Source organism: Pseudomonas sp. MBLB4123, from assembly GCF_051904775.1.
Lineage (GTDB): Bacteria > Pseudomonadota > Gammaproteobacteria > Pseudomonadales > Pseudomonadaceae > Aquipseudomonas > Aquipseudomonas benzenivorans_B.
Map to the genome: position 1 here is coordinate 1,301,245 of NZ_CP196711.1, position 54,755 is coordinate 1,355,999.

Annotated in this window: 55 protein-coding genes (2 of these 55 only partly in view); 32 read left to right on the top strand and 23 right to left on the bottom strand. The window is 65.7% G+C overall.

From position 1 onward, the window contains the following. Positions 1-415: the 3' portion of a methyl-accepting chemotaxis protein gene (locus ACSX1C_RS06190; RefSeq protein WP_439889374.1), read on the top strand. 314 nt of this gene lie to the left of the window's left edge; 415 of the gene's 729 nt are visible here — the last part of the coding sequence; its start codon lies beyond the left edge, outside the window; it ends in the stop codon at positions 413-415. 84 nt (positions 416-499) lie between these two features. Here the strand turns inward: ACSX1C_RS06190 and brnQ are convergent, their stop codons facing one another. The 10 genes from brnQ to sdhC form a co-directional block, all read right to left on the bottom strand. Continuing rightward, a complete protein-coding gene (gene brnQ, locus ACSX1C_RS06195) occupies positions 500-1,813 on the bottom strand; it encodes a branched-chain amino acid transport system II carrier protein (protein WP_439888696.1) in 1,314 nt (437 codons plus the stop codon). A 277-nt stretch (positions 1,814-2,090) separates the two neighbouring features. After that, on the bottom strand, positions 2,091-2,978 hold the full coding sequence (sucD, locus tag ACSX1C_RS06200) for a succinate--CoA ligase subunit alpha (protein ID WP_318646177.1): 888 nt from the start codon (positions 2,976-2,978) through the stop codon (positions 2,091-2,093). Next, positions 2,978-4,144 carry an ADP-forming succinate--CoA ligase subunit beta gene (sucC, locus tag ACSX1C_RS06205; protein ID WP_318646176.1) on the bottom strand — a complete coding sequence of 389 codons (1,167 nt, stop codon included), beginning with the start codon at positions 4,142-4,144 and terminating at the stop codon, positions 2,978-2,980. The genes sucD and sucC overlap by 1 nt, the downstream gene beginning before the upstream one ends. 211 nt (positions 4,145-4,355) lie before the next feature. Then, a complete protein-coding gene (lpdA, locus tag ACSX1C_RS06210) occupies positions 4,356-5,792 on the bottom strand; it encodes a dihydrolipoyl dehydrogenase (protein WP_318646175.1) in 1,437 nt (478 codons plus the stop codon). Positions 5,793-5,858: 66 nt separating this feature from the next. Beyond that, a complete protein-coding gene (gene odhB, locus ACSX1C_RS06215; protein WP_439888697.1) occupies positions 5,859-7,076 on the bottom strand; it encodes a 2-oxoglutarate dehydrogenase complex dihydrolipoyllysine-residue succinyltransferase in 1,218 nt (405 codons plus the stop codon). Positions 7,077-7,148: 72 nt separating this feature from the next. Further along, positions 7,149-9,980, bottom strand: coding sequence for a 2-oxoglutarate dehydrogenase E1 component (locus ACSX1C_RS06220; RefSeq protein WP_439888698.1), 2,832 nt, complete (start codon positions 9,978-9,980; stop codon positions 7,149-7,151). 252 nt (positions 9,981-10,232) lie between these two features. Then, entirely contained in the window at positions 10,233-10,940 is a 708-nt protein-coding gene (locus ACSX1C_RS06225) for a succinate dehydrogenase iron-sulfur subunit (protein WP_318646172.1), read from the bottom strand. Between the two features lie 11 nt (positions 10,941-10,951). Beyond that, positions 10,952-12,724, bottom strand: a complete 1,773-nt coding sequence (gene sdhA / locus ACSX1C_RS06230; protein WP_439888699.1) for a succinate dehydrogenase flavoprotein subunit — start codon at positions 12,722-12,724, stop codon at positions 10,952-10,954. A 3-nt stretch (positions 12,725-12,727) separates the two neighbouring features. Continuing rightward, on the bottom strand, positions 12,728-13,096 hold the full coding sequence (gene sdhD, locus ACSX1C_RS06235; protein WP_318646170.1) for a succinate dehydrogenase, hydrophobic membrane anchor protein: 369 nt from the start codon (positions 13,094-13,096) through the stop codon (positions 12,728-12,730). Further along, complete coding sequence (gene sdhC, locus ACSX1C_RS06240) at positions 13,090-13,464, bottom strand: succinate dehydrogenase, cytochrome b556 subunit (RefSeq protein ID WP_439888700.1); 375 nt, start codon at positions 13,462-13,464, stop codon at positions 13,090-13,092. Before sdhC ends, sdhD begins: the two co-directional genes overlap by 7 nt. Positions 13,465-13,826: 362 nt before the next feature. Between sdhC and gltA the strand changes: the two genes are divergently transcribed. Further along, positions 13,827-15,101 (top strand): citrate synthase, encoded by a 1,275-nt coding sequence (gene gltA, locus ACSX1C_RS06245; protein WP_439888701.1) that lies wholly within the window; start codon positions 13,827-13,829, stop codon positions 15,099-15,101. 122 nt (positions 15,102-15,223) lie between these two features. Here the strand turns inward: gltA and ACSX1C_RS06250 are convergent, their stop codons facing one another. After that, a complete protein-coding gene (locus ACSX1C_RS06250) occupies positions 15,224-15,484 on the bottom strand; it encodes a YkgJ family cysteine cluster protein (RefSeq protein ID WP_318646167.1) in 261 nt (86 codons plus the stop codon). Positions 15,485-15,704: 220 nt separating this feature from the next. Continuing rightward, positions 15,705-16,589, bottom strand: coding sequence for an NAD(P)-dependent oxidoreductase (locus ACSX1C_RS06255; protein ID WP_439888702.1), 885 nt, complete (start codon positions 16,587-16,589; stop codon positions 15,705-15,707). Positions 16,590-16,674: 85 nt separating this feature from the next. On the opposite strand from ACSX1C_RS06255, the gene ACSX1C_RS06260 reads away from it, so the two are divergent. From ACSX1C_RS06260 to rhtA, 3 genes are all read left to right on the top strand, one after another. Continuing rightward, positions 16,675-17,217 (top strand): exonuclease domain-containing protein, encoded by a 543-nt coding sequence (locus tag ACSX1C_RS06260; RefSeq protein WP_439888703.1) that lies wholly within the window; start codon positions 16,675-16,677, stop codon positions 17,215-17,217. Between the two features lie 80 nt (positions 17,218-17,297). After that, a complete protein-coding gene (locus ACSX1C_RS06265) occupies positions 17,298-17,579 on the top strand; it encodes a pyrimidine/purine nucleoside phosphorylase (RefSeq protein WP_318646164.1) in 282 nt (93 codons plus the stop codon). A gap of 68 nt (positions 17,580-17,647) precedes the next feature. After that, a complete protein-coding gene (gene rhtA / locus ACSX1C_RS06270) occupies positions 17,648-18,508 on the top strand; it encodes a threonine/homoserine exporter RhtA (protein WP_439888704.1) in 861 nt (286 codons plus the stop codon). Here rhtA and ACSX1C_RS06275 read toward each other — a convergent pair whose 3' ends face one another. From ACSX1C_RS06275 to ACSX1C_RS06290, 4 genes are read right to left on the bottom strand one after another with little or no spacing between them, the layout of a single operon-like run. Continuing rightward, positions 18,509-20,278 (bottom strand): ABC transporter transmembrane domain-containing protein, encoded by a 1,770-nt coding sequence (locus ACSX1C_RS06275; RefSeq protein WP_439888705.1) that lies wholly within the window; start codon positions 20,276-20,278, stop codon positions 18,509-18,511. Then, positions 20,275-20,682, bottom strand: a complete 408-nt coding sequence (locus tag ACSX1C_RS06280) for a DoxX-like family protein (protein ID WP_439888706.1) — start codon at positions 20,680-20,682, stop codon at positions 20,275-20,277. The genes ACSX1C_RS06275 and ACSX1C_RS06280 overlap by 4 nt, the downstream gene beginning before the upstream one ends. After that, a complete protein-coding gene (locus ACSX1C_RS06285; RefSeq protein ID WP_439888707.1) occupies positions 20,675-21,109 on the bottom strand; it encodes a thiol-disulfide oxidoreductase DCC family protein in 435 nt (144 codons plus the stop codon). Before ACSX1C_RS06285 ends, ACSX1C_RS06280 begins: the two co-directional genes overlap by 8 nt. 47 nt (positions 21,110-21,156) lie before the next feature. After that, positions 21,157-22,278, bottom strand: coding sequence for an ATP-NAD kinase family protein (locus ACSX1C_RS06290; RefSeq protein ID WP_439888708.1), 1,122 nt, complete (start codon positions 22,276-22,278; stop codon positions 21,157-21,159). A 176-nt stretch (positions 22,279-22,454) separates the two neighbouring features. Between ACSX1C_RS06290 and ACSX1C_RS06295 the strand changes: the two genes are divergently transcribed. After that, positions 22,455-22,631 (top strand): PA1571 family protein, encoded by a 177-nt coding sequence (locus ACSX1C_RS06295; protein WP_318646158.1) that lies wholly within the window; start codon positions 22,455-22,457, stop codon positions 22,629-22,631. Between the two features lie 54 nt (positions 22,632-22,685). Here ACSX1C_RS06295 and pdxB read toward each other — a convergent pair whose 3' ends face one another. Continuing rightward, positions 22,686-23,816, bottom strand: coding sequence for a 4-phosphoerythronate dehydrogenase PdxB (gene pdxB, locus ACSX1C_RS06300; RefSeq protein ID WP_439888709.1), 1,131 nt, complete (start codon positions 23,814-23,816; stop codon positions 22,686-22,688). Positions 23,817-23,971: 155 nt separating this feature from the next. Between pdxB and ACSX1C_RS06305 the strand changes: the two genes are divergently transcribed. Then, positions 23,972-25,354: an MATE family efflux transporter gene (locus tag ACSX1C_RS06305; protein ID WP_439888710.1), complete on the top strand. Its 1,383-nt coding sequence runs from the start codon at positions 23,972-23,974 to the stop codon at positions 25,352-25,354. Continuing rightward, positions 25,351-26,433, top strand: a complete 1,083-nt coding sequence (locus ACSX1C_RS06310) for a DUF3080 family protein (RefSeq protein WP_439888711.1) — start codon at positions 25,351-25,353, stop codon at positions 26,431-26,433. The genes ACSX1C_RS06305 and ACSX1C_RS06310 overlap by 4 nt, the downstream gene beginning before the upstream one ends. On the opposite strand, the gene ACSX1C_RS06315 is transcribed toward ACSX1C_RS06310, so the two are convergent. Further along, the gene (locus ACSX1C_RS06315; protein ID WP_439888712.1) at positions 26,391-26,843 is read right to left on the bottom strand and encodes a gamma-glutamylcyclotransferase family protein; all 453 of its coding nucleotides are present in this window, start codon (positions 26,841-26,843) and stop codon (positions 26,391-26,393) included. The genes ACSX1C_RS06310 and ACSX1C_RS06315 overlap by 43 nt on opposite strands. Next, entirely contained in the window at positions 26,843-27,094 is a 252-nt protein-coding gene (tusA, locus tag ACSX1C_RS06320) for a sulfurtransferase TusA (protein ID WP_318646153.1), read from the bottom strand. The genes ACSX1C_RS06315 and tusA overlap by 1 nt, the downstream gene beginning before the upstream one ends. 151 nt (positions 27,095-27,245) lie before the next feature. On the opposite strand from tusA, the gene ACSX1C_RS06325 reads away from it, so the two are divergent. After that, positions 27,246-27,434: a hypothetical protein gene (locus ACSX1C_RS06325; RefSeq protein WP_439888713.1), complete on the top strand. Its 189-nt coding sequence runs from the start codon at positions 27,246-27,248 to the stop codon at positions 27,432-27,434. Between the two features lie 16 nt (positions 27,435-27,450). Here the strand turns inward: ACSX1C_RS06325 and rlmM are convergent, their stop codons facing one another. Then, a complete protein-coding gene (gene rlmM / locus ACSX1C_RS06330) occupies positions 27,451-28,506 on the bottom strand; it encodes a 23S rRNA (cytidine(2498)-2'-O)-methyltransferase RlmM (protein WP_318646151.1) in 1,056 nt (351 codons plus the stop codon). A 157-nt stretch (positions 28,507-28,663) separates the two neighbouring features. On the opposite strand from rlmM, the gene acnA reads away from it, so the two are divergent. The 4 genes from acnA to ACSX1C_RS06350 all read left to right on the top strand — a co-directional run bounded on the left by acnA (position 28,664) and on the right by ACSX1C_RS06350 (position 34,379). After that, on the top strand, positions 28,664-31,408 hold the full coding sequence (gene acnA / locus ACSX1C_RS06335; RefSeq protein ID WP_439888714.1) for an aconitate hydratase AcnA: 2,745 nt from the start codon (positions 28,664-28,666) through the stop codon (positions 31,406-31,408). 151 nt (positions 31,409-31,559) lie between these two features. After that, positions 31,560-33,125 (top strand): methyl-accepting chemotaxis protein, encoded by a 1,566-nt coding sequence (locus ACSX1C_RS06340; RefSeq protein ID WP_369959408.1) that lies wholly within the window; start codon positions 31,560-31,562, stop codon positions 33,123-33,125. A gap of 193 nt (positions 33,126-33,318) precedes the next feature. Beyond that, on the top strand, positions 33,319-33,774 hold the full coding sequence (locus ACSX1C_RS06345; RefSeq protein ID WP_439888715.1) for a GNAT family N-acetyltransferase: 456 nt from the start codon (positions 33,319-33,321) through the stop codon (positions 33,772-33,774). A gap of 62 nt (positions 33,775-33,836) precedes the next feature. Next, complete coding sequence (locus ACSX1C_RS06350; protein ID WP_439888716.1) at positions 33,837-34,379, top strand: DinB family protein; 543 nt, start codon at positions 33,837-33,839, stop codon at positions 34,377-34,379. On the opposite strand, the gene ACSX1C_RS06355 is transcribed toward ACSX1C_RS06350, so the two are convergent. Continuing rightward, a complete protein-coding gene (locus tag ACSX1C_RS06355; protein ID WP_439888717.1) occupies positions 34,380-35,060 on the bottom strand; it encodes an alpha/beta family hydrolase in 681 nt (226 codons plus the stop codon). 99 nt (positions 35,061-35,159) lie between these two features. On the opposite strand from ACSX1C_RS06355, the gene ccoN (ACSX1C_RS06360) reads away from it, so the two are divergent. The 14 genes from ccoN (ACSX1C_RS06360) (at position 35,160) to hemN (ending at position 48,805) form a co-directional block, all read left to right on the top strand. Next, on the top strand, positions 35,160-36,599 hold the full coding sequence (gene ccoN, locus ACSX1C_RS06360; protein ID WP_439888718.1) for a cytochrome-c oxidase, cbb3-type subunit I: 1,440 nt from the start codon (positions 35,160-35,162) through the stop codon (positions 36,597-36,599). Beyond that, positions 36,599-37,207 (top strand): cytochrome-c oxidase, cbb3-type subunit II, encoded by a 609-nt coding sequence (gene ccoO, locus ACSX1C_RS06365; protein WP_439888719.1) that lies wholly within the window; start codon positions 36,599-36,601, stop codon positions 37,205-37,207. Before ccoN (ACSX1C_RS06360) ends, ccoO (ACSX1C_RS06365) begins: the two co-directional genes overlap by 1 nt. Positions 37,208-37,210: 3 nt before the next feature. Further along, entirely contained in the window at positions 37,211-37,396 is a 186-nt protein-coding gene (locus ACSX1C_RS06370) for a cbb3-type cytochrome oxidase subunit 3 (RefSeq protein WP_439888720.1), read from the top strand. Beyond that, positions 37,393-38,337: a cytochrome-c oxidase, cbb3-type subunit III gene (ccoP, locus tag ACSX1C_RS06375; RefSeq protein ID WP_439888721.1), complete on the top strand. Its 945-nt coding sequence runs from the start codon at positions 37,393-37,395 to the stop codon at positions 38,335-38,337. Before ACSX1C_RS06370 ends, ccoP (ACSX1C_RS06375) begins: the two co-directional genes overlap by 4 nt. 354 nt (positions 38,338-38,691) lie before the next feature. Next, positions 38,692-40,134, top strand: a complete 1,443-nt coding sequence (gene ccoN, locus ACSX1C_RS06380) for a cytochrome-c oxidase, cbb3-type subunit I (RefSeq protein ID WP_439888722.1) — start codon at positions 38,692-38,694, stop codon at positions 40,132-40,134. Then, positions 40,134-40,742, top strand: a complete 609-nt coding sequence (gene ccoO / locus ACSX1C_RS06385) for a cytochrome-c oxidase, cbb3-type subunit II (RefSeq protein WP_439888723.1) — start codon at positions 40,134-40,136, stop codon at positions 40,740-40,742. Before ccoN (ACSX1C_RS06380) ends, ccoO (ACSX1C_RS06385) begins: the two co-directional genes overlap by 1 nt. A gap of 6 nt (positions 40,743-40,748) precedes the next feature. Beyond that, entirely contained in the window at positions 40,749-40,949 is a 201-nt protein-coding gene (locus ACSX1C_RS06390) for a cbb3-type cytochrome oxidase subunit 3 (RefSeq protein ID WP_318646139.1), read from the top strand. Beyond that, the gene (ccoP, locus tag ACSX1C_RS06395; protein ID WP_439888724.1) at positions 40,946-41,932 is read left to right on the top strand and encodes a cytochrome-c oxidase, cbb3-type subunit III; all 987 of its coding nucleotides are present in this window, start codon (positions 40,946-40,948) and stop codon (positions 41,930-41,932) included. Before ACSX1C_RS06390 ends, ccoP (ACSX1C_RS06395) begins: the two co-directional genes overlap by 4 nt. A gap of 138 nt (positions 41,933-42,070) precedes the next feature. Then, positions 42,071-43,477, top strand: a complete 1,407-nt coding sequence (ccoG, locus tag ACSX1C_RS06400; protein ID WP_439888725.1) for a cytochrome c oxidase accessory protein CcoG — start codon at positions 42,071-42,073, stop codon at positions 43,475-43,477. Positions 43,478-43,492: 15 nt separating this feature from the next. After that, entirely contained in the window at positions 43,493-43,999 is a 507-nt protein-coding gene (locus ACSX1C_RS06405; protein ID WP_439888726.1) for a FixH family protein, read from the top strand. 23 nt (positions 44,000-44,022) lie between these two features. Further along, positions 44,023-46,431, top strand: coding sequence for a heavy metal translocating P-type ATPase (locus ACSX1C_RS06410; protein ID WP_439888727.1), 2,409 nt, complete (start codon positions 44,023-44,025; stop codon positions 46,429-46,431). Between the two features lie 12 nt (positions 46,432-46,443). Continuing rightward, entirely contained in the window at positions 46,444-46,650 is a 207-nt protein-coding gene (gene ccoS, locus ACSX1C_RS06415) for a cbb3-type cytochrome oxidase assembly protein CcoS (protein ID WP_439888728.1), read from the top strand. Further along, positions 46,643-47,326 (top strand): sulfite exporter TauE/SafE family protein, encoded by a 684-nt coding sequence (locus ACSX1C_RS06420; protein ID WP_439888729.1) that lies wholly within the window; start codon positions 46,643-46,645, stop codon positions 47,324-47,326. Before ccoS ends, ACSX1C_RS06420 begins: the two co-directional genes overlap by 8 nt. Before the next feature lie 93 nt (positions 47,327-47,419). Next, entirely contained in the window at positions 47,420-48,805 is a 1,386-nt protein-coding gene (gene hemN, locus ACSX1C_RS06425) for an oxygen-independent coproporphyrinogen III oxidase (protein WP_439888730.1), read from the top strand. Between the two features lie 13 nt (positions 48,806-48,818). Here hemN and ACSX1C_RS06430 read toward each other — a convergent pair whose 3' ends face one another. After that, the gene (locus tag ACSX1C_RS06430) at positions 48,819-49,271 is read right to left on the bottom strand and encodes a hypothetical protein (protein WP_439888731.1); all 453 of its coding nucleotides are present in this window, start codon (positions 49,269-49,271) and stop codon (positions 48,819-48,821) included. Between the two features lie 155 nt (positions 49,272-49,426). On the opposite strand from ACSX1C_RS06430, the gene fnr reads away from it, so the two are divergent. Further along, positions 49,427-50,161 (top strand): fumarate/nitrate reduction transcriptional regulator Fnr, encoded by a 735-nt coding sequence (gene fnr, locus ACSX1C_RS06435; protein ID WP_439888732.1) that lies wholly within the window; start codon positions 49,427-49,429, stop codon positions 50,159-50,161. Positions 50,162-50,216: 55 nt separating this feature from the next. After that, positions 50,217-50,765 (top strand): adenine phosphoribosyltransferase, encoded by a 549-nt coding sequence (locus ACSX1C_RS06440; RefSeq protein WP_439888733.1) that lies wholly within the window; start codon positions 50,217-50,219, stop codon positions 50,763-50,765. A gap of 38 nt (positions 50,766-50,803) precedes the next feature. Here ACSX1C_RS06440 and ACSX1C_RS06445 read toward each other — a convergent pair whose 3' ends face one another. Continuing rightward, complete coding sequence (locus tag ACSX1C_RS06445) at positions 50,804-51,502, bottom strand: DUF6901 family protein (protein ID WP_439888734.1); 699 nt, start codon at positions 51,500-51,502, stop codon at positions 50,804-50,806. Positions 51,503-51,655: 153 nt separating this feature from the next. On the opposite strand from ACSX1C_RS06445, the gene ACSX1C_RS06450 reads away from it, so the two are divergent. The 3 genes in view from ACSX1C_RS06450 to ACSX1C_RS06460 are tightly spaced (each overlapping or abutting the next) and all read left to right on the top strand, a layout consistent with a single transcriptional unit that may run on beyond the window. Further along, positions 51,656-52,945, top strand: coding sequence for an ATP-binding protein (locus tag ACSX1C_RS06450; RefSeq protein WP_439888735.1), 1,290 nt, complete (start codon positions 51,656-51,658; stop codon positions 52,943-52,945). Further along, positions 52,942-54,294, top strand: a complete 1,353-nt coding sequence (locus ACSX1C_RS06455; RefSeq protein WP_439888736.1) for an HD domain-containing phosphohydrolase — start codon at positions 52,942-52,944, stop codon at positions 54,292-54,294. Before ACSX1C_RS06450 ends, ACSX1C_RS06455 begins: the two co-directional genes overlap by 4 nt. Continuing rightward, positions 54,291-54,755 carry the 5' portion of a response regulator gene (locus ACSX1C_RS06460; protein WP_439888737.1) on the top strand. Its footprint extends 66 nt past the window's final position, so only the first 465 of its 531 coding nucleotides appear in the window; it begins with the start codon at positions 54,291-54,293; its stop codon lies beyond the right edge, outside the window. Before ACSX1C_RS06455 ends, ACSX1C_RS06460 begins: the two co-directional genes overlap by 4 nt.

Genomic DNA, 54,755 nt, shown 5'->3' on the forward strand with positions numbered 1-54,755 from the left:
AGCCGATGAGGTGCGCTCATTGGCCAAACGCACCCAGGACTCCACCATGGAGATACGGGAAATGATCGAGCGCCTGCAAGGTCGCGCGCAAAAAGCCTCCGAGGCCATGACTCAGAGCCGCACCCAGGCAGAGTCGGGAGCCAGCCAGGCACTCGAGGCCGGCCGGGCCCTGGAAACCATCACCGACGCCAATCGCGAAATCAGCGAGATGGCGGCGCAGATTGCCAGCGCCGCCGAACAACAGGCCGCTGTCGCCCAGGGCATCAGTGAACGTATCCAGATGATCCGCGACCTCGCCAGCGGCAATGCCGAGGGTTCGAACGAAGTCACCGAAGCCAGCCATAGCTTGGCGCAGCTGGCGGAGCAGCTGAATCTGCAGGTGCGCCACTTCAACCTGGACGAGCGCACCGGCTGAAGACATCGAACGCCACGCGAAAGCGCTGCTCCGGCTCAGATGACGGGCCCCAGCCCGCCACCTGAGCCACTTTCAGGGCGGTGCTCAGGCGGTCACGCTTTGCGGTTCGCCGAGCAGCCGATCGACTATCGCGACAGCCAGCAGCGTACCCAGCACCGGCACCAGCCAGCCAAGACCATGCTCGGCCAACGGCAACTCGGCAAACAGTGCGGGCACCCATTGCTTGAACCCGGCCGCACCGAGCGCGTCCACCAGGCCGAAGATCAGCGCAACCAGCATGACCGGCACGAAGATCCGCCGAGGCGATAACCACAGGCCATCGAGCAGGCTCAAGGCCACCAGAACGATCGCCAGGGGATAGAGGCCGACCAGCACCGGCACGGAGACGCTGATCAACTGCGTCAGGCCCTGGTTCGCCACTACCAGGCTGAACAGGCCGAACGCCACCACCACGGTGCGGTAGGAGACCGGCAGCAGATCGCTGAAGAACTCGCCACAGGCCGTCAACAGGCCGACCGCCGTGGTCAGGCAGGCCAAAGTGATTACCAGGGCGAGCAACAGGCTGCCGGTCGTACCGAAGCTGTGCTGCACGTAGGCCGTGAGTATCTGCACGCCGTTCTGCGCCTCGCCGGCGATGCCCTGGCTGGTCGCCCCGAGGTAGAACAGCGCCAGATAGACCAGCGACAGACCCAGGGCGGCGATCAGGCCGGCGATCACCGAGTAGCGGGTAATCAAGCCACGCTCGCTTACGCCGCGGTCGCGGATCGCCGTGGCGATGACGATACCGAACACCAGCGCGCCGAGGGTGTCCATGGTCAGGTAGCCCTGCAGGAAGCCCTGGACGAAGGGCGCCGAGCGATAGGCCTCGGCAGCCTCGCCAACACTGCCGGCCGGCGCAAACAGGGCCGCACCGCCGAGCACCAGCAATCCGGCCAGCAACACCGGGGTGATGAACTTGCCGATGCGGTCCACCAGGCGCCCGGGATTGAGCGACAGGAACAGCACCGCGGCGAAGTAGGCCAGGCTGTAGATCAGCAAAGGCGTACCACTGTTGCCGGTAAACGGCGCCACGCCCATCTCGAAGGAAACCACGGCGGTACGCGGGGTGGCGAACAACGGGCCGATGGCCAGGTACACGGCCACCGCGAACAGCACGCCGGCGCGCCGCCCCAGCGGCGCAGTCAGCAACGCCATGCCGCCGCCTACGCGGGCCAGCGCCACGATGGTCAGCAACGGCAGGCCGACCCCGGTCAGGAGAAAGCCCAGCGCCGCCGAGCCGAGATGTTCGCCCGCAGCCATGCCGGCGCTGGGCGGAAAGATGATGTTGCCGGCGCCGAGAAACAGCGCGAAGGTCATGAAGCCAAGGGCCAGGAGATCCGAGCCTTTCAAACGAGTCATAGAAGGGAATACCACAGGCAGAAAGTTTTTAAGTTCCGAGGGTTTCCCGAGGGGTCGGGGGAAACGTCGCTCCGCCGCTTAAGCGGAACCGCTGGTGCACTCTATGCCCCTTGTGGAGGCAGCGCGCCGCGAGCCTAACGATATCGTCGCGCCAACGGCAGAGAGAGCGGTCAGACTGTCGAACCGATGCAACTCGCTGTCGCATGGATGACAGGTTCTATCGGGGCCTAAACGCAAGAGGCCGCCCGAAGGCGGCCTCTCGTTCAGCCAGACACCCTTAGGCGTTCTTGGCTTCCCAACCGGTCAGCTCGGCCAGGGCCTTGCCGATGTCGGCCAGGGAACGCACGGTCTTCACGCCGGCGTCCTGCAGGGCGGCGAACTTCTCGTCCGCAGTGCCCTTGCCGCCGGAGATGATGGCGCCGGCGTGGCCCATGCGCTTGCCTGGAGGGGCAGTCACACCGGCGATGTAGGACACCACCGGCTTGGTCACGTTGGCCTTGATGAAGGCCGCGGCTTCTTCCTCGGCCGAACCGCCGATCTCGCCGATCATCACGATCGCCTCGGTCTTCGGGTCTTCCTGGAACAGCTTGAGGATGTCGATGAAGTTCGAGCCCGGGATCGGGTCGCCGCCGATGCCCACGCAAGTGGACTGGCCGAAGCCCGCATCGGTGGTCTGCTTCACGGCTTCATAGGTCAGGGTGCCGGAGCGCGACACGATGCCGACCTTGCCCGGCAGGTGGATGTGACCGGGCATGATGCCGATCTTGCACTCGCCGGGGGTGATCACGCCCGGGCAGTTCGGGCCGATCAGGCGCACGCCCAGCTCGTCGCACTTGACCTTGGCTTCCAGCATGTCGATGGTCGGGATGCCTTCGGTGATGCAAACGATCAGCTTGATGCCGCCGAACGCCGCCTCGAGGATGGAATCCTTGCAGAACGGAGCCGGAACGTAGATCACCGAGGCTTCGGCGCCGGTGGCCTCCACGGCTTCCTTGACGGTATTGAACACCGGCAGGCCGAGGTGGGTGCTGCCGCCCTTGCCCGGGGTCACGCCGCCAACCATCTTGGTGCCGTAGGCGATGGCCTGTTCGGAGTGGAAGGTGCCCTGCGAGCCGGTGAAGCCCTGGCAGATGACCTTGGTGTCTTTATTGATCAGGATGCTCATTACTTACCCTCCGCGGCCTTGACGACTTGCTGGGCAGCGTCGGTCAGACTGGTTGCTGCAATGATGTTCAGACCGCTTTCGGCCAGGACCTTGGCGCCCAGCTCGGCGTTGTTGCCTTCGAGACGAACCACGACCGGGATCTTCACACCGACTTCTTTCACAGCGCCGATGATGCCTTCGGCGATCATGTCGCAACGCACGATGCCGCCGAAGATGTTGACCAGCACGGCTTTGACGTTGTCGTCGGAGAGGATGATCTTGAACGCCTCGGTCACGCGCTCTTTGGTCGCGCCGCCGCCTACGTCGAGGAAGTTGGCCGGCTGACCGCCGTGCAGGTTGACGATGTCCATGGTGCCCATGGCCAGGCCGGCACCGTTGACCATGCAGCCGATGTTGCCTTCCAGCGCGACGTAGTTCAGTTCCCACTTCTGCGCATGGGCCTCGCGCGGATCGTCCTGGGACGGATCGTGCATGGCGCGCAGCTTGGGCTGGCGGTACATGGCGTTGGAGTCGATGTTGATCTTGGCGTCCAGGCAGTGCAGGTTGCCGTCGGCCTTGATCACCAGCGGGTTGACTTCCAGCAGGGCCAGGTCGTAGTCCTGGAACAGCTTGGCCAGGCCAACGAAGATGTGGGTGAACTGCTTGATCTGATCGCCTTCCAGGCCCAGCTGGAACGCCAGCTCGCGGCCCTGGTACGGCTGCGCGCCGACCAGCGGATCGACGGTGGCCTTGAGGATCTTCTCGGGGGTTTCATGGGCCACTTTCTCGATGTCCACGCCACCTTCGGTGGAGGCCATGAACACGATGCGGCGGCTGGAACGGTCGACGACCGCGCCCAGGTAGAGTTCCTTGGCGATGTCGGTGCAGGACTCGACCAGGATCTTGCTGACCGGCTGACCGTTGGCGTCGGTCTGGTAGGTCACCAGGCGCTTGCCCAGCCAGTTGGCGGCGAAGGCCTTGGCGTCTTCTTTGCTCTTGACCAGCTTCACGCCGCCCGCTTTACCGCGGCCGCCGGCATGTACCTGAGCCTTTACGACCCACTCGGTGCCGCCAATTTTCTCGCAGGCTGCCGCCGCTTCTTCCGGGGTGTCTACGGCGAAGCCCTTGGATACGGGCAGGCCGTACTCAGCGAACAGCTGCTTACCCTGATACTCGTGGAGATTCATGCTTGTCTACCGTCTTCGTTTGGGTATTGCGCATTCGGTGCTGCACTTGTGGTGCCGCACCACCTGTGACCGCCTTCGAGGGCAGTCCGACGTACGTTCCGCGCCAGGCCAGGGCCGACGCGGGCAGATCGCCGTGGTTCTTCTTATCCAGTGCTCGCCAGCCTGTCCGTCCTCTTTGGGGCGGTCAGGCCGGCGACGCAACGCCAGTGACTCAGCGCTTCTTGCGGTTGGCGATGTGAATGGCGCCGCCGTTGACCGCCAGGGCCGCTTCGTGCAGGGCCTCGGACAGGGTCGGGTGGGAGAACACCATCATCCCCAGGTCCTCGGCACTGGTGCCGAATTCCATGCCGATCGCGCCCTGCTGGACCAGTTCGGCGGCGCTCGGGCCGATCACGTGAACGCCCAGCACGCGGTCGGTCTTGGCATCGGCGATGACCTTGACCAGACCACCGGTGTCGTTGGCCGCCATGGCCCGGCCGCTGGCCGCGAAGGGGAAGGTCCCGACATTGACTTCGACACCCTCGCCCTTGAGCTGCTGCTCGGTCTTGCCCACCCACGCGATTTCCGGATGGGTATAGATGACCGACGGGATCAGGTCGTAGTTCATCTGCGCCTTGTGCCCGGCGATGCGCTCGGCCACCATCACACCCTCTTCCGAGGCCTTGTGGGCGAGCATCGCGCCGCGCACCACGTCACCGATGGCGTAGACGCCCGGTACGCTGGTGGCGCACTGATCGTCGACGTAGATGAAGCCGCGCTCGTCCAGATCCACGCCGCTGTCCGAAGCCAGCAGGTCGGTGGTCACCGGGCGACGGCCGACGGCTACGATCAGCTTGTCGAAGGTCATCTGCTGCTCGCCATCGGCATCGGTGAAGGTCACGGTGACCTGCTTCTTCTTCACCTCGGAACCGGTCACCCGGGCGCCCAGACGAATCTTCAGGCCCTGCTTGGTCAGGGTCTTCATGGCTTCCTTGGCGATCTGCTCGTCGGCGGCCGGGAGGAACTTGTCCAGCGCCTCGATCACGGTGACCTCGGCGCCCAGGCGCGACCATACCGAACCCAGCTCCAGGCCGATCACGCCGGCGCCGATGACGCCGAGCTTCTTCGGCACGCTCTGAAATTCCAGGGCGCCGGTGGAGTCGACGATAACGTCCTGGTCCACCGGGGCCGGTGGGATGTCCACCGGCTTGGAGCCGGAGGCGAGGATCACGTTAGCGGCCTCGACGATCTGGGTGGAGCCGTCCAGGGCGGTGACCTCCACCTGCTTGCCGGCCAGCAGCTTGCCGTGGCCTTCCAGCAGGGTCACGCCGTTGGCCTTGAACAGGGTGCTCACGCCGCCGGTGAGGTTCTTCACGATGTTAGCCTTGCGACCGATCATCGCCGGGACGTCGATGGTCACGCCCTTGGCTTCGATGCCGTGAACGGCGAAACCTTCCTGTGCCTCATGATACTTCCAGGAGCTGTCCAGCAGCGCCTTGGAGGGAATGCAACCGACGTTCAGGCAGGTACCGCCGAGGGCGATCTTGCCTTGTTTATCCTGGTACTTCTCGATGCACGCGGTCTTCAGACCGAGCTGGGCTGCTTTGATCGCGGCTACATAGCCACCAGGGCCGGCACCGATGACTACCACGTCGAATTTCTGGGTCATAACTCATTCCTTTTCGGATGAAAGCGACGGCCCCTTGTGGGGGCCGTCGCACTCAGGACAAACGGATTAGATATCCAGCAGCAGACGCGCCGGGTCTTCCAGCAGGTCTTTCATGGTAACCAGGAAGGTCACGGCTTCCTTACCATCGATCAGGCGGTGGTCGTAAGACAGCGCCAGGTACATCATCGGCAGGATGACCACCTGACCGTTCACCGCCATCGGGCGCTCCTGAATCTTGTGCATGCCGAGGATCGCGGTCTGCGGCGGGTTGACGATCGGCGTCGACAGCAGCGAACCGAACACGCCACCGTTGGAGATGGTGAAGGTGCCGCCGGTCATGTCCTCGATGGTCAGCTTGCCGTCTTTGGCCTTCTTGCCGAAGCCGGCGATGGTGCCCTCGATCTCCGCCAGGCTCATGTGCTCGGCGTTGCGCAGCACCGGCACCACCAGGCCGCGGTCGCTGGACACGGCCACGCCGATATCCTGATAGCCGTGGTAGACGATGTCGCTACCGTCGATCGAAGCGTTGACGCCCGGCTGGCGCTTGAGCGCCTCGGTGGCGGCCTTGACGAAGAAGGACATGAAGCCCAGACGCACGCCGTCGTGCTTCTTCTCGAACAGGTCCTTGTACTTGGAGCGCAGCTCCATGATCGGCTTCATGTTGACTTCGTTGAAGGTGGTCAGCATGGCCATGGAGGACTGGGCCTCGACCAGGCGCTCGGCGACCTTGGCCCGCAGGCGGGTCATCGGCACGCGCTTCTCGACGCGGTCGCCGGCCTCCAGCTTCGGCGCGGCCGCTGCGGCTGCAGGCTTGGCGGCCGGTGCGGCGGCCGGGGCCTTCTTCTTGGCCTCGACGGCGGCGACCACGTCTTCCTTGGTCACCCGGCCGCCCTTGCCGGTGCCGGCGATGCTGTTCGGATCGATACCGTTCTCTTCGGCCAGCTTGCGTGCAGCCGGCGAGAGGATCGCGTCGTCGTCCGCGGCAGCCGGCGCGGCGGCCTGAGCAGCAGGAGCGGCGGCCTGGGCGGCCGGCGCGGCGGCCACGCCACCGGCGGTCAACTTGCCGAGCAGCTCGCCGCTGAGCACGGTGTCGCCTTCGTTCTTGACGATCTCGGCGAGCACGCCATCGGCCTCGGCCAGGACTTCCATCACCACCTTGTCGGTTTCGATGTCAACGATCAGTTCATCGCGCTTGACCGCCTCCCCCGGCTTCTTGTGCCAGGTCGCAACGGTGCCGTCGGCAACCGACTCCGGGAAGGTAGGCGCTTTGATCTCGATAGCCATTATGTGTGGTTCCTTAAATTCGGTTTCTTCAGCGAGGCCGCCGTGGCGGGCCGCCTCTTTTGGGCGAAGGCGTTAAACGGTAAAGGCGTCTTGCAGCAGTTTCTCCTGCTGCTCGGCGTGCATCGAGGCGTAGCCGCAGGCCGGCGCAGCGGAGCCTTCGCGACCGGCGTACTCGAGGAACAGCGTCTTCTTGTGCGCAGTGGCGACACGGCGCATGTGATGCTGACTGCAGTACCAGGCCCCCTGGTTCATCGGCTCTTCCTGACACCAGACGATGTGCTTGAGGTTCTTGTACGGCGCCATGACCTCGGCCAGATCGTCTTCCGGGAACGGATAGAGCTGCTCGATGCGCACGATGGCGATGTCCTGGCGCTCCTCGGCCCGGCGCTTCTCCAGCAGGTCGTAGTAGACCTTGCCGCTGCACAGGATCAGGCGTTCGACCTTCTTCGGGTCGAGCGTATCGAGTTCCGGAATCACCGTCTGGAACGAACCCTCGGCCAGGTCCTCCAGGGTCGAGATGGCCAGCTTGTGGCGCAGCAACGACTTGGGCGACAGCACCACCAGCGGCTTGCGCAGCGGGCGAATGACCTGACGACGCAGCAGGTGGTAGATCTGCGCCGGGGTGGTCGGCACGCACACCTGCATGTTGTGCTCGGCACACAGTTGCAGGAAGCGCTCCAGGCGCGCCGAGCTGTGCTCGGGTCCCTGCCCCTCATAGCCATGAGGCAGCAGCATGGTCAGGCCGCACAGTCGGCCCCACTTGTGCTCGCCGCTGGAGATGAACTGGTCGAACACCACCTGGGCACCGTTGGCGAAGTCGCCGAACTGCGCTTCCCAGATCACCAGGGATTGCGGCTGAGTGGTGGCATAGCCGTACTCGAAGGCCAATACGGCTTCTTCCGAGAGGAAGGAGTCGTACAGATCGAACTTCGGCTGGCCGGCATACAGGTTCTGCAGCGGCAGGTAGGTGCTGGCGTCCTTCTGGTTGTGCAGCGCCGCATGGCGGTGCGAGAAGGTGCCGCGGCCGATGTCCTGGCCGGTCATGCGAATCGGGTGGCCTTCGAACAACAGGGTGGCGTAGGCCATGGTTTCGGCATAGCCCCAGTTGATCGGCAGCGCACCGGCGCCCATCTTCTGACGGTCCTCGAGGATCTTCGCCACCTGACGCTGAACCACGAAGCCTTCCGGGATCTCCAGCAGCTTGTTGGAGAGGTCCTGCAGGGTCTTCAGGTCGAAGCGCGTGTCGTGACGCGCGGTCCAGGCATGCCCCAGGTACGGGCGCCAGTCGACGAACAGCTCCTTGTTCGGCTCCTTGACCAGGCTCTTAACCACATGCTGGCCATTGTCCAGCGCGGTGCGGTAGTCGTCGATCTTGGCCTGCACCTCGTCGGCGGAATGGCTGACCGCGCTGGTCAGCGACTCGGCGTACAGCTCGCGGGTGGTGCGCTGTTTGGCGATCTGCTGGTACATCAGCGGCTGGGTGCCGCTCGGCTCGTCGGCCTCGTTGTGGCCGCGGCGGCGGTAGCAGACCAGGTCGATGACCACGTCGCGCTTGTACTGCATGCGATAGTCGACGGCCAGCTGGGTGACGAACAACACGGCTTCCGGATCGTCGCCGTTCACGTGGAAGATCGGCGCCTGGATCATCTTCGCCACGTCGGTGCAGTACTCGGTGGAGCGCGAGTCTTCCGCACGGCTGGTGGTGAAGCCGACCTGGTTGTTGATCACGATGTGGATGGTGCCGCCCGTCTTGAAGCCACGGGTCTGCGACATCTGGAAGGTTTCCATGACCACGCCCTGACCGGCGAACGCCGCATCGCCGTGGATGGAAATCGGCAGCACCTTGTCGCCGGACACGTCGCTGCGACGATCCTGACGCGCCCGCACCGAGCCCTCGACCACCGGAGAGACGATTTCCAGGTGCGAGGGGTTGAACGCCAACGCCAGGTGCACTTCGCCGCCTGCGGTCATGACGTTGGAGGAGAAGCCCTGGTGGTATTTCACGTCACCCGAGCTGAGGCCCTCGACCTTCTTGCCCTCGAACTCGTCGAACAGGTCGCGCGGGTTCTTGCCGAAGGTGTTGACCAGTACGTTCAGACGGCCGCGGTGGGCCATGCCGATGACGATTTCCTTGGTGCCGTAGGAACCGGAGCGCTGGATCACTTCGTCCAGCAGCGGGATCAGGCTTTCGCCCCCCTCCAGACCGAAACGCTTGGTGCCCGGGTATTTGGTACCCAGGTACTTCTCCAGGCCTTCGGCGGCGGTCAGGCGCTCGAGCAGGTGGCCCTGCACCTCCGGGGAGAATTGCGGACGGCCGCGCACGCTTTCCAGGCGTTGCTGGAACCAGCTGCGCTGCTCGGAATCGACGATATGGGTGAACTCGGCGCCTATGGTGCGGCAATATGTCTGCTGCAAAGCATCGCGGATTTCGCGCAGAGTAGCCTCTTCCTTGCCGATGAACAGGCCACCGGTGCGGAAGGTGGTGTCCAGGTCGGCATCGGTCAGGCCATAGTGGTTGATCGCCAGATCGGCCGGCACAGGACGCTGCCAGAGCCCCAAGGGGTCCAGCTTGGCGGCCTGGTGGCCACGCATGCGATAGGCCTGAATCATCCGCAGCACTTCGACCTGCTTCTTCTCGTGCTCGCTGCTCACGCTACCGGCGGACACCGGTTGGGCGCGGCGCTGGTTCTTGGCGAGCAGGACGAAATGATCGCGAATCGTCGAGTGCGATACGTCTGTGGCGGCGCTGCCGTCGCTCGGCAACTTCTGGAAGTAGGTGCGCCACTCTTCTGGCACAGCGTTGGGATCGTGCAGGTAGAGCTCATAGAGCTCTTCCACGTAGGCAGCGTTGCCACCAGATAGGTGGGCACTGTCCCACATGCGCTGCATCACGCTTTCTTGCATGCTTGGTCACCCTCAGTAAGGGGACTCCATCGGCGTGAAAACCGCATGGCTTTTCGAAGTCCTGAAGCAGCGACTTCGGTAAAGCCACCACGGATCCCGCAGATAGTCCGGGTACCAGCCCGGAGGCCCCTGCTGGTCGTCATATTTTTCAAATAAGAACCACGGCTTTGTGGGCTGTGGCTCTGGCTTAAACTGCGACGTCGGGTTGAGGCCGACGCCGCAGGTGCAACGGGTCTTGCAAACAGCTGAGAATCAGGTACCGCTTTGCAGCAACATGTTACGCACGTGACCGATGGCCTTGGTCGGGTTGAGGCCCTTGGGGCATACGTTCACGCAATTCATGATGCCGCGGCAGCGGAACACGCTGAACGGGTCATCCAATGCGGCCAGACGCTCTTCGGTCTTGGTGTCGCGGCTGTCGGCCAGGAAGCGGTAGGCCTGCAACAATGCGGCGGGACCGAGGAACTTGTCCGGGTTCCACCAGAACGACGGGCAGCTGGTCGAGCAGCAGGCACACAGGATGCACTCGTACAGGCCGTCCAGCTTCTCGCGCTCTTCCGGCGACTGCAGGCGCTCGATGGCCGGCGCCGGGGTGTCGTTCTGCAGGAACGGCTGCACCTTCTCGTACTGCTTGTAGAAGATGCTCATATCGACGACCAGGTCACGGATCACCGGCAGGCCCGGCAGCGGACGAATCACCAGTTTGCCGCCCTTGAGGCCGGCAGCCGAGATCGGCGTGATACAGGCCAGGCCGTTCTTGCCGTTGATGTTCATACCGTCTGAGCCGCACACGCCCTCACGGCAGGAGCGACGATAGGAGAAGCCCTCGTCCTGCTCCTTGATCAGCGCCAGCACGTCGAGGACCATGATGTCCTTGCCGCCGGTGTCGACCTGGAAGTCCTGCATGAACGGCGCAGCGTCCTGCTCCGGGTTGTAGCGATAAACACTGACTTGCAACATAGCGGCCACCCTTAATAAGTCCGAACCTTGGGTTCAAACGCCGGCACTGTCTTCGGCGCGAAGTTGACGGCGCGCTTGCTCACGCGCTTCTCACCCGGGAAATACAGGGAGTGGCACAGCCAGTTCTCGTCATCGCGCTCTTCGAAGTCTTCGCGGGCATGGGCACCACGGGACTCCTTGCGGACTTCCGCCGCCACCGCGGTCGCCTCGGCCACCTCGAGCAGGTTCTGCAGCTCCAGCGCCTCGATACGCGCCGTGTTGAAGGCCTGGCTCTTGTCGGCGATCTTGACGTTGGCGATGCGTTCGCGCAGGTCGGACAGCTGCTGAATGCCCTTCTGCATGTACTCGCCGGTGCGGAACACGCCGAAGTAGTTCTGCATGCAGTTCTGCAATTCCTTGCGCAGCGGCGCGACTTCTTCGCCGGCGGTGCGCTCGTTGACTCCCGCCAGGCGGGCCAGGGACTGCTCGATGTCGGTTGCGGAAGCACCGCGGACCTCGACGCCTTCCTTCAACGCCTTTTCCAGGTGCAGGCCGGCGGCGCGACCGAACACCACCAGGTCGAGCAGCGAGTTGCCGCCCAGGCGGTTGGCACCGTGGACCGACACGCAGGCCACTTCGCCCACGGCGAACAGGCCTTCGATGATCTTGTCGTTGCCGTTGGCATCCTGGGTGATGGCCTGGCCGTGGATGTTGGTGGCCACGCCGCCCATCATATAGTGGCAGGTCGGGACCACCGGCACCGGTGCGACGACCGGGTCGACATGGGCGAAGGTCTTCGACAGTTCGCAGATGCCCGGCAGGCGGCTGTGCAGCACTTCCTCGCCGAGGTGATCCAGCTTGAGCATCACGTGGTCGCCTTCCGGACCACAACCATTGCCGGCGATGATCTCCTTGACCATGGAGCGAGCGACTACGTCGCGGCCGGCCAGGTCCTTGGCGTTCGGCGCATAGCGCTCCATGAAGCGTTCGCCGTGTTTGTTGATCAGGTAGCCGCCCTCGCCGCGGCAACCCTCGGTCACCAGCACGCCGGCGCCGGCGATACCGGTCGGGTGGAACTGCCACATCTCGATGTCCTGCACCGGCACGCCGGCACGCAGGGCCATGCCGACACCGTCACCGGTGTTGATCAGGGCGTTGGTGGTGGAGGCGTAGATGCGACCGGCACCGCCGGTGGCCAGTACCACGGCCTTGGAGCGGATGTAGACGGTTTCGCCGGTTTCCAGACAGATGGCGATGACACCGACGATCGCACCGTCCTGGTTCTTCACCAGGTCGACCGCGTACCACTCATTGAGGAACGAGGTGCCGGCCTTGAGGTTGGCCTGGTACAGGGTGTGCAGCAGGGCGTGACCGGTACGGTCGGCCGCGGCGCAGGTACGGGCAGCCTGGCCGCCCTTGCCGAAGTCCTTGGACTGGCCGCCGAACGGGCGCTGATAGATGCGGCCCTGCTCGGTACGGGAGAACGGCAGACCCATGTGCTCCAGCTCGAACACGGCCTCAGGCCCTACGGAGCACATGTACTCGATCGCGTCCTGGTCGCCGATGTAGTCGGAGCCCTTGACGGTGTCGTACATGTGCCAGCGCCAATCGTCGTTCGGATCGGCCGAGGCGATGGCACAGGTGATGCCGCCCTGGGCGGAAACGGTGTGGGAGCGAGTCGGAAAGACCTTGGTGACCACCGCGGTCTTGTGGCCGCCCTGGGCCAGTTGCAGCGCTGCGCGCATGCCGGCGCCGCCGCCACCTACGATGATGGCGTCATAAGAAAGTGTACGAATGCTAGTCATGGATCAGATACCCCAAAGAATCTGCACGCCCCAGACGAAAAACGCGAACATGGCAATTCCACACGCGGCCTGGAAGAGAAAACGCACGGCAGTCGCCGACTTGCCCAGCGCCATCGGCGTCAGGTAGTCGGTGGAAATCGTCCACATGCCGACCCAGGCGTGGGCGCTGAGCGCCACCAGAGCCAGCAGACTGAAGATGCGCATTGCAGTACCGGAGAACAGACCATGCCATTCGGCATAACCCATGCCAGGATTAACGATTACGAAACCCAGCAGGAACAATACATAAGCCGCGAGAACGACCGCAGACACCCGTTGAGCCATCCAGTCGTAGAGGCCCGAACGCGAGAAATTCGTGACATTGGTTACCATATCCACACCCCCAGCAGCAGGATCACGACCACCGAAACGGCGATGACGATTTGCGAGCCCAGCTTGCCGCCTTCCAGCGTCTCACCGATGCCCATGTCCATGATCAAGTGGCGCACACCGGCCACCAGGTGGTACAGCAGAGCGGACAGCAGACCCCAGATCACGAACTTGGCCAGCGGACTGGTCAGGCATTCCTTCACCTGGGCAAAGCCCTCTGCCGAAGCCAGCGACTTGTCGAGGCCGAACAGCAGCACGGCGATACCGACGAAGAGGATGACACCGGAGATACGGTGAAGAATGGACGTGTAAGCGGTGACTGGAAGTTTGATAGTCCTAAGGTCTAGGTTTACAGGTCGTTGGCTATTCACGGCTTTTTTATCACACTGAGAGCCCCTAACTAGCAGGGCAAAGTTGTCGGGAAGTGCACTGGTCAGGTACCCATCACCCAAGGAGTGACGACCGCTTCGAACGGGGCCAAAGCCCCCGGCGGTCGGGCGCAGAGTATAGACAGTTAGGTTACTAATGACAACGCAAAGCCCCCCACCAAAATGCTCATTGCACTGCCCCGGCAAAAGGCGTAAATGGCGGCCTTTTTTCGCGAAAAACCGCCCTCAAACCCTTCTACTGCCTGACTTTTCGCAAATTGACTTTCGGATTTATCTCACTATAGTGGTGCGGGCCCTGCGTGGGGGGCTGACAGATGATTTCAAGCATAACTAGGAGGCCACCCATGGCTGACAAAAAAGCGCAGTTGATCATCGAGGGCGCAGCCCCCGTCGAACTGCCCGTCCTAACCGGCACCGTTGGTCCCGATGTAATAGACGTACGGGGCCTGACCGCCACGGGCCGTTTCACCTTTGATCCTGGCTTTATGTCCACCGCCTCGTGCGAGTCGAAGATCACCTATATCGACGGCGACCAGGGCGTTCTGCTGCACCGCGGCTACCCCATCGAGCAGCTGGCCGACAACTCCGACTACCTGGAAACCTGCTACCTGCTGCTCAACGGCGAGCTGCCGAGCGTGGAGCAGAAGGCCGCCTTCGTCAGCTCCATCAAGAACCACACCATGGTGCACGAGCAGCTGAAGACCTTCTTCAACGGCTTCCGCCGCGACGCCCACCCCATGGCCATCATGTGTGGCGTGGTCGGCGCCCTGTCGGCCTTCTACCACGACTCTCTGGACATCAATAACCCGCAGCACCGCGACATCTCCGCGATGCGCCTGATCGCCAAGATGCCGACCCTGGCCGCCATGGTTTACAAGTACTCCATGGGCCAACCGATGATGTATCCGCGCAACGACCTGAACTACGCGGAAAACTTCCTGCACATGATGTTCAACACCCCGTGCGAGATCAAACCGATCAGCCCGGTGCTGGCCAAGGCGATGGACAAGATCTTCATCCTCCACGCCGACCATGAACAGAACGCCTCGACCTCGACCGTGCGCCTGGCCGGCTCGTCCGGCGCCAACCCGTTCGCCTGCATCGCCGCCGGCATCGCCGCCCTCTGGGGACCGGCCCACGGCGGCGCCAACGAAGCCGTGCTGAGCATGCTCGACGAGATCGGCGACGTGTCCAATATCGACACCTTCATCGCCAAGGCCAAGGACAAGAACGACCCGTTCAAGCTGATGGGCTTCGGTCACCGCGTGTACAAGAACCGCGACCCCCGCGCCACCGTGATGAAGCAGACCTGCGACGAAGTGCTGGCCGAGCTCGGCATCACCAACGACCCGCAACTGGCACTGGCCATGCGTCTGGAAGAGATCGCCCTGACCGATCCCTACTTCAAGGAGCGCAACCTCTACCCGAACGTCGACTTCTACTCGGGCATCATCCTCAAGGCGATCGGCATTCCGACCAGCATGTTCACCGTGATCTTCGCCCTGGCGCGGACCGTCGGCTGGATCTCGCACTGGAAGGAAATGCTCTCCAGCCCGTACAAGATCGGCCGCCCGCGCCAACTGTACACCGGCCATCCGCAGCGCGACCTGCCACGCTAAGCGGCGTCTGCACTGCAACAAAAAGGCTGCCTCGGCAGCCTTTTTTGCATCTGGAGCCTCGGAAACTCGGCGCTGGGGAGCTCCTCACACGGCCAGCGCACCCAGGACCAGCCCGGCCCCGCTCAACTGGCCAGCGCCGTGCTCTGCTCCAACCATCCCAGCAGCCGAATGGCCTCCTCGCGACTGCTGCCGCACACCTCGACATCCGCCTGAAACGCCGCACACACGGCCGGCCGCTCGGGCTTGCCGAACAGGCCGCAATAGTTGTCTGCAGCCAGCTGTACGCAGCGCTCGCCGGCCGCCTTGCCTTGCGGCATTCCAGGGATAGGGGAACTGATCGAAGGGGCAATGCAACAGGCGCCACAGCCAGCACGGCAATTCATGACGGCGAAACCTCGGTAGGGTCTGGAGATCGGGACGGTTTGGCGATTTTAACCGAGCGCCAATCGGCTTGGCAGCTCCCCAGAGACGTTCCGCACCCGCTCGACCGACAGTCGGCAGCGGCACGTCGAGGCCGAGGACATGCCAAGCGCCTCGGCAGAATGTCGCCCGCTCACCCCGTCGGCACTCCGCCCCGCTTGCCGGGGTGGGCAGGCCTGGCTCTCAGGAGCGCTTGGCAGACTGCAGTCGGGCGATCAGGCTGGAGGTATCCCAACGCCCGCCACCCATCGCCTGCACATCGGCGTAGAACTGGTCGACCAGCGCGGTGACTGGCAGCTGCGCCCCATTGCGCCGCGCCTCATCGAGCAGGATCGCCAGGTCCTTGCGCATCCAGTCGACGGCGAAGCCGAAGTCGAACTCCCCGGCGAGCATGGTCTTGTGACGGTTCTCCAGTTGCCAGGACTGGGCCGCCCCCTTGCCGATCACGTCCATCGCGCCCTGCGCGTCGAGCCCCGCGCACTGGGCGAAATGCAGGGCCTCGGAAAGCCCCTGGACCAACCCACCGATACAAATCTGGTTGACCATCTTGGTCAGCTGTCCGCTGCCGGCGCCGCCCATCAGGCGCACCATCCGCGCATAGGCCTGCAGCACCGGCTCGGCCTTGGCATAATCCTGCGCTTCGCCGCCGACCATGACCGTCAGCACGCCATTCTCGGCGCCGGCCTGACCGCCGGACACCGGCGCATCGAGAAAGCCCAGTTGCAGTTCGGCCGCCTGTGCGGCCAACTCACGGGCGACATTCGCCGATGCCGTGGTGTGATCGATCAGCACGGAGCCAGGCGCCATGCCGGCGAAGGCCCCGTCGGCGCCCAGCACCACGCCGCGCAGATCATCGTCGTTGCCCACGCAGATCATGACGAAGTCAGCGCCCTGCGCCGCCTCGCGCGGGGTCGGCGCACTGCGCCCACCATATGCCGCGACCCATTGCGCAGCCTTGGCCGCCGTGCGGTTATAGACACACAACTGATGCCCGGCACGTGTCAGATGCCCCGCCATGGGGTACCCCATCACACCCAAACCGATAAAGGCCACCTTCGCCATACACACCTCCAAAACAGGGAGCGCAAGCCTAACACGGGGCTTGCCAGGCCCGAAAAGCCTTGCATACTGCCTCTAGCGCAACGGAGGGCCCATGGGATACTGGCTGGTAATCGACCTGGAAGCGACCACCGAAGAAGGCGGCTGGCCGCTCGAAGAGATGGAGATCATCGAGATCGGCGCCACCCTGGTTCGCGCCAACGGCCAGGAAGTGGATCATTTCCAACGCTTCGTGCGGCCGCTGCGCCGTCCCCATCTGACCGACTTCTGCCGCACCCTGACCCGCATCGACCAGGCCAGCATCGATTCTGCCGCCCCCCTGAACGCGGTATGGCCGCCGTTCGAGCGCTGGCTGCACGGCCACCGGCCGCGGCTGGCCGGCTGGGCCAGCTGGGGCGATTACGACCGACGCCAATTGCAGCAGGACTGGCAACGCCTGGAGCTGGCGAGCTGTCTCAGCCAGCTCCCCCACCTCAACCTCAAGCGGCGCTTCGCCGAGGCCCGCCGCCTGCCCCGTCCGGTCGGCCTCAACAGCGCCCTGCAACTGGCCGGCCTGCCATTCAGCGGCCAGCAGCACCGGGCCCTGACCGACGCCCGCAACACCGCACGTCTGCTGCCGCTGATCCTGCCGCTATAGCCCTCGGCAAAGCGGATGACGCCTCGTCACGGCTTGGGCATACTGGCGGCCCTTTTCCGCCCCCTCTGCGAGGAGTTCCGATGTTCAAGGTCAACGAATACTTCGACGGCACCGTCAAATCCATCGCCTTCGACATGGCCGAAGGCCCGGCCACCATCGGCGTGATGGCCGCAGGCGAGTACGAGTTCGGCACCAACCAACTGGAGGTGATGCACGTGGTCGCCGGCGCCCTGACGGTATTGCTGCCGGGCAGCGACAGCTGGGAAACCTTCGCCGCCGGCAGCCAGTTCACCGTCCCGGCCAACAGCAAGTTCCAGCTGAAGGTCGCAGTCGACAGCGCCTATCTCTGCGAATACCGCTAAGCCCCCAGGCTGACCGGAACCGGCCCCAGCGGCCGGTTTTTTTATGACGCCACCCCGAGGAACACCCCATGTCCGGCCGCGCCGCCCTCGCCCCCATCGCCCTGCTGCTGGTGGCCATGCTCTCGATACAGAGCGGCGCCTCCCTGGCCAAGAGCCTGTTCCCCCTGGTCGGGGCGGAAGGAACCACTGCCCTGCGCCTGGGGTTGGGCGCGGTCATCCTGGCCCTCATCATGCGCCCCTGGCGGGCGCGCCTGAGCCTGCAATCCTGCCACTCGCTGCTGGCCTATGGCCTGGCACTGGGCGGCATGAATCTGCTGTTCTACCTGTCGCTGCAGACCGTGCCCCTGGGGATTGCCGTGGCCCTGGAGTTCACCGGTCCACTGGCGCTGGCCCTGCTGTCCTCGCGCCGCCCCCTGGATTTCGCCTGGGTCGCCCTGGCGATCTTCGGCCTCTGGCTGCTGCTGCCCAGCGACGCGGCAGACACCCGACTCGATCCGCAGGGGGCGGCCCTGGCCCTCGCCGCCGGGCTGTGCTGGGCGCTGTACATCGTCTTCGGGCAGAAGGCCGGCGCCGCCTATGGCCGCCAGACCGTGGCCCTGGGCACTCTGGTCGCCGCCCTGCTGGTGATGCCCGTGGGCCTGTGGCAGGCCGGCAGCAGCCTGTTCGCGGTCGACTTGCTGCCCGTAGCCCTGGCGGTCGCGGTGCTCTCCTCGGCCCTGCCCTACAGCCTGGAGATGATCGCCCTGACCCGCCTGCCGACACGCACCTTCAGCGTCCTGATGAGCATGGAGCCGGCCATCGCGGCGCTGTCCGGCCTGCTGCTGCTCGGCGAGCGACTGGGCTGGAGTCAGTGGCTGGCCATCGCCGCGATCGTTCTGGCCTCGGCCGGCGCCGCCGCCACCATCCGCCCCAAGGGCACGCCGCTCTAGCTAGCCGGCAACGTCAAACTGCAGCGCCGCCAGCCGGGCGTAGAGCGGGCTGCTCGCCAGCAGCTCGGCATGGCTGCCGACGGCCGCCAGCCGGCCATGTTCGATGACCGCGATACGGTCGGCGCTTTTCACCGTCGCCAGGCGATGGGCAATCACCAGCGTGGTGCGCCCGGCCATTAGCCGTGGCAAAGCCTGCTGGATCAGGTGTTCGCTCTGCGCGTCCAGCGCGCTGGTGGCCTCGTCCAGCAGCAGGATAGGCGCATCGACCAACAGCGCACGGGCGATCGCCAGACGCTGGCGCTGACCGCCGGACAGGCCCAGGCCGGCGTCGCCCAGATGGGTCTGGTAGCCCGCCGGCAACCTCATGATGAACTCGTGGGCATGGGCGGCTCGCGCCGCGGCCTCGACCTCGGCGTGGCCGGCATCGGTCTTGCCGTAGCGAATATTGTCCTCGACCGTGCCGAAGAACAGCGCAGGGTTCTGCGACACCAGGGCGAAGCAGCCTCGCAACTGGGCCGGATCGAGCCGCTCGATGGCCTGGCCGTCGATCAGGATGCGCCCCTGCTGGGGATCGAAGAAGCGCAGCAGCAGATCGAACAGGGTCGACTTGCCGGCACCGGAGGGCCCGACCAGGGCCAGGGTTTCGCCGGGCGCGACGCTCAGGTCGATGCCGTCGATGGCCAAGATGCCAGGCCGCGAGGGATAGGCGAAGCGCACCCCCTCAAGCTCGATGCGCCCGCGTACCGGCTGCTGCAGCCGCAGCGCGGCGTCGCCGCTTGGCGGGGTGATTTCGTTGCGCGCCCGCAACAGCTCGGCGATGCGCTCGGCTGCACCCGCCGCGCGCTGCAGCTCGCCTATCACCTCGCTGAGGGTGCCGAAGGCCGAGCCGACGATCAGGCTGTAGAAGACGAAGGCCGCCAGCTCGCCCGCGGAAATCCGCCCGGCGATCACATCCATGCCGCCGACCCAGAGCATCACCCCCACCGCCCCCAGCACCAGCACTATCACCAGGGTCACCAGCCAGGCGCGCTGCATGATGCGCTTGCGCGCGATGTCGAAGGCGGCCTCCGCCGACAGGGCGAAACGCCGCCGGTCCTCGGCCTGGTGGTTGTAGGCCTGCACCGTCTTGATCTGCCCGAGCGCCTCGCCGACATAGCTGCCGACATCGGCCACCCGGTCCTGACTCAGGCGCGACAGCTGGCGCACCCGCCTGCCGAAGATCAGGATAGGCGCCACTACCAGCGGCAGGGCCAGCAGCACGATGCCGCTGAGCTTCGGGTTGGTGACGATCAACAGCACGACGCCGCCGACCAGCATGATCAGGTTGCGCAACGCCATCGACAGCGACGAGCCGATCACCGACTGCAGCAGGGTGGTGTCGGCGGTCAGGCGCGACTGGATCTCCGAACTGCGGTTGCTCTCGTAGAACCCGGGATGCAGGCCGATCAGGTGGTCGAACACCCGCTTGCGGATATCGGCGACGAAGCGCTCGCCGATCCATGACACCAGGTAGAAGCGGGTGAAAGTGCCGATGGCCAGGGCCAGCACCAGGACGAAGAACAAGCCGATGGCGTCGCGCAGCGCCTGGGCCGACTGGGTCGCCAGCCCCTGGTCCACCAGCAGCCTGATGCCCTGCCCCATGGACAGGGTGATGGCGGCGGTGAACAGCAGCGCCAACAGGGCGGCGAGGATGCGTCCCCGGTAAGGCGCGACGAAGTGCCAGGCCATGCGCAGGGCATCGCGTTGGCGGGCGGACAGCACCCCACTCATACCCGGACCCGAGCCATTGAGGTCTTGCTCGGACCCTCCGCCAGCCAGGCCAGCAGACACAGCGCCAGGGCAGCCAGGTTCGTGGAGAGCGGGTTGAAGGCCTGAATCAGCAGGTGAGGGCTGAGCAAGGCCACATCGACCAACAGCCCGACAAGCACCAGCCCGGCCAACAGCAGGGGCCAGCGCCGTCGACGCAGCAGCATCAGCAGGGCCGCCAGCAGCACCTCGGCCACCCCCGCGAGCATCGCCACCTGGGCGGCGGCCGGAAGACCGTGGGCCTCGATCATCGCCACTTCGTCCGGGCTCAACCAGAGGATCTTCGGCACCAGGCCGTGCCAGAGGAATACCAGCGCCAGGGCCGTCCGTGCCACCAGGGCGATCTGCTGCAGGCGGCACTCAGCCATGCAGGAAGCGCCGGGCATGATCGGGGTCGGGCAGCAAACAGCTGGGGTAGCGGCCGAACAGCCGATAGCGGTTCAGGGCGATGCGGTCATAGGCCCAGTCGCGCACCGGCCTGGGACACAGGCGCAGCAGGCCGAAGGCGCGCCAGGGCCAACCGAGCTGGCCGAGGATGCGCAGCACTGCCGTGGAACGCACGAACAACTGGTTGCCCTCGACATAGGCCATGGTGTCGAAGCGCTCCAGCGGCAGGCCGAACCAGGCGAGAATCGCCTGCCCCTGGGGCGACTGCACCGCCGCCAGCCTGAAGCGCCGCTGACGATCGTGGCGAATCAGGAACTTTGCCCAGCCATTGCATAGCTTGCACACACCATCGAATAGCACCACCCGCTCGCCCGGCTGCAGATAAGGGGGAAACCCGCCTGAATTCATCGATGCCCTCCGGCCCATGGGCCTTCCTGTCGATCGGGCCACCCGAGTTAAACCTCGGCAGCCAAGGGATACAGCAACTCTTCCTTATACCCTGCCCAGACCCGCACCACATCGGGGAAGGCATCGTCCAGCTGGACGTCGCCGGTGTCGACCAGCAGCGGGCGCCCCTGCAGGGTGGCGAGCTTGCGCTTGGTCGCCACCACCCGCAGATGATCGAGACCGATGGCCCGCAGCACCCGCGGGCTGATCTGCTGGTTGCCGCGACCGAGGATGTGGCCCTGACCGCCGATGGCGGTGATCAGCAGGCGCGCCGGATGCTCGGCCACCAGCTCGAACAACTGCGCCTCGTTGACATCCCGGGCGATCACCTGGCCGTTCTCGATCACGTCGACGCCCAGCAGCGTGGTCTGCAACCCCAGGTTCTGCGCCAGGCCGTGCAGGGTCGAGCCCGGGCCGAAGACATAGCGCACCCCGCTTTCCCAACTGCCTTCCAGCCAGGCCGCCAGATCGATCAGCACCAGCTCCTCCGACTCCACACCGGCCTGCTTGACCTGCTGCACGAAGGCGCCCTCCTCCGGCACGCACAGCTCGCCGTACCAGCGCGCCGCGACCCGCCCCTCGCGCAGCGCCGCCTCGTCGAGGTCGCGCACCTCGCCGCTGGCCAGGCGTACCAGACCGCCCTCGACCAGACGCCGGGTCAGCTCGCCTGCCGCCCGAGGGCTGATCGCATAGACCCCGGAATGGATCTTCACCCCGGCCGGAATGCCCAGCACCGGCTGCCCTTCGCGCACGGCCGCGCAGACATCGCGGGCGGTACCGTCGCCACCGGCGAAGAGGATCAGGGCGACGCCGGCGTCCTGCAGCGCCGCGACGGCCTGACGGGTATCGGCCGCACTGGTCGGACCCTCGGCCAGCTCGCCGGCCAGGCGATAGGCGAACCCCATCTCGGCCAGCAGGTCCGCGCCCATGGCCCCGGGAAAGGTCAGGAACTCCAGGCGCTCGCGCACCGGTTGCAGGCACTCCAGGGCGGTGCGGGTACGCTGCGTCGCCTTCGGCGTGCTGCCCAGGGCCAGCGCCTGCTCCGCCACCCCGTCGCTGCCCTTGAGCCCGGCCGGACCGCCCAGACCGGCCAGCGGGTTGATGATCAGTCCCAAATGAAATCGCTGCATAATGACCTCGTCGAACCTCCTGCGAAGGCGTTGGTAACTCTTAGAGTGCTGGCAGGGCGCCTGTTCGTTCGCGGGCGAGACTGTAACCCGAGACGCGCAGCCGGCGTCTCAACCTGTCACCACGCGTTCATCTGGGCTTCTTAGACTGCGCGCACCAACCGATGAGGAGACACGTCATGAACTCGCCCAAGCAGACCTCCGACCAGCAGGTTAAAACTGTCGAACCGCAACAGCCGGTGGGCGGCGCGATCATCGACGCCGAGGGCCACGAGGTGCCTATCACCGAGAACATGATCCAGACTGCCTGCGACGAACTGGAAAAAGACTTCGTGATCCCGGCCAAACAGCAGTGACACCGACACGACTCCTCGAGCCCAGGCCAGGCCTGGGCTTTTTCTTGTAGCGGCCTAGCGCAGACTCGCGCCCAGGGCTCTTACCAGCTGCACCAGCTGCCCGCCCTCGCCCTGCAGGGCGACGCGCAAGCCGTCGATCTCGCGGCGCATCGGGTAGTGCTTGCGCAGGGCATCGAAGGCCGCGCGGCGACTGGCGGCATCGCCCCCCAGGCTGCGGCGGAAATCGGCGTCGTCACGGCGCGGGTCGTACACCGCGCGGCACAGCGTGGCCAGGGCCCAATGCGGATCGGCCGCGGCGTCCAGCCCCAGCTCGCCGAGCCAGGGCGCCGGCATCAGCTCATCCAGCACCTGCGTCGCCTCGAGCCCCAGGTGCTGGCAGACTGCCCGATAGATCTGCGCCGTACCGCGCAGCTTGCCGTCCAGGCTGTAGCCGGCGACGTGCGGGGTCGCCAGGTGGCAGAGTTCCGCCAGCTCGACATCCGCCTGCGGCTCCCCTTCCCAGACATCCAGCACCGCTTCCAGGTCATCCCGCCGCTGCAACGCCTCACGCAGCGCGACATTGTCCACCACCGCACCGCGACTGGCATTGATCAGCCAGGTACCGGGCTGCAAGCTGGCCAGGCGGGCGGCGTCGAACAGGTGGCGGGTGCCGGCATCCAATGGCGTGTGCAAGCTGATCGTGTCGCACTGGTCGATCAGCTGCTCCAGGTCGACGAAGTCGCCCCCCTCGGCCGCCTGACGCGGCGGATCGCACACCAATACCTGCCAGCCCAGGCCACGCAGTACCTCGACCAGGCGCCCGCCGACCTGGCCGGCACCGACCACGCCGAAGCGCCGCTGCGCCAGGGGCACGCCATAGGTATCGGCCAGGCTCAGCAGGCTGCCCAGCACATAATCGACCACCCCGCGGGCATTGCAGCCGGGCGCGCTGGCCCAGGCGATGCCGGCCTGCCGCAGGCAATCGAGGTCGAGGTGATCGGTGCCTATGGTGCAGGTGCCGACGAAGCGCAACGCGCTGCCTTCGACCAGGGCCCGGTCGACCCGGGTCACCGAGCGCACCAGCAGCAACTCGGCATCGCCCAGCGCCGCACGCTCGATGGCGCGGCCGGGAAAGCGGTGAATCTCGCCGAAACCGGCGAAGAACTCGTCGAGCAAAGGGATGTTTTCATCGGCGACTATTCGCATGGCAAGGCTCCGCAAGTCAGGCGCTCATTCTAAGGCAGCCGGCCGCCAGCGTCGCCCCGCACTGTATCGCCAAAACACTTCGCCACTGCGTTTCCTGACCCATGCGTCAACGAGTAAACTGCGCGGTTTTCCCAGAGTGCCAGTGGATGACCTCTATGCCTGCCGAATCGCGCCAGCGGCGCGTGCGCACCGAACTGCGCAGCCTGCTGATCCTGGCCACGCCGATCATCATCGCCCAGCTGGCGCACACCGCCATGGGCTTCGTCGACACCGTGATGGCCGGCCGGGTCGGCCCGCGCGACCTGGCGGCGGTGGCCCTGGGCAACTCGATCTGGGTGCCGGTATTTCTGCTGATGACCGGCGTCCTCCTGGCCACCACGCCGAAGGTCGCCCAGCGCTTCGGCGCCGGCCAGCAGGCCGCCATCGGCCCGCTGGTGCGCCAGGCCCTGTGGCTGGCCCTGGCGGTCGGTGGCGCGGCGGCGGCGGCCTTGTGGAACGCCGAGGTCGTGCTGCACTGGATGGACGTCGAGCCGGCCCTGGTCGGCCCGGCCATGGCCTACCTGCGCGCGGTGGCCTGCGGCTTCCCGGCGGTGGCGCTGTATCACGTGCTGCGCTGTTTCAGCGACGGCCTGGGTCACACCCGACCGAGCATGGTGCTGGGCATCATCGGCCTGCTGCTGAACATTCCGCTGAACTACATCTTCATCTACGGCAAACTCGGCCTACCGGCCATGGGCGGCGTCGGCTGTGGCTGGGCCACGGCCCTGGTGATGGGATTCATGCTGCTGGGCATGCTCTGGTGGGTGAAGTGGGCCCCTTATTACCGGCCGAGTGAGCTGTTCGGTCGCTTCGAGCGCCCGCAGTGGCCGGTGATCCGTCGCCTGTTGGCGATCGGCCTGCCGATCGGCATCGCGGTGTTCGCCGAATCGAGCATCTTCGCGGTGATCGCTCTGCTGATCGGCGGCCTCGGCGCCACCGTGGTGGCCGGCCACCAGATCGCCCTGAACTTCAGCTCACTGGTGTTCATGATCCCCTATTCCCTGGGCATGGCGGTCACCGTGCGGGTCGGCCAGGCCCTGGGCCGTGACGACCCACGCGGGGCCCGCTTCGCCGCCGGTGTCGGCATGGCCAGCGCCCTGGCCTATGCCTGCCTCTCCGCCAGCCTGATCCTGTTGCTGCGCGAGCCGATCGTAGGGATCTATAGCCCCGACCCGGCGGTGATCGCCCTGGCCGCCGGGCTGATCGTCTATGCCGCGCTGTTCCAACTGTCGGACGCGGTCCAGGTCACTGCCGCCGGGGCGCTACGCGGCTATCAGGACACCCGGGTGACCATGCTGCTGACCCTGTTCGCCTATTGGGGCATCGGCCTGCCGATCGGCTACGCCCTGGGCCTGACCGACTGGCTCGGCACGCCCAGCGGCCCACGCGGACTCTGGCAAGGCCTGGTGGTGGGCCTGACCTGTGCGGCGGTCATGTTGGCGCTGCGCCTGAGCCGCAGTGCACGGAGGCGCATCCGGGCGGCTAAGCTGGCAGGATGAAGCCCAGAATCCTCGTTCTGTTAGCCCTGCTCGGCCTCACGGCCTGCGGCCCGACCGACGATGGCCTGGCGCTGCAGACCGACTACCTGCAACGCCTGAACAACGCCGTCGAAGGCGACGGCTTCGCCGGCTTCGACCCGGCACAGCTGCTGCGCTACCGCATGCCGCCGCGACGCCAACGGCTGATCAGCATCCCCGAGACCCGTATCGGCCTGCTCGAGCTGTTGGTCGATGTACGCCATTGCCCCGCGCTGCAGCAACAGATCAGCCAGCGCAACAGCAGCCTGGGCAAGCAACTGCAGCCGAGCAACCGCCTGGGCTACGAAGGCGATCTGCTGCGCGCCCTGCAGGCCTGCCTCGATACCCTGCAGGCGAGCCGGACGCAGGAGCTGCAGGTCACCCTGAGCGCCCTGGCGGCGCAGAAGCGCCGGCAATTGCCCGCGGTGTTCTGGAATGCCCTGAATGGCAGCCCCGAGGTCGAGCGCTACCTGCGTTTCGCCGACCAGGCCCTGCCCGTGCAGCCCGCCGAGGACACCGCGGCCCTCGATGCCCTGGCGCAGCTGGCGGCCCTCGGCAGTGCCCTGCCGCAGCGCCTGCCGCCCTCGGTGGCGCAACTCGACCCACTGTTCTTCGCCCTGCACAGCAGCGACCAGGGCGGTCAGTTGATCACCAGCCTGGCCAGCCTCCGACACACCCTGGAGCAGGCCAGCCTGTTACTGGAGCATCGCCTGCAGCACAGGCCGGTCTGCCCCCAGGGCAAACCGACCCCCGCCGGACGCATCCTGCAGAACATCTTCGTCAAGTTCTATGCCGGCGGCCTGCAGCCCTATCTGGCCCGGGTGCACCGGCGCGGCCAACGCTGGAGCGACAGCCTGCGCCGGCTCGGCGAGGCCCCTCAGATCCCGGCGGCCACGCGGGGCTACCTGCTCGACCTGGCGGGGGAGCGGGAATCACTGTGGCAGGATTTCCAGCAGACCAACGACCGACACGTTCGCGCCTGGCAGCTGGCCCTGAAGAGCTGCGGCCTGGCGCCGGGTCAGGCGGGCTGGGAGGGCCAGGCCGCCAACAGCGACCAGTAGGGCTCCGACAGGTACTCGCGCCCCGCCAGCAGATGGGCCAGGTAGTCGCTGGCCGGCAGCAGCCCCTCCTCGCGGAAGGCCGGGTTGGCGATATACACCCAGGCCGGCTGCACGCCATGGGCGGTGAGGATCGGCAGTCGCTCGCGACTGTAGTAGATCGGCGTGCCCTCGAAGGGGTCGAGCTTGGCGATCTCCTCCAGCTCGGCCAGGCGATAGAGCACACCCTCCACCACGGAGCCGCGCTGGTGGCGGATGTTGGCATAGGCGCAGCCGGGGCGATCCACCGCGCGCTTGTCGAAGCACAGGGCGTAGCCCGGCAGGCTGCCTGCCATGGCCTCGCGCACGCACAGGCCGCGCGCCTGCATGCGCGCCGGGTTCATGTTCGAGCCGTAGGCGAAGTACCAGCCCATCAGTCGACCTTCTTGCGGATCCAGTACAGGTAGGTGCCGGCCTCTTCCGCCTGCTCCAGCAACTCGTGGCCGAGGAACACACAGAACTTGGGGATATCGCGGCGGGTCGAGGGGTCGGTGGCGATCACCTTGAGCAGGCCGCCGGCCGGCAGGTCGCGCACCTTGTTGTGCAGCATCATCACCGGCTCGGGGCAGTTCAGCCCGGTGGCGTCGAGCAGGTCGTCGTGAATGGCATCGCTTCGCAGGGACATCGGCAGGCTCCATGGACAGGCCGTCATTGTCGCGCAAACCTGACCCTCAGGTCACCTTCGGCGAGCGAACCGCCTCGACTCGCTGCGCGAACTAGACTGTAGCGGCTAAAGATAGGCGCAATGCGCCTGAAGAATCTGTGGGTTTCCTTCTATGCCTATCGCCCCCGGACAACAGCCCTGGTGCCTGGTGCGCCTGGACGACAACGGTAACGAGTTCATCGTGCGCAGCGACCTCAGCCAGGAGGCCGCCGAGGCACTGGCCCGTGAGTTCGAGGCCCACGGCCACAAGCAGAGCTACTGGGCCAGGCCCCAGCCGCCTGCACCCCGCGACGAACAATGAGCCTCAGTCGAACCCGCTACTTGCCCAGGCGACGCAGGTGGCAGGTGACCTCCTCGCGGTCGTGATACAGCTGTTTGCAGGCGATCGACACCTTGATCTTGCGCGCGGCGAAGGCCTCCTCGAGGCGCTGGAGCAGGCGGCGCACCTCGGCGTAGCGCTGCTTCATCGGCAGCTTGAGGTTGACCACCGCCTCGCGGCACAGCCCCTCGCCTATCCAGGTCTCCAGCAAGGCGGCGCTGCGCGCGGGCTTCTCCACTATGTCGCAGACCATCCAGTCCACCGGCTGCCTGGGCTTCCAGGTGAAACCGTCGACCATCAGGTGCTGCACCAGCCCGGTATCCATCAGGCTCTCGGCCATGGGGCCGTTGTCGATGGCGGTGACCAGCATGCCGCGACGTACCAGCTGGTAGGTCCAGCCGCCGGGGGCGGCACCGAGGTCGACGCCGGTCATCTCGTCCGACAGGCGCTGATCCCACTGCTCGCGGGGGATGAAGGTGTGCCAGGCCTCCTCCAGCTTGAGCGTCGAACGGCTCGGCGCCTCGCGGGGGAACTTCAGGCGCGGAATGCCCATGGGCCATTGCGCCGAGTTATTGGCCTCGGCCAGGCCGACGAACACCTGCCGACCGCTGAGGAAGGTCAGCAGCAGCCGTGGCTTGTGCCCGTCCTCGAGCAACTTGCCGGCCTTGCTCAAGGCCTTGCGCAGCGGCGCCTCGAACTTCTTGCAGAAATTCGACAGCTCCTTGCCCTCGTTGCTGTCCAGCACCTCCAGCCACAGGCTGCCGCAGCTCGGGAAGTCCGCCAGGTGAGCCAGCAGCACACTGATGCGGTCGCTCTCCGGCAGTTCGACAAAGCTCCCACGGGCCCACTGCCGCGGGAAGATCAGCCGGTTGAACCGCAGCTCGGACATCAGGCGCTCGGCGCCCCCGGCCTCGCTGCAGATGAATTCGGCATAGGCCGTGCCTGGCTTGCCCTTGGCGTAGCCGGCCACCTGCAGGCGGCCGGCGTGTTCGGCGATCTCCGCACAGACCTCGCCCTCGAAACCGGGGCGGCAGTGCAGTAACAAAGTATTCATCGGGGTTCTCCTCAAGGCGCGCATTCTAACGGAGTCGGGAACCCCAGGTGGCAACGGCCTGTCCCGATAGATGGAAAGACCCGCCAAGCAGGACTAGTTTGAAGACTCTGCCGCGTTAAATCCGGCTCGCGCCGGGCGAGCCCCTAGGAGATGGACAATGCCTTCCCTCGATAGCCTGAACAGTCGTCGCAGCCTCGCAGTCGGCGACCAGACCTACCAGTATTTCAGCCTGCCGGAGGCCGCCAAAGCCCTCGGCGACCTCGACAGGCTGCCGATGTCACTGAAGGTGCTGCTGGAGAACCTGTTGCGCTGGGAAGACGGCAAGACCGTCACGGGCGACGACCTGCGGGCCATGGGCGATTGGCTCAAGAGCCGCGGCTCGGAGCGGGAGATCCAGTACCGGCCGGCCCGGGTGCTGATGCAGGATTTCACCGGGGTGCCGGCGGTGGTCGACCTGGCTGCCATGCGCCAGGCCATGGCCAAGGCCGGCGGCGACCCGCAGAAGATCAACCCGCTGTCGCCGGTCGACCTGGTGATTGACCACTCGGTGATGGTCGACAAATTCGCCAGCCAGGCCGCCTTCGAACAGAACGTGGCCATGGAGATGCAGCGCAACGGCGAACGCTATGCCTTCCTGCGCTGGGGCCAGCATGCGTTCGACAACTTCCGCGTGGTGCCGCCGGGCACCGGCATCTGCCACCAGGTCAACCTGGAATACCTCGGCCGCACCGTGTGGACCAAGGAAGAAGACGGCCGGCTCTTCGCCTTTCCCGACACCCTGGTCGGCACCGACTCGCACACCACCATGATCAACGGCCTCGGCGTACTCGGCTGGGGGGTGGGCGGCATCGAGGCGGAGGCGGCCATGCTCGGCCAACCGGTGTCGATGCTGATTCCCGAGGTGGTCGGCTTCAAGCTCAGCGGCAAGCTCAAGGAGGGTATCACCGCCACCGACCTGGTGCTGACCGTGACCCAGATGCTGCGCAGCAAGGGCGTGGTCGGCAAGTTCGTCGAGTTCTACGGCGACGGCCTGGCCGACCTGCCACTGGCCGACCGCGCCACCATCGCCAACATGGCCCCGGAATATGGCGCGACCTGCGGCTTCTTCCCGGTCGACGAGATCACCCTCGGCTATCTACGCCTGTCCGGCCGCCCGGAACAGTGCGTCAAGCTGGTCGAGGCCTACTGCAAGGCCCAGGGCCTGTGGCGCGAGCCCGGCCACGAGCCGCTGTTCAGCGACAGCATGGAACTGGACATGGACCGGGTCGAGGCCTGCCTGGCCGGTCCCAAGCGCCCCCAGGACCGGGTGGCCCTGTCCCAGGTCAGCCGGGCCTTCGATGAGTTCATGGGGCTGCAAATGAAAGCCAGCCCCAAGGAGGAGAGCCGCCTGCTCAACGAGGGCGGCGGTGGCGCCGCGGTGGGCGGCGCCGCGCAGATCGGTGAAGTCGACTACGACCATGACGGCCAGACCCACCGCTTGAAGGACGGCGCGGTGGTGATCGCCGCCATCACCTCCTGCACCAACACCTCCAACCCCAGCGTGATGATGGCCGCCGGCCTGCTGGCCAAGAAGGCCATCGAGAAAGGCCTGCAACGCAAACCCTGGGTGAAGAGTTCCCTGGCCCCTGGCTCCAAGGTGGTGACCGAGTATTTCAAGGCCGCCGGCCTCACCCGGTATCTGGACGAGCTCGGCTTCGATCTGGTCGGTTACGGCTGCACCACCTGCATCGGCAACTCCGGACCGCTGCTCGAGCCCATCGAGCGGGCCATCCAGGAAAACGACCTGACCGTGGCCTCGGTGCTGTCCGGCAACCGCAACTTCGAGGGCCGCGTGCACCCCCTGGTGAAGACCAACTGGCTGGCCTCCCCGCCCCTGGTGGTGGCCTACGCCCTGGCCGGCAGCGTGCGCATGCACCTGGGCGAGGAGCCGCTGGGCCATGGCCAGGATGGCAAGCCGGTCTATCTGCGCGATATCTGGCCCAGCCAGCAGGAAATCGCCGAGGCGATCCAGAAGGTCGACACGGCGATGTTTCACAAGGAATATGCCGAGGTGTTCGCCGGCGACGAACAGTGGCGAGCCATCGAGGTGCCGGTCGCCGACACCTACGCCTGGCAAGCCGACTCCACCTACATCCAGCACCCACCGTTCTTCGAGGCGATCGACGAGGCACCGCCCCATATAGGCGACATCCACCAGGCGCGCATCCTCGCCCTGCTCGGCGACTCGGTGACCACCGACCACATCTCCCCCGCCGGCAACATCAAGGCCGACAGCCCGGCCGGCCGCTACCTGCGCGAACAGGGCGTGGAGCCCAAGGACTTCAACTCCTACGGCTCGCGCCGCGGCAATCACGAGGTGATGATGCGCGGGACCTTCGCCAATATCCGCATCAGGAACGAAATGCTCGGCGGCGAGGAAGGCGGCCATACCCTGCACGTGCCCAGCGGCGAAAAGCTGGCGATCTTCGACGCGGCCATGCGCTACCAGGACACCGGCACCCCGCTGCTGGTGATCGCCGGCAAGGAGTACGGCACCGGCTCCTCCCGCGACTGGGCGGCCAAGGGCACCAACCTGCTCGGGGTCAAGGCGGTGATCGCCGAGAGCTTCGAGCGCATCCACCGCTCCAACCTGGTCGGCATGGGCGTGTTGCCCCTACAGTTCAAGGCCGGCCAGAACCGCAAGAGCCTGGAGCTGGATGGCAGGGAGACCCTGAGCATCTGCGGCCTGGACGGCGTCGAACTGCACCCGCACATGAACCTGACGGTCGAACTCAACCGCGCCGACGGCTCCGGCGAGCGCTTCGAGGTGCTGTGCCGCATCGACACCCTCAACGAGGTGGAGTACTTCAAGGCCGGCGGCATCCTGCACTATGTGCTGCGGCAACTGATCGCCGGCAGCTGAGCCAGATGGCAGGGCAATGCACTGCCACAACCTCGGCATAAAAAGTCCTGATGCGGGTCAAACCAAGTCGCCTCAGGCGCATTACTCTAGCGCTCAACTTTCGGCGACAACGGCCGAGAAGAACAGTATCGCCCCAGGGACATCCTCAGCCATGCGCAATAATCAGCCCATTACCCAACGTGAACGCAGTTTTCCGGCCCAGCAGCGTCTGATCTCCACCACCAATGCCAAGGGCCAGATCACCTACTGCAACGAGACCTTCATCGAGATCAGCGGCTTCAGCCGTGACGAGCTGATGGGCGCGCCCCACAACCTGGTGCGCCACCCCGACGTACCGCCTGCGGTATTCGAGCACATGTGGCAGACCCTGAAACAGGGCAAGCCGTGGATGGGCATCGTCAAGAACCGCTGCAAGAACGGCGACCACTACTGGGTCAACGCCTACGTCACCCCGGTGTCGGAGAAGGGCCAACTGGTCGGCTACGAGTCGGTGCGGATCAAGCCCACTGCCGAGCAGGTACGCCGCGCCGAAAAGCTCTACCAGCGCATCAATTCCGGCAAGTCGGCGATCCCCAGCCGTGACCGCTGGCTACCGGTGCTGCAGGATTGGCTGCCGTTCATTCTGGTCAGCCAGATCGGCTTCCTGATCGGCGCCTGGCTCGACTCCAGCTGGGGCTTCCTGCTGGCCGCCCTGCTCTCGATCCCCCTCGGCCTGGCCGGCCTGAACTGGCAGCAACGCGGCATCAAGCGCCTGCTGCAACTGGCCGAGCAGACCACCTCCGACCCGCTGATTGCGCAGATGTATACCGACAGCCGAGGCGCCCAGGGTCGCCTGGAACTGTCCATGCTCAGCCAGGATGCGCGCATGAGAACCTGCCTGACCCGCCTGCAGGACAGCGCCGAAAACCTGGCCCAACAGGCGCAGCGCGCCGACACTCTGGCCCAGAACAGTTCGGCCGGCCTGGAGCGTCAGCGCCAGGAAACCGAGCAGGTCGCCACCGCGGTCAACGAAATGGCCGCCACCACCCTGGAGGTGGCGAGCAACGTGGCGCGCACCGCCATCGCCACCCAGGAAGCCAACCGCCTGACCAGCGAGGGCCGCAACATCGCCGCGGAGACTCGCGAAGCGATCCAGCGCCTGTCGCTGTCGGTCGGCGAAACCGGCGAGACCGTCACCCGCCTGGCTCAGGACAGCAACGAAATCGGCGGCGTGGTCGATGTGATCAAGGGCATCGCCGACCAGACCAACCTGCTGGCCCTCAACGCCGCCATCGAGGCTGCCCGCGCCGGCGAAATGGGCCGCGGCTTCGCGGTGGTGGCGGACGAAGTGCGCTCCCTGGCGCAGCGCACCGCCGAGTCCACCGGCCAGATTCACCAGTTGATCGCCAAGCTGCAGCGCACCGCGGAAGAGGCGGTGATGACCATGGAAATCGGCCGCAAGCAGGCCGACGACGGCGTCGACAGCGTGCAGAAGGCCGACCAGGCCCTCGCCGGGATCAGCGACGCGGTGGCCAACATCGCCGACATGGCCAACCAGATCGCCGCCGCGGCCGAGGAACAGAGCGCGGTAGCCGATGAGATCAACCAGAACATCACTACCATCGCCCATCTGGCCGATCAGACCGCCGGAGAAGCGCAGAGCACCGCCCAGCTCAGCGGCGAGCTCACGGCCACCGCCCAAGGCCAGTACTCCCTGGTGGAGCGCTTCAACCGCTGAACCGCGCCTCGACGCACCGGCCCCGGCCGGTGCGCTTCCCCCCCTTCGGTCACGGCGTGACTGCTGCCATCAAAGGGAAAGCCCCCCCGAAGACGCGGAAAACTGGGTACGAGTAGCCTCAATACGGGCGGCTATATGCGCGGCGCCTTAACCGCCACATGCCAGCGCCCCCGGAAATAGCGGGTACAGGTATATGGATATACGCTTAGACGACCTCTCGGGCCCGGAGATCGCGGGTTTTCTCGAACAGCACCTGCAGGACATGCGTTCGGTATCCCCGCCTGAAAGCAATCACGCCCTCGACATCAACGATTTGAAGAAGCCCGACATCCTTTTCTGGACTGCCTGGCTCGATCTGGAACTGGTGGGCTGCGGCGCAATCAAGAGGCTCGACGCCGAGCATGGGGAGATCAAGTCGATGCGTACCAGCCCGGCCCATCGTGGCAGGGGCATAGCCTCATCGTTGTTGACCCATATCCTGCATGAGGCCAGGCGGCGCGGTTTCCGCCGCATCAGCCTGGAAACCGGCGCCATGCCGTTCTTCGCGCCGGCCTGCAGCCTCTATCGCCAGCATGGCTTCACGTTCTGCCCGCCCTTCGCAGACTACGCAGAAGACCCGAACAGCCTCTACATGAGCCGAATGCTGTGAGAGCCCCGAACACTACACACCTCACTAGACCCGAGCAGCATACAACCTGGGGATCGCACCCAATGAACCTGCAACCGCACCTGGCCCTATTGGCGCGCTACAACCAGTGGATGAACCTCCGGCTCTATGAGGCCTGCGGGCAACTGCCGCCTGAGGCCCTGGCCGCAGATAGAGGGGCGTACTTCGGGTCGATACTCGGCACGCTCAACCATATCCTGGTAGGCGACAGGGTCTGGCTGCAACGCTTTGCCGAGCACCCCTCCGGCAAGGCGAGCCTGGCCCCGGTGACCGCCCTGGCCAAGCCGGCCACGCTCGATCAGCTGCTGTTCCGCGACTTTGCCGAACTCTGCGCCCACCGCCGCTGGCTGGACGAGCTGATTTGCGCGTGGATCGACTCGCTGAGCGAGGACGACCTCGATGACTGCCTCGCCTACCGCAACATGAAAGGCGTGCCCGCCCGCCGCCCTTTCGCCAGTTTGCTGCTGCATTTCTTCAATCACCAAACCCATCATCGCGGCCAGGCGACCACCCTCCTGCACCAGGCCGGGCAGGATGTCGGCGTCACCGATCTGCTGGCCCTAATCCCGGACGACGATCTCGCCTAGCTAGCGTGTTAGAAAGGCCGCCACCGCATCGGCGGCCGCCTCCAGATGCTGGGCGTGAGTACGGCCCGAGCTTTTCAGCGGCTTGAGGTCGTGGTCGGCGGCCGTCAGCCAATGCACCTGGATCGTCTGTGACAGGGTATAGCCAGCCACCTTCGGGCGGTCGCCCATCGGGTCGCGCTCGCCCTGGACGATCAGGGCCGGCGTGCGCAACTCGGCCAGGTGCGCGACCCGCGGCTTGTCGGGCTTGCCGATGGCGTGGAAGGGGTAACCCAGGCACACCAGGGCGTCGGTCCCCAGCTCATCGGCCAACAGGCTGGCCATGCGCCCGCCCATGGACTTGCCGCCGATGGCCAGCGGCCCCGCGACCTGTTGCCGCACCCGGTCATGCACCGCGCGCCACTGCTCCAGCAACTTGGCCTGGGGGTTGGGCGGGCGTTTCTTGCCATCCAGGCGCCTTGCGGCCATGTAATCGAACTCGAAGCGCAGTACCGCCACGCCGCGCGCCGCCAGGCGCTCGGCCATCTGCTGCATGAATTCGCTGTCCATCGGCGCGCCGGCGCCATGGGCGAGAATCAGCGTCGCCCGGCACTCGCCCACGGGCCGATTCCACAACCAGGCCTGCCCCTCGCTCCCCTGTGCGCATTGATCCCCGTCAATACCCATGCCCTGCCCTTTGCTCATGCTTGCCTCGCTTCGATATCCGTGGGCCCTGGCCCGCTCATGCCTGTGCCCTGCGCGGCTATCGGACGTTCTGCCATAACCGTGGATGGAAGCCCAGACATGAACACAACAACCAGTGCCGCCTACAACTACAGGGTGGTCCGCCAGTTCGCCATTATGACAGTGGTGTGGGGCATAGTCGGCATGGGCCTCGGCGTGCTGATCGCCGCTCAGCTGGCCTGGCCCGCACTCAACTTCGACCTGCCCTGGACCAGCTTCGGCCGCCTGCGACCGCTGCATACCAACGCGGTGATCTTCGCCTTCGGCGGCTGCGCCTTGTTCGCCACCAGCTACTACGCGGTGCAGCGCACCTCCCAGGCCACGCTGTTCGCCCCCAGGCTGGCCGCCTTCACCTTCTGGGGCTGGCAGCTGGTGATACTGCTGGCGGCCATCAGCCTGCCGCTGGGCTACACCAGCTCCAAGGAATACGCCGAGCTGGAATGGCCGATCGACATCCTCATCACCCTGGTCTGGGTGAGCTACGCCATCGTCTTCTTCGGCACGGTGATGAAGCGCAAGGTCAGCCACATCTATGTGGGCAACTGGTTCTTCGGCGGCTTCATCCTCACCGTGGCCCTGCTGCACCTGGTCAACAACCTGGAGGTTCCGGTCAGTCTGACCAAGTCCTACTCGATCTACTCCGGCGCCACCGATGCGATGATCCAGTGGTGGTACGGCCACAACGCCGTGGGCTTCTTCCTCACCGCCGGCTTCCTGGGGATGATGTACTACTTCGTGCCCAAGCAGGCCGAACGCCCGGTGTACTCCTATCGCCTGTCGATCGTGCACTTCTGGGCGCTGATCACCCTGTATATCTGGGCCGGCCCGCACCACCTGCACTACACCGCCCTGCCGGACTGGGCCCAGTCTCTCGGCATGGTCATGTCCCTGGTGCTGCTGGCGCCGAGCTGGGGCGGCATGATCAACGGCATGATGACCCTGTCCGGCGCCTGGCATAAGTTGCGCACAGACCCGATCCTGCGCTTTCTGGTGGTGTCCCTGGCCTTCTACGGCATGTCCACCTTCGAAGGCCCGATGATGGCGATCAAGACCGTCAACGCCCTGTCCCACTACACCGACTGGACCATCGGTCACGTGCATGCCGGTGCCCTCGGCTGGGTCGCGATGATCTCCATCGGCTCGCTCTATCACCTGATCCCCAGGGTGTTCGGCCGCGAGCAGATGCACAGCATCGCGCTGATCAACGCCCACTTCTGGCTGGCCACCATCGGCACCGTGCTGTACATCGCCTCGATGTGGGTCAACGGCATCACCCAGGGCCTGATGTGGCGGGCGGTCAACGAAGACGGCACCCTCACCTACTCCTTCGTCGAAGCCCTGGAAGCCAGCCACCCCGGCTTCGTGGTGCGGGTGGTCGGCGGTGCGATCTTCTTCGCCGGCATGCTGCTGATGGCCTGGAACGTCTGGCAGACGGTACGCGCCAGCAAGCCTGCCGAGGTGGAAGCCGCCGCGCAGTTCTCGGTTGAAGGAGCCCACTGATGAAACACGAAATCATCGAGAAGAACATCGGCCTGATGGCCCTGCTGATGGTCCTGGCCGTCAGCATCGGCGGCCTGACCCAGATCGTCCCGCTGTTCTTTCAGGACGTCGCCAACGAGCCGGTGGCCGGCCTCAAGCCCTACACCGCGCTGCAACTGGAAGGCCGCGACGTTTACATCAAGGAAGGCTGCGTCGGCTGCCACTCGCAGATGATCCGCCCGTTCCGCGCCGAGACCGAGCGCTACGGCCACTACTCGGTGGCCGGCGAGAGCGTCTGGGATTACCCCTTCCTGTGGGGCTCCAAGCGTACCGGCCCGGACCTGGCCCGCGTCGGCGGCCGCTACTCGGACGAATGGCACCGTGCCCACCTGTACAACCCGCGCAACCTGGTGCCCGAGTCGAAGATGCCGGCCTACCCCTGGCTGGTGGAGAACACGCTGGACGGCCAGGACACCGCCAGGAAGATGCAGATCATGCGCGGTTTCGGCGTGCCCTACAGCGATGAGGACATCGCCGGGGCCAGAGACGCGGTGAAGGGCAAGAGCGAGATGGACGCGCTGGTCGCCTACCTGCAGGTGCTGGGCACCGCACTGAAGAACAAGAGGTAAGCCATGGCCTTCGACATCATCGACATCGGCACCCTGCGCGGCCTGGGCACCGCAGTGGTGTTCATCGCCTTCACTGCCGTGCTGCTCTGGGCCTACAGCGGCAAGCGCCACGCCGCCTTCGCCGAAGCCGCACAACTGCCCTTCGCCGACGAACTCACGACTGCCGCATCGAGGAACGACACCCCATGAGCACCTTCTGGAGCTGGTATATCACCCTGCTGACCCTCGGCAGCCTGGTCGCCCTGTTCTGGCTGATCTTCGCCACCCGCAAGGGCGAACGCAAAGGCACCACCGAGCAGACCCTGGGCCATTCCTTCGATGGCATCGAGGAGTACGACAACCCCTTGCCCAAGTGGTGGTTCATGCTGTTCCTCGCCACCCTGGTCTTCGCCCTCGCCTACCTGGCTCTCTATCCCGGCCTGGGTAACTGGAAAGGCCTGCTCCCCGGCTATCAGGACGGCTGGACCCAGGTCGCCCAGTGGCAGCGGGAGGTGGACAAGGCCGAGCGGGCCTATGGACCGATCTTCGCCCAATATGCGGCCATGCCCCTGGAGGAGGTGGCCAAAGACCCGCAAGCCCTGAAAATGGGTGGCCGTCTGTTCGCCACCTACTGCTCGATCTGCCATGGCTCCGACGCCAAGGGCGCGGTGGGCTTTCCCAACCTGACCGACCGGCACTGGCGCTGGGGCGGCGACGCCGAAACCATCAAGGCCAGCATCCTGGGTGGCCGCAACGGCATGATGCCGGCCTGGGGCGAGGTGCTCGGCAACGAGGGCGTGCAGCAGGTCGCCGCCTATGTGCGCCAGGGGCTGGCCGGATTGCCGCTGGCGGAAGGCAGCGCCATCGATCTGCAGAAAGGCGCCGAGCTGTTCGCCAACAACTGCACGGCCTGCCACGGCGCGAGCGGCACCGGCATGGCCATGCTCGGCGCCCCGGACCTGACCCAGCCCGCCGGCTGGATCTACGGCTCCAGCCTGGCGCAGCTGCAGCAGACCATCCGCTACGGCCGCAACGGCCAGATGCCCGCCCAGGAGCACTACCTGGGCAACGACAAGGTGCACCTGCTGGCCGCCTATGTCCTGAGCCTGAGCCGCAACGAGGATACCGAGCAAAGCCTGAGCCAACGCTGACCCCGTCCGCCGGCGGCCGTCGCGCCGCCGGCCCTTCCCCCTCCTAACGGCCCGCCAGGGCCAATGCGACGCTGTGTCGCACCGCAGCGACGACTGACCGCCTCGGGCGCCCGCCTTGAACTAACCTTGCCCGGTCGCCAGCGGGCATGCGGCTTAGGCGTCCCCGCTTCTGCGCCGCCCCCGGCTCGCGCAAACGGCCAAAACCAGGCCCAGCCGAAGCCCCCTCCGTAGCGGCCGGAAAAGCCTGTCAAGCCCGGTTTGTAACGGCTCGCGTCGTTGCAATGGCTACCTGCTTTCTCCATACTTGCCGCCGATTTTTGTCCCCTAAAAACTCCATTAACCGTGGAACCCAGCATGAGCACAGCAATCAGTCAGACTGCTTATAACTACAAGGTGGTCCGCCAGTTCGCCGTAATGACGGTGATCTGGGGGGTCATCGGCATGGGTCTAGGCGTGTTCATTGCCGCACAACTCGTGTGGCCGGAACTCAACCTGGGCATGGAATGGACGAGCTTCGGCCGTCTGCGTCCCCTGCACACCAACGCGGTGATCTTCGCCTTCGGCGGTTGCGCCCTGTTCGCCACGTCCTACTACGTGGTTCAGCGCACCAGCCAAGCGCGCCTGATCTCCGACGGTCTGGCCGCCTTCACCTTCTGGGGTTGGCAAGCGGTGATCGTGCTGGCGATCATCACCCTGCCCATGGGCTACACCAGCACCAAGGAATACGCCGAGCTGGAATGGCCGATCGACATCCTCCTGGGCATCGTCTGGATCAGCTACCTGCTAGTGTTCTTCGGCACCATCCTCAAGCGCAAGACCAAGCACATCTATGTGGGCAACTGGTTCTTCGGTGCCTTCATCCTGGTCACCGCCATGCTGCACATCGTCAACAGCATGCAAATGCCGGTCAGCCTGTTCAAGTCGTACTCCATGTACGCGGGCGCGACCGATGCGATGATCCAGTGGTGGTACGGTCACAACGCCGTGGGCTTCTTCCTGACCACCGGCTTCCTGGGGATGATGTACTACTTCGTGCCCAAGCAGGCCGAGCGGCCGATCTACTCCTACCGCCTGTCCATCGTGCACTTCTGGGCACTGATCACCCTGTACATCTGGGCCGGCCCGCACCACCTGCACTACACCGCCCTGCCGGACTGGGCCCAGTCCCTCGGCATGGCCATGTCGATCATCCTCCTGGCGCCGAGCTGGGGCGGCATGATCAACGGCATGATGAGCCTGTCCGGCGCCTGGCATAAGCTGCGCACCGACCCGATCCTGCGCTTCCTGGTGGTGTCCCTGGCCTTCTACGGCATGTCCACCTTCGAAGGCCCGATGATGGCGATCAAGACCGTCAACGCCCTGTCCCACTACACCGACTGGACCATCGGCCACGTCCACGCCGGCGCCCTCGGCTGGGTGGCGATGATCTCCATCGGCTCGCTCTATCACCTGATCCCCAATGTCTTCGGCCGCGAGCAGATGCACAGCATCGCGCTGATCAACGCCCACTTCTGGCTGGCCACCATCGGCACCGTGCTGTACATCGCCTCGATGTGGGTCAACGGCATCACCCAGGGCCTGATGTGGCGGGCGGTCAACGAAGACGGCACCCTCACCTACTCCTTCGTCGAGGCCCTGGAAGCCAGCCACCCCGGCTTCGTGGTGCGCATGATCGGCGGCGCCTTCTTCGTCACCGGCATGCTCCTGATGGCTTACAACACCTACCGCACCGTGCGTGCCGCCAAGCCGGCTGAATACGAGGCGGCTGCGCAGATTCCCGCCGGAGTAGCTCACTGATGAAACACGAAATCATCGAGAAGAATATCGGTCTGATGGCCCTGCTGATGGTCATCGCCGTCAGCATCGGCGGCCTGACCCAGATCGTCCCGCTGTTCTTTCAGGACGTCACCAACGAGCCGGTGGCCGGCCTCAAGCCCTACACCGCGCTGCAGCTGGAAGGCCGCGACGTGTACATCTCCAACGGCTGCGTCGGCTGCCACTCGCAGATGATCCGCCCGTTCCGCGCCGAGACCGAGCGCTACGGCCACTACTCGGTGGCCGGCGAAAGCGTCTGGGATCACCCCTTCCTGTGGGGCTCCAAGCGTACCGGTCCGGACCTGGCCCGGGTCGGCGGGCGCTACTCGGACGAATGGCACCGTGCCCACCTGTACAACCCGCGCAACGTGGTGCCGGAGTCGAAGATGCCCTCCTACCCCTGGTTGGTGGAAAACAAGCTCGACGGCAAATACACCGCCAAGAAGATGGAAGTCATGCGTGGCTTCGGCGTGCCCTACAGCGATGAAGACATCGCCGGGGCCAAGGATGCGGTGAAAGGCAAGACCGAGATGGACGCGCTGGTTGCGTACCTGCAGGTCCTCGGCACCGCCATCACCAACAAACGGTAACCCACGATGCCTTCTTTTCTCACGGACATCGGGACCATTCGCGGCCTAGGCACGGCGGTGGTGTTCATCGCCTTCATCGCCGTGGTGCTCTGGGCCTACAGCAGCAAGCGCAAGTCGAGCTTCGATGAGGCCGCCAACCTGCCCTTCGCCGACGAACCGAAACCCGACGAACGTGACGAGCAATCTTCCAGGAGCAATAACCAATGACCACGTTCTGGAGTTGGTACGTAACAATTCTTTCACTGGGCACCATCTTCGCCCTGACCTGGCTGATCTTCGGCACCCGCAAGGGCCAGCGCCAGGGGAGCACCGAAGAGACCGTCGGCCATGAGTTCGACGGCATCGAGGAGTTCGACAACCCGCTGCCCAAGTGGTGGTTCATGCTGTTCGTCGCCACCATCGTCTTCGCCCTCGGCTACCTGGCCCTCTACCCGGGCCTGGGCAACTGGAAGGGCCTGCTGCCGGGCTACGACTACCTGGACAACGAAGCCAAGACCCCCTTCGCCGCCAACGTGCAAATTGCCGACGGCGAGCGCAACGGCGGCTGGACCGGCGTGCACCAGTGGGAAAAGGAAATGGCCAGGGCCGAGGAGCAGTACGGGCCGATCTTCGCCAAGTATGCCGCCATGCCGATCGAGCAGGTCGCCCAGGACGAGCAGGCCCTGAAGATGGGTGGCCGCCTGTTCGCCTCCAACTGCTCGGTGTGCCATGGTTCCGACGCCAAGGGCGCCTATGGCTTCCCCAATCTGACCGACAACGACTGGCTGTACGGCGGCGACGCGGAAACCATCAAGACCACCATCATGGCCGGTCGTCAGGCGGCCATGCCGGCCTGGAAGGACAGCCTGGGTGAGGAAGGCATCAAGAACGTCGCCGCCTACGTGCGCAGCCTGTCCGGCCTGAAGACCCCCGAGGGGATCGACGCCGACCCGCTCGCCGGCAAGGAAATCTTCGCCAGCAGCTGCGCCGTCTGCCACGGTGCCGAAGGCAAGGGTCAGCACGCCATGGGCGCGCCGAACCTGACCGACAAGGTCTGGCTGTACGGCTCCAGTTTCGCCCAGGTGCAGCAGACCCTGCGTTACGGCCGCAACGGCCGCATGCCGGCCCAGCAGGACTTCCTCGGCAACGACAAGGTGCACCTGCTGGCCGCCTATGTGTACAGCCTGTCGCAGCAAGGTGCCGAGCAGTAAGGCTCGCTCCTGCTGCATCGCGACCCCCGGTCGCACCCAAATCGGGTGCGCTCGGGGGTACCATAGCGTATTAGTGAAATGCCCCGGGGCGGTGCTCGTCGTCCCGGGGCAGCCAGTCAACCGCTGTGGTAGTCCCCGATGAGTTCGCAGATTCCGGTCAAAGACGTCACCCCGGCCAAGGTCGAGTCCGTCGACCTCTACGCCAACCGCGAGAAAATCTACACCCGCGCCTTCACCGGCCTGTTCCGCAATCTGCGCATGCTCGGTGGCGCCCTGCTGTTCGTCCTCTATTTCGGCACCGTCTGGCTCAACTGGGACGGGCGCCAGGCCGTGTGGTGGGACCTGCCCGCGCGCAAGTTCCATATCTTCGGCGCCACCTACTGGCCCCAGGACTTCGTCCTGCTCTCGGCCCTGCTGATCATCGCCGCCTTCGGCCTGTTCTTCATCACCGTGTTCGCCGGCCGCGTCTGGTGCGGCTACACCTGCCCGCAGAGCGTGTTCACCTGGGTGTTCATGTGGGCGGAGAAGGTCACCGAGGGCGACCGCAACCAGCGCATGAAACTGGACAAGGCGCCGATGGACGGCCGCAAGCTCCTGCGCAAGCTGGCCAAGCACGGCATCTGGGTCGGGGTGTCCCTGGCCACCGCACTGACTTTCGTCGGCTACTTCACACCGATCCGCGAGCTGATTCCCGAGCTGCTGACCCTGCAGGCCAGCGGCTGGGCGGTGTTCTGGGTCGGCTTCTTCACCCTCGCCACCTACGGCAACGCCGGCTGGCTGCGCGAGCAGGTGTGCATCTACATGTGCCCCTACGCGCGCTTCCAGAGCGTGATGTTCGACCAGGACACCCTGATCGTCTCCTACGATCCGCGCCGCGGCGAACACCGCGGGCCGCGCAAGAAGGACGCCGACTACAAGGCCCAGGGCCTCGGCGACTGCATCGACTGCAAGATGTGCGTGCAGGTCTGCCCCACCGGCATCGACATCCGCGACGGCCTGCAGATCGAGTGCATCGGCTGCGCCGCCTGCATCGACGCCTGCGACAGCATCATGGACAAGATGAGCTACCCCAAGGGGCTGATCAGCTACACCACCGAACACAACCTGTCCGGCCAGCAGACCCACCTGGCCCGGCCGCGCCTGATCGGCTATGCCCTGGCGCTGCTGGCGATGATCGGCCTGTTCGCCTGGGCCATCGCCAGCCGCCCCCTGGTCGAGCTGGACGTGATCAAGGACCGCGTGCTCTACCGCGAGAACGAACAGGGCCGCATCGAGAACGTCTACACCCTGAAGATCATGAACAAGGCCCAGCACGACCTGATCTACCTGATCGAGGCCGAGGGTCTCGACGGCCTGGTCTACGAAGGCAAGCGCGAGGTCAAGGCGCTGGCCGGCGAGGTGCTGTCGCTGCCGGTAGAGCTGTCCATCGAGCCCGAAAAGCTGCCCTCCAGCACCAACGAAATCCGCTTCCGCATCCAGTCCATCGACGATGCGCGCATCACCCACGACGCCGACAGCCGCTTCATCGGCCCCAGCGTCCGCTGATTGAGATAACAACGCATGTCCGAGCAAACACCGGTCAAACCCTGGTACAAGCAGTTCTGGCCCTGGTTCATCCTCGGCCTGCTGGGCTATTCGGTCGTCCAGGGCGTGACCCTGCTGACCATCGCCAGCAAGAACCCGCCGGGACTGATCTCCGACGACTACTACGACGTCGGCAAGGGTATCAACCAGTCGCTGGAGCGCGAGAAGCTCGCCGAGCGCCTGCAACTGAGCGCCCGCCTGGACCTGGACGAGGAAACCGGCATCGCCGAACTGCGCCTGCAGGGCCACAGCGGCCCGGCGCAGCTGGTGCTCAACCTGATCTCGCCGACCCAGCCCGAGCGCGACCGCCGCATCATCCTGCAGCCCCAGGGCCAGGGCCTGTACCGTGGGCAGATGCAGGATGCCGTGCAGGGCCGGCGCTTCGTCGAGCTGATCGGCCAGGAAGGCGGCCAGGACTGGCGCCTGTTCGAGGAAGAGACCCTGGAAAGCGGCAAGACCATCCAGCTCGGCGCCGCGCGCTAGCCACAGGTCGAAGATCGCCCCCGATGGCTCAGCCCCTTCCCTGTTTCCATTGCGGCCTGCCGGTGCCGGCCGGCAGCCGCTTCCAGGCCCTGATTCTCGGCGAGCCGCGCGAGCTGTGCTGCCCCGGCTGCCAGGCCGTGGCCGAGGCCATAGTCGCCGGCGGCCTGGAGCACTACTACAAGCACCGCAGCGACACCGCCGCCAACCCCCAGGCCCTGCCCCAGGCGCTGCCCGACGAACTGGCGCTGTACGACCGCGCCGAGGTGCAGGCGAGCTTCGTCGAGCACCAGGGCGAGCTGAGCGAGACCTGCCTGCTGATCGAGGGCATCAGCTGCGCCGCCTGCGGCTGGCTGATCGAGAAGCACCTGCGTGCCCTGCCCGGCGTCGCCGAGGCCCAGCTCAACCTGTCCAACCAGCGCCTGCAGGTGCGCTGGGCCGACAGTCAGCTGCCGCTCAGCCAACTGCTCGCCGAGCTGCGCCGCATCGGCTATGCCGGCCATCCCTGGCAGGCCGACAGCGCCAGCGCCCAGCTGACCCGGGAAAACCGCCGCGCCATGCGCGAGCTGGGCGTCGCCGGCCTGCTGTGGATCCAGGTGATGATGGCGACCATGGCCACCTGGCCGGAATTCAACATCGACCTGTCCGCCGAGCTGGACCAGATCCTGCGCTGGACCAGCCTGTTCCTCACCACGCCCATCGTCTTCTACTGCTGCGGCCAGTTCTTCCGCGGCGCCCTGCGCGACCTGCGCACCCGCCACCTGAGCATGGACGTCTCGGTGTCCCTGGCCATCGGCGGCGCCTATGCCGCCGGCATCTGGTCAACGGTCACCGGCCAGGGCGAGCTGTATTTCGATGCGGTGGGCATGTTCGCCCTGTTCCTCCTGGCCGGCCGCTACCTGGAGCGCCGCGCCCGCGAACGCACGGCGGCGGCCACCGCGCAGCTGGTCAACCTGCTGCCGGCCTCCTGCCTGCGCCTGGACGAGCAGGGCCACAGCCAGCGCATCCTGCTCAGCGAGCTGCAAGTCGGCGAGCGGGTGCTGGTGCCGCCCGGCGCGCTACTGCCAGCCGACGGACGCATCCTCAGCGGCCACTCCAGCGTCGACGAATCGCTGCTGACCGGTGAATACCTGCCGCGGCCCCGCGACGAAGGCGACGAGGTCACCGCCGGCACCCTCAACGTCGAGGGCCCGCTGACCGTCGAGGTCGAGGCCCTCGGCGACGCCACCCGGCTGTCGGCCATCGTCCGCCTGCTGGAACGGGCGCAGAGCGCCAAGCCGCGCCTGGCCGAGGTGGCCGACCGGGTAGCGCAGTGGTTCCTGCTGATCGTCCTGGTCAGCGCCGCCGCGGTCGGCCTGGCCTGGTGGCAGATCGACCCGGCGCGGGCCTTCTGGGTGGTGCTGGCCCTGCTGGTCGCCACCTGCCCCTGCGCCCTCGCCCTGGCCACCCCCACCGCCCTGACCGCCGCCACCGGCAGCCTGCACAAGCTCGGCCTGCTGTTGACCCGCGGCCATGTGCTCGAGGGCTTGCGGCAGATCGACACGGTGATCTTCGACAAGACCGGCACCCTCACCGAGGGCCGCCTGACCCTCGGCGCCATCCATCCCCTCGGCGAGCTGGATGCCGATGCCTGCCTGGCCCTGGCCGCCGCCCTGGAGAACCGTTCCGAGCACCCCATCGCCCGTGCCTTCGGCCAAGCTGCCCAGGCCGCCGAGCACGTCGAGAGCATGCCGGGGCGCGGCCTGCAGGGCCGGGTGCAGGGCCGCCTGTTGCGCATCGGCCAGCCGGCCTTCGTCGCCGAGCTGGGCGGGCAGCCGGCGCCGGCGATTCCCGGCGACCAGGGCCAGTGGCTGCTGCTCGGCGACGAGCAGGGCCCGCTGGCCTGGTTCGTCCTCGACGACCGCCTGCGCGACGACGCCCCCGAGCTGCTCGCCGCCTGCCGCGCCCAGGGCTGGCAGGTGCTGCTGCTGTCCGGCGACAGCTCGCCGATGGTCGCCGAGGTGGCGCGCCAATTGGGCATAGAGCAGGCCCGCGGCGGCCTGACGCCGGACGCCAAGCTGGCGGAACTGCAGCGTCTGCACGCGCGCGGCCACCGCGTGCTGATGCTCGGCGACGGGGTCAACGACGTGCCGGTGCTGGCCGCCGCCGACATCAGCGTGGCCATGGGCAGCGCCACCGACCTGGCCAAGACCAGTGCCGACGCGGTGCTGCTGTCCAACCGCCTGTCCAGCCTGGTGCAGGCCTTCGACCTGGCCCGGCGTACCCGGCGGATCATCGTCGAGAACCTGGCCTGGGCCAGCCTGTACAATGGCCTGGTGCTGCCCTTCGCCGCCCTGGGCTGGATCACCCCGATCTGGGCCGCGCTGGGCATGTCGCTCAGCTCGCTGCTGGTGGTGCTCAACGCCCTGCGCCTGACGCGCACCCCATCACCCTAGGCTGGAGATCCGATGTCCGCGCTCTATATCCTCATCCCCGTCGCCCTGGTGCTGGTGGCCTTCGCCATCTGGCTGTTCTTCTGGGCGGTCGACAGCGGCCAGTACGACGACCTCGAGGGTCCTGCCCACAGCATCCTGTTCGACGATGAGGACCCCAAGCACAAGGCCGCGATCGACGAAGCGGACCAGTCCGCCGGGCAGGCCCCCAAGCGTGACTGAACTGGCGCCGCAGCTGCTCTCCGCGCTGATCCTCGGCCTGCTTGGCGGCGGCCACTGTCTGGGCATGTGTGGCGGCCTGATGGGGGCGCTGACCCTGGCCATTCCCGCCGAGCACCGGGCCCGGCGCCTGCGCCTGCTGCTCGGCTACAACCTCGGGCGCATCCTCAGCTACGCGCTCGCCGGCCTGCTCCTCGGCCTGGCCGGTTGGGCCCTGGCCAGCAGCCCGGCGGCCCTGGGCTTACGCGTGCTGGCCGCGCTGCTGCTGATCGCCATGGGCCTGTACCTGGCCGGCTGGTGGAGCGGCCTGACCCGCATCGAAGCGCTCGGCGGTGGCCTGTGGCGGCATATCCAACCGCTGACCCGGCGCCTTATGCCGGTGACCGACCTGCCCAAGGCCCTGGTGCTGGGCGCGCTGTGGGGCTGGCTGCCCTGCGGTCTGGTCTACAGCACCCTGCTGTGGGCGGCCAGCCAGGGCGACGCCCTGGACAGCGCCGCGCTGATGCTCGCCTTCGGCCTGGGCACCCTGCCGGTGCTGCTGGCCAGCGGCCTGGCCGCCGAGCGCCTCACGGCGCTGCTGCGCCGGCGCGGGGTGCGCACCGCCGGTGGCCTGCTGGTGATCCTGTTCGGCCTCTGGACCCTGCCCGGCCCTCACCAGCACTGGTTGATGGGCCACTGAGCCGACACCCGGCGCGCTTGATGCAGGTCAAGATGCCCTCCGGCCCGCGCCCCTAGACTCCCGGCATCGCTCGCTATTCCGGGAACCTCGCCCATGCTCGATGCCATCCAGTGGGACGCCGACCTGATCCACCGCTACGATCAGGCCGGCCCGCGCTACACCTCCTACCCCACCGCCGTGCAGTTCCATGGCGACATCGGCCCCTTCGATCTGCTGCATGCCCTGCGCGACAGCCGCAAGGAACTGCGCCCGCTCTCGCTCTATGTGCATGTGCCGTTCTGTGCGCACATCTGCTATTACTGCGCCTGCAACAAGGTGATCACCAAGGACCGCGGCCGCTCGCAGCCCTACTTGCAGGAACTGGCCCACGAGATGGCCATCATCGGCCGCCACCTGGACGGCCGCCAGCGGGTCGAGCAGCTGCATCTGGGCGGCGGCACCCCGACCTTCCTCAGCCACGACGAACTGCGCCAGCTGATGGCCCAGTTACGCGAGCACTTCAGCCTGCTGGACGACGATTCCGGGGACTACAGCATCGAGATCGACCCGCGCGAAGCCGACTGGTCGACCATGGGCCTGCTCCGCGAGCTGGGCTTCAACCGCGTCAGCCTCGGCGTGCAGGACCTCGACCCGGCCGTACAGCGGGCGATCAACCGCCTGCAGACCCTGGAAGAGACCCGCGCCATAGTCGAGGCCGCGCGCACCCTGCAATTCCGCTCGGTGAACATCGACCTGATCTATGGCCTGCCACTACAGACGCCCGAGCGTTTCGCCCGCACCGTAGACGAGGTGATCGCCTTGCAGCCCGACCGCCTGTCGCTGTTCAACTATGCGCATCTGCCCGAACGCTTTATGCCGCAACGCCGGATCAGAACCGAGGACCTGCCCTCGCCGAGCCACAAGCTGGCCATGCTGCACCGCAGCATCGAACAGCTGAGCGCGGCCGGCTACCGTTACATCGGCATGGATCACTTCGCCCTGCCCGACGACGAACTGGCCGTGGCCCAGGAGGACGGCAGCCTGCAGCGCAACTTCCAGGGCTACACCACCCACGGCCACTGCGACCTGATCGGCCTCGGCGTCTCGGCCATCAGCCAGATCGGCGATCTCTATAGCCAGAACAGCAGCGACCTGGGCAACTACCAGGGCAGCCTGGCCAACGGCCAGCTGGCGACCCTGCGCGGCCTGCACTGCGACGCCGACGATCGCCTGCGCCGTGCGGTCATCCAGCAACTGATCTGCCACTTCGAACTGCAGTTCGCGACTATAGAGCGCGCCTTCGCCATCGATTTTCGCGGCTACTTCGCCGATGCCTGGGCACAGCTGCAACAGATGCACGACGACGGCCTGATCGCCCTGAGCACAGAGGCGATCCGCGTGCAGCCGCCAGGGCGCCTGCTGATCCGTGCACTGTGCATGCTGTTTGATCGCTACCTGATGCCCCAGCAACATCGGCAGCGCTATTCCCGGGTCATCTAGGCAGTGCGGCGCGCTACTTCATCGCCAGCAGTGTCGCCGCCTGCAACTGTGCGTCATCTAGCCCCAGCTCGCTCATCGCCTCGAGCAGGTTGGCATTGGCACTGACCAGGGCCGCATTGAGTGAGGTCAACTCCGACTGGAAGGTCTGCGCCTGCCTGAGCCGGACTTCTGCATCCAGCCCGGAATCGGCCATCAGCGCAGCCAGCTCGGCCTGCTTGGCGGCTATTTGCGCCTTCAATTCGCGGATCAGCTTGAGCAGCTGCTTGATGCCATCCGGCAGGTTGCTCTCCTCGATATCGCTGTTCCGCTGGGCTTGGGCCGAGCGCGCGCGCCCCAGCTCCGAGAGGCTGACGCGCACGCTATCGCGCCACGCCTGCGGCTCGCTCGGCTCGCCTTGTGCTGCGGCATATTGTCGTTGCTGCGACCGGACGATATGACTGGTCAAGGGTCGGGGTTCCAGGCGCATGGTCGTGCTCCTTGCTGACGGTGGGCCATGCCGATAGATCGGCCAGCGCCCGAAAGACTTGAGCAAGGGGTCAAACTTTGCCGGAACTGGCTGGCTGACCACCCTCGCCTGCTGTAACCTTGCAGCTAGTGTGTGTTTAGTCAGGGACAATCTCGATGTCGCAATGCGCCAACCTTCGGGCACCTCATCAGACCAACTGCAAGGACTGCAGCCTGGCGCCGCTGTGCCTGCCCCTGTCATTGAATCTTGAGGACATGGACGCCCTGGATGAGATCGTCAAGCGCGGCCGCCCGCTGAAGAAGGGCGAGTTCCTGTTCCGCCAGGGCGACGGCTTCGGCTCGGTGTTCGCCGTGCGCTCCGGCGCCCTGAAGACCTTCGGCCTGAGCGACGCCGGCGAGGAGCAGGTCACAGGCTTCTACCTGCCCAGCGAACTGGTCGGATTGTCCGGCATGGACACCGAAACCTACCCGGTCTCGGCCCAGGCCCTGGAAACCACTTCCGTGTGCGAGATTCCCTTCGAGCGCCTCGACGAACTGGCCGTACAGCTGCCGCAGTTGCGCCGCCAGTTGATGCGGGTGATGAGCCGGGAGATTCGCGAGGACCAGCAGATGATGCTGCTGCTGTCGAAGAAGACGGCCGACGAGCGCATCGCCACCTTCCTGGTCAACCTCTCGGCACGCTTTCGTGCCCGCGGCTTCTCCGCCCAGCAGTTCCGCCTGGCCATGTCGCGCAACGAGATCGGTAACTACCTGGGGCTGGCCGTCGAAACCGTATCCCGGGTCTTCACCCGCTTCCAGCAGAACAAGCTGATCGAGGCCGAGGGCAAGGAAGTGCATATCCTCGACCCCATCGAACTCTGCGCCCTGGCCGGCGGCAAGCTCGACGGCTGAGCCCCGGCTGACCAGCAGCCGGAGCGGCCCCTTCGTAAACCCGAGGAGTCCTGCGATGATCTTCGACGAGTTCAGCATCAAGACCCTGATCCGCCCGATTGCCGACTTCCCCAAGCCAGGGGTGATCTTTCGCGATATCACCCCGCTGTTCCAGTCACCGCGCGCCCTGCGCATGGTCGCCGACAGCTTCATCCAGCGCTATGTCGAGGCCGAATTCAGCCATATCGGTGCCATGGATGCCCGCGGCTTCCTCATCGGCTCGATCATCGCCTACGAGCTAAACAAGCCGCTGATCCTCTTCCGCAAGCAAGGCAAGCTGCCTGACGAAGTGCTCAGCGAGGCCTATCAGACCGAGTACGGGGAAGCCTTCCTCGAGGTGCATGCCGACAGCCTGTGCGAGGGCGACAACATCCTGATCTTCGATGACCTGATCGCCACGGGCGGCACCCTGCTGGCGGCCGCGCAGCTGGTGCGCCGAATGGGCGCCCATATCCATGAGGCCGCGGCGATCATCGACCTGCCGGAGTTGGGCGGCTCGCAGAAGCTCCAGGATATCGGCATCCCGACCTTCACCCTGACCGCCTTCGCCCAGAACGAGCGCTGAGCGCCCGCCGCCAGGCAAGCCAGTCGCGCCGGGCGCACTCAGTCGAAATAGGCCTCGAAGAAGCGGTCCAACTCACCCTCGTACTGGTCCAGCGAGTACAGGGTATCGGCGGCCAGCAGGTCGAGCAGGACCATCCCGTTGGGCCCCGAGTCCTCGACAACGGCGGCACGCAGACGCTCGGTCATGCCCAGATTGACCAGGCGCAAGTTGCGGTATACCTCGCGCAACCCGCTCATCGACCAGTCCGCGGTCAGCCCCCGCTGCTGGCGCAGGTATTGGCCCAGCAGGTAGGTGCCGAACACCCGGTAGAGGGTTTCCTCCGTACCACTGAACGGCAGGTGGAACCAGGCCATGGCCTGCAACAGGCGTGTGTGCGGACACCCCGAGGTGGCGCCCAAGGCGCCCAGCAGGGACCCCAGCGCACGCTGCAGAGTGGTGTGTCGCCGGGTTTCCCGCCCACGCCAGTGCACCTCGACCTCCACCTGCTCATAGGATGGCGACTGCGCCAGCAGCTCCACCGGAGCCACCAGCGCCTGCGCGAAGGGACAATGGGGCGACTGCTCCGGGCGCAACGGGCAATGCCGGCACTGATGCACATTCAAGCGTGTCCAGTCGGGCCACGACTTGCCCTGCTCGCGTGCATCGGGTTGCAGCTCGACCCGATGGCTCCAACTGCGGCCATCGGCGAAAAGGAACCTGTAGTGGATGAGCGAGTCATCCGCAGCCTCTAGATCCATGGTCTAACCTGATCGTCGAGCGGGGTGTGGAACCTATGCTAGCAGTTTATCGACATAGCCTTGATCCAAGCGCCACTTGCCTGGCAACTGCGGGTGATCTTGACGCCAGGCTTATCGCACCCCTTACTTGCTGTAGCAACAGAGGAGCCCGCAATGGACGGCAGGCAGTGCCACCTGGCCCACATACTGGTCGAGCAAATAGAAATCGGGGTGATCATCCTCGACTCCAGCCTACGCATTCAATACTGGAACAACTTCGTCAGCCAATGCAGCGGCAAGGCCTTGGCGCAGGCCCGCAACCTACCGTTCACCCGGGTATTCCCCGAGGCCGACACCCCGCACCTGCAGCGCATGGTGACGCAGGCTCGTGACCTGGGTCGGCACGTCTACACCCAGTGGCGCGACAACCCCTACCTGATCCAGCTGCCCTACAAGCCTATGAGAAAGCCGGGCGCTCTGATGCTGCAAAACACCCTGTTGTTCTCCTTTCATGACCCGGAGGCGCAACAGCAGTGTTTCGGCCTGCTGCTTTACGACACCACTGAGTTGGCGCGTAGCGATGAACAGCTGGATGCCGTGCTCGACGCCTTGAGTGGCAAACAAGTAGAACGGGAACAACTGATCAGGAAACTGGAGCAAGCCAACAGCCAGCTCCTGCAGTCGGAGAAGCTCGCGGCCATCGGCCAGCTCGCGGCCGGCGTAGCCCATGAGATCAACAACCCGATCGGTTATGTGTTTTCCAACCTCAAGACCCTTGCCGGCTACGTCCAGGACCTGCTGCACATCGTCGACGCAGTGGACGGTGCCGCCAGCCTCGACGATCTGCACCGTCTCAAGCGCAGCCTGGAGTATGACTACATCCGCAATGATGTGGAGGCTTTGATAGGTGAGTCCGAAGACGGCATCGACCGGGTCAAGAAAATCATCACCGCCCTCAAGGACTTCTCCCACATGGAGGAAGAGGCATTCCGCAGCGCCGACCTGCACCAGGGCCTGGACACCACCCTCAACGTGGTCAACAACGAGCTGAAGTACAAGGCCGAGGTCATCAAGGAATACGGCCAGCTGCCGGAGGTCGAGTGCATCCCCTCGCAGATCAATCAGGTGCTGATGAACCTGCTGGTCAATGCGGCCCATGCCATGGAGGAGTTCGGTCGCATCACCCTGCGCAGCCAGCACGAAGGCGACTGGGTCTGGCTGGAGGTCGAGGATACCGGCAAAGGTATCGAACCCCACCTGCTCAACCGCATCTACGAACCCTTCTTCACCACCAAGCCGGTCGGCAAAGGCACGGGGCTGGGATTAGCCCTGTCCTACAGCATCGTCCAGAAGCACCACGGCCGCATCGAGGTCAGCAGCGAACCGGGGCAAGGCACGCGCTTTCGCATCTGGCTGCCCGTTCACCAACCCGATCCAGACACTGCAGACGCCCCCACTCTATGAACGCCCCCCTCCGGCCGCCAAGCGCCACCCTCCTCCTGGTCGATGACGAGGAAAATATCCTCAAGAGCCTGCGCCGCCTGCTGCGGCAAGAGCCCTATGAGATCCTCATGGCCAGCGGCGGCGAACAAGCCCTGCAGTTGCTCGAACAACACCAGGTCGACCTGGTGATTTCCGACGCCCGCATGCCCGGCATGGATGGCGCCAGCCTGCTCAGCGAAGTCCAGCAGCGCTGGCCGGAGTGCCTGCGCATCCTCCTCACCGGGCATGCCGACATCGGCACCACGATCAGGGCGATCAACCAGGGCCAGATATTCCGCTACATCAGCAAACCCTGGGACGACGACGAGTTGCGCATGATCATTCGCCAAGCGCTGTCCTTCCAGTACTCCGAGCGCGAGCGCCAGCGTCTGGAGCGCCTCACCCACGAGCAGAACCAGCACCTGCAGGAACTCAACGCCACACTGGAGCAACGGGTGCGCAGCCGCACCGCCGAGCTGCAGCAAACCGCCGACATGCTCGACATGGCCTACGAAGAGCTCAGGCGCAGCTACGTGACGGCGACCGAGGTGTTCTCCAGCCTGGTCAACCTGCGCGTTCCACGCGACAAGCAAAGCAACGGCGCGGTCATAGCGCTGGTTCGCGCCTTCGCCGAACAACATGACCTGGGCGAAGGGGCCAGCCACGACCTGGCGATGGCCGCGGCACTGTACAACGTCGGCAAACTGACCTGGAGCGACAACCTGCTCAACAGCCCTGCCGATCTGCTCTACAAGAACGAGCGTGAGCGCTATCGGCAGTACCCGGTGCTCGGCGAAAGCCTGCTGATGAGCCTCGAGCCACTGCAGGATGCGGCCCACCTGATCCGACACCACCAGGAACGCTGGGACGGCGGCGGTTTCCCCGATCGGCTCAAAGGCGAGGCCATCCCCATGGGCGCCCGCCTGCTGAAACTGGCGATCGACTTCATCGAGTTGCAATGCGGACTGGTGCTGGAGCGCAAGCTGAGCCGCGACGAGGCGTTGCTACTGGTACAGAAATACAGTGGCAAGCTCTACGACCCTCAGCTGTGCGAACGCTTCATCGAGCTCTGCACCACCCTTGCTCCCGACCTGGCACTGACCGATCCGAGCATCCTGGTGCTCGATACCCGCCGGCTGGTGCCGGGCATGCAGCTGGCGCGCAATCTGAAGGCCGACAACGGCACGCTGTTGCTCAATGAGGGCAAGCTATTAACCCGGGCACTGATCGACAAACTGATCACCTTCGAGGAAAGCGAAGGCGCGCACTACACCCTCTTCGTGCGATCGCCGGACCCAACGGACGCGCCCCCTGAGGAGACGGCCCGATGATCAAGATCCAATTGGTGGACGACGAGCCCCAGGTTCTCAAATCGCTGCAGCGCCTGCTCCACCCCCAAGGCTGGCAGATACACGCCTTCAACGATGCCTACCAGGCGCTGGACGCTCTTACCGTGCATAAATACGCGGTAATTCTTTCCGACTACCGCATGCCCCACCTGGACGGCATCACCTACCTGAAATTCGCCAGGCAGCGCCAGCCCGACGCTCTGCGCCTGATGCTGACCGGCCATGGCGATCGCCAGTCGATGATGCAGGCCATCAACGAGGCGGAGGTCTACCGCTTCATTTCCAAACCCTGGGAAGACTACGAGGTGGAAGCCGCCCTGCGCAGCGCCATCGACCTTCACCTGTTACGCAGCGAGAACCAACGCTTGCTGGAGCAAGTGCGCGAGCAGCAGAGCGCCCTGGATCGCCAGCAGCAGGAGCTGCTGCGGCTGGAGACGGAGAAC

Excerpts from the sequence above, each read along its gene's own strand:
- gltA (WP_439888701.1), top strand. The coding sequence starts at position 13,827 with ATGGCTGACAAAAAAGCGCAGTTGATCATCGAGGGCGCAGCCCCCGTC.
- rhtA (WP_439888704.1), top strand. The coding sequence starts at position 17,648 with ATGTCCGGCCGCGCCGCCCTCGCCCCCATCGCCCTGCTGCTGGTGGCC.
- ccoG (WP_439888725.1), top strand. The coding sequence starts at position 42,071 with ATGAGTTCGCAGATTCCGGTCAAAGACGTCACCCCGGCCAAGGTCGAG.
- ACSX1C_RS06350 (WP_439888716.1), top strand. The coding sequence starts at position 33,837 with ATGAACCTGCAACCGCACCTGGCCCTATTGGCGCGCTACAACCAGTGG.
- ACSX1C_RS06295 (WP_318646158.1), top strand. The coding sequence starts at position 22,455 with ATGAACTCGCCCAAGCAGACCTCCGACCAGCAGGTTAAAACTGTCGAA.
- ccoO (WP_439888723.1), top strand. The coding sequence starts at position 40,134 with ATGAAACACGAAATCATCGAGAAGAATATCGGTCTGATGGCCCTGCTG.
- sucC (WP_318646176.1), bottom strand. The coding sequence starts at position 4,144 with ATGAATCTCCACGAGTATCAGGGTAAGCAGCTGTTCGCTGAGTACGGC.
- ACSX1C_RS06445 (WP_439888734.1), bottom strand. The coding sequence starts at position 51,502 with ATGGATCTAGAGGCTGCGGATGACTCGCTCATCCACTACAGGTTCCTT.
- sucD (WP_318646177.1), bottom strand. The coding sequence starts at position 2,978 with ATGAGCATCCTGATCAATAAAGACACCAAGGTCATCTGCCAGGGCTTC.
- ACSX1C_RS06290 (WP_439888708.1), bottom strand. The coding sequence starts at position 22,278 with ATGCAGCGATTTCATTTGGGACTGATCATCAACCCGCTGGCCGGTCTG.
- ACSX1C_RS06440 (WP_439888733.1), top strand. The coding sequence starts at position 50,217 with ATGATCTTCGACGAGTTCAGCATCAAGACCCTGATCCGCCCGATTGCC.
- lpdA (WP_318646175.1), bottom strand. The coding sequence starts at position 5,792 with ATGACCCAGAAATTCGACGTGGTAGTCATCGGTGCCGGCCCTGGTGGC.
- ACSX1C_RS06405 (WP_439888726.1), top strand. The coding sequence starts at position 43,493 with ATGTCCGAGCAAACACCGGTCAAACCCTGGTACAAGCAGTTCTGGCCC.
- ACSX1C_RS06370 (WP_439888720.1), top strand. The coding sequence starts at position 37,211 with ATGGCCTTCGACATCATCGACATCGGCACCCTGCGCGGCCTGGGCACC.
- ACSX1C_RS06345 (WP_439888715.1), top strand. The coding sequence starts at position 33,319 with ATGGATATACGCTTAGACGACCTCTCGGGCCCGGAGATCGCGGGTTTT.
- sdhD (WP_318646170.1), bottom strand. The coding sequence starts at position 13,096 with ATGGTAACCAATGTCACGAATTTCTCGCGTTCGGGCCTCTACGACTGG.
- ACSX1C_RS06225 (WP_318646172.1), bottom strand. The coding sequence starts at position 10,940 with ATGTTGCAAGTCAGTGTTTATCGCTACAACCCGGAGCAGGACGCTGCG.
- ACSX1C_RS06265 (WP_318646164.1), top strand. The coding sequence starts at position 17,298 with ATGTTCAAGGTCAACGAATACTTCGACGGCACCGTCAAATCCATCGCC.
- ACSX1C_RS06250 (WP_318646167.1), bottom strand. The coding sequence starts at position 15,484 with ATGAATTGCCGTGCTGGCTGTGGCGCCTGTTGCATTGCCCCTTCGATC.
- ccoN (WP_439888718.1), top strand. The coding sequence starts at position 35,160 with ATGAACACAACAACCAGTGCCGCCTACAACTACAGGGTGGTCCGCCAG.
- ACSX1C_RS06260 (WP_439888703.1), top strand. The coding sequence starts at position 16,675 with ATGGGATACTGGCTGGTAATCGACCTGGAAGCGACCACCGAAGAAGGC.
- ACSX1C_RS06220 (WP_439888698.1), bottom strand. The coding sequence starts at position 9,980 with ATGCAAGAAAGCGTGATGCAGCGCATGTGGGACAGTGCCCACCTATCT.
- ACSX1C_RS06430 (WP_439888731.1), bottom strand. The coding sequence starts at position 49,271 with ATGCGCCTGGAACCCCGACCCTTGACCAGTCATATCGTCCGGTCGCAG.
- ACSX1C_RS06450 (WP_439888735.1), top strand. The coding sequence starts at position 51,656 with ATGGACGGCAGGCAGTGCCACCTGGCCCACATACTGGTCGAGCAAATA.
- ACSX1C_RS06305 (WP_439888710.1), top strand. The coding sequence starts at position 23,972 with ATGCCTGCCGAATCGCGCCAGCGGCGCGTGCGCACCGAACTGCGCAGC.
- brnQ (WP_439888696.1), bottom strand. The coding sequence starts at position 1,813 with ATGACTCGTTTGAAAGGCTCGGATCTCCTGGCCCTTGGCTTCATGACC.
- ACSX1C_RS06280 (WP_439888706.1), bottom strand. The coding sequence starts at position 20,682 with ATGGCTGAGTGCCGCCTGCAGCAGATCGCCCTGGTGGCACGGACGGCC.
- ccoN (WP_439888722.1), top strand. The coding sequence starts at position 38,692 with ATGAGCACAGCAATCAGTCAGACTGCTTATAACTACAAGGTGGTCCGC.
- ACSX1C_RS06410 (WP_439888727.1), top strand. The coding sequence starts at position 44,023 with ATGGCTCAGCCCCTTCCCTGTTTCCATTGCGGCCTGCCGGTGCCGGCC.
- fnr (WP_439888732.1), top strand. The coding sequence starts at position 49,427 with ATGTCGCAATGCGCCAACCTTCGGGCACCTCATCAGACCAACTGCAAG.
- odhB (WP_439888697.1), bottom strand. The coding sequence starts at position 7,076 with ATGGCTATCGAGATCAAAGCGCCTACCTTCCCGGAGTCGGTTGCCGAC.
- ACSX1C_RS06315 (WP_439888712.1), bottom strand. The coding sequence starts at position 26,843 with ATGGGCTGGTACTTCGCCTACGGCTCGAACATGAACCCGGCGCGCATG.
- ACSX1C_RS06390 (WP_318646139.1), top strand. The coding sequence starts at position 40,749 with ATGCCTTCTTTTCTCACGGACATCGGGACCATTCGCGGCCTAGGCACG.
- pdxB (WP_439888709.1), bottom strand. The coding sequence starts at position 23,816 with ATGCGAATAGTCGCCGATGAAAACATCCCTTTGCTCGACGAGTTCTTC.
- tusA (WP_318646153.1), bottom strand. The coding sequence starts at position 27,094 with ATGTCCCTGCGAAGCGATGCCATTCACGACGACCTGCTCGACGCCACC.
- ACSX1C_RS06310 (WP_439888711.1), top strand. The coding sequence starts at position 25,351 with ATGAAGCCCAGAATCCTCGTTCTGTTAGCCCTGCTCGGCCTCACGGCC.
- ccoS (WP_439888728.1), top strand. The coding sequence starts at position 46,444 with ATGTCCGCGCTCTATATCCTCATCCCCGTCGCCCTGGTGCTGGTGGCC.
- ACSX1C_RS06285 (WP_439888707.1), bottom strand. The coding sequence starts at position 21,109 with ATGAATTCAGGCGGGTTTCCCCCTTATCTGCAGCCGGGCGAGCGGGTG.
- ACSX1C_RS06355 (WP_439888717.1), bottom strand. The coding sequence starts at position 35,060 with ATGAGCAAAGGGCAGGGCATGGGTATTGACGGGGATCAATGCGCACAG.
- ccoO (WP_439888719.1), top strand. The coding sequence starts at position 36,599 with ATGAAACACGAAATCATCGAGAAGAACATCGGCCTGATGGCCCTGCTG.
- acnA (WP_439888714.1), top strand. The coding sequence starts at position 28,664 with ATGCCTTCCCTCGATAGCCTGAACAGTCGTCGCAGCCTCGCAGTCGGC.
- hemN (WP_439888730.1), top strand. The coding sequence starts at position 47,420 with ATGCTCGATGCCATCCAGTGGGACGCCGACCTGATCCACCGCTACGAT.
- ACSX1C_RS06340 (WP_369959408.1), top strand. The coding sequence starts at position 31,560 with ATGCGCAATAATCAGCCCATTACCCAACGTGAACGCAGTTTTCCGGCC.
- rlmM (WP_318646151.1), bottom strand. The coding sequence starts at position 28,506 with ATGAATACTTTGTTACTGCACTGCCGCCCCGGTTTCGAGGGCGAGGTC.
- ACSX1C_RS06275 (WP_439888705.1), bottom strand. The coding sequence starts at position 20,278 with ATGAGTGGGGTGCTGTCCGCCCGCCAACGCGATGCCCTGCGCATGGCC.
- ACSX1C_RS06455 (WP_439888736.1), top strand. The coding sequence starts at position 52,942 with ATGAACGCCCCCCTCCGGCCGCCAAGCGCCACCCTCCTCCTGGTCGAT.
- ccoP (WP_439888721.1), top strand. The coding sequence starts at position 37,393 with ATGAGCACCTTCTGGAGCTGGTATATCACCCTGCTGACCCTCGGCAGC.
- ACSX1C_RS06325 (WP_439888713.1), top strand. The coding sequence starts at position 27,246 with ATGCCTATCGCCCCCGGACAACAGCCCTGGTGCCTGGTGCGCCTGGAC.
- sdhA (WP_439888699.1), bottom strand. The coding sequence starts at position 12,724 with ATGACTAGCATTCGTACACTTTCTTATGACGCCATCATCGTAGGTGGC.
- ccoP (WP_439888724.1), top strand. The coding sequence starts at position 40,946 with ATGACCACGTTCTGGAGTTGGTACGTAACAATTCTTTCACTGGGCACC.